The organism is Streptomyces sp. NPDC006368 (assembly GCF_040612535.1).
Classification (GTDB): Bacteria; Actinomycetota; Actinomycetes; order Streptomycetales; family Streptomycetaceae; genus Streptomyces.
Window position 1 is genome coordinate 112,534 of the sequence record NZ_JBEXQK010000007.1, and the last position, 56,414, is coordinate 168,947.

The window sequence follows — 56,414 nt, forward strand, 5'->3', positions numbered from 1 at the left end:
CCACCCACAGCGGGTCCTCGGCGCGCACCGAGCCGATGTTCTGGACCGACTGATAGCCCCAGGGCTGGTTCTGCGCGATCTGGAGCAGCGCGGTCAGCGTCACGGCGCCGAGCGTCATGGCGACCGCACGCCACCGGCGGGTGACCAGACCCGTCCGTACCGCCCCGTACAGCGACCCCCATTCGCGGCGGACGAACATCACGGCTCCCGGGTTCTCGCTGGTCGACGGCGCGTGCACGGGGTGCGCACGGCGTGTGCCAAGACCCGCGGGGGCCCGGTGAAGTTCACCGGCCCCCGCGTGATGCACGTCTCCCACCCCAGGATCGTCCGTGGAGTCAGTCCGTGCCGGCTGCCTCCGTACCCTCCTCGTCGGCGGACCCGACGGGCTCGGCGGACCCGACGGGCTCGGCTCGCTCCGGCAGCTCGGCGGCGAGCGCCGCCGCCGCTTGGACGAGCGGCAGCGCGAGCAGCGCACCCGCCCCCTCGCCCACCGTGACGCCCTGGTCGAGCAGCGGGTTGAGCGCCATCCGGTCCAGCGCCTTCGCCTGCGCCGGCTCCCCGCTCACCTGGCCCGCCAGCCACCAGTCCGGCGCCCGGAACGCCGCCCGCTGCGCGACCAGCGCGCACGCCGCCGACACCACCCCGTCCAGGATCACCGGCATCCGCCGTACCGCGCTCTGCAGCAGGAACCCGGTCATCGCCGCCAGGTCCGCCCCGCCGACCGCCGCCAGCAGCTCCAGCTGGTCGCCCAGCACCGGGCGGGCACGGCGCAGCGCGTCCCGGATCGCGGCGCACTTGCGCATCCAGGCCAGGTCGTCGATCCCGGCACCGCCCCGGCCGGTCACCACGGACGCGTCCGTACCGCACAGCGCGGCGATCAGCGTCGAAGCCGGCGTGGTGCCGCCGACACTCAGGTCGCCCAGCACCACCAGGTCCGTGCCCGAGTCGGCCTCCTCGTCGGCGACCGCCATGCCGAGGCGTACGGCCTGCTCGGCCTCCTCCGGGGTCAGGGCGTCCTCGATGTCGATACGGCCGCTGCCGCGCCGCACCCGGTGCCGTACGACGGCCTCGGGCAACAGCCCCGGGTCGCAGTCCAGACCGGCGTCGACGACCCGCACCGGGACGTCCATCCGCCGCGCCAGGACGGCGACCGGGCTCACACCGTCCAGCACGGCGCGTACGAGCGTGTGCGCGCCGCCCGCGGGCCGCCCCGACACGTCGAGCCCGGCCACGCCGTGGTCACCGGCGAACAGCAGCACGCGCGGCCGGTCGATCGGCCTGACCGGGACGGCTCCCTGGGCCGCGGACAGCCACTCGCCCAGCTCGTCGAGACGGCCGAGCGCACCGGGCGGGACGGTGAGGCGCTCCCGGCGTTCCTCGGCGTCCCGCCGCGTGGCGCTGTCGGGGCGCTCGATCAGTTCGGAGAAGTCGTCGAGATTCAGCCTGCTCATTCGCGGAACACTACCCGTCAGCCCCGCAGGACAAGGGCCTGACCGGCGACCACGTGCACGACGTGCTCGCACTCGTCCGCGAAGGCCGCGTTGAGCCGTCCGAGCTCGTCACGGAACCGCCGTCCGGAGGCAGTTGCGGGGACCACCCCCGATCCGACCTCGTTGGTCACGGCGACGACGGTACGGGGTGTGGCGCGTACCGCCGCGACCAGTTCCGCGACCCGCTCGCGCAGCTCCCGCTCGCCGCCCCCGGACCAGACGTCGTCGTCCCAGGCGCCGGCCCGGTCCATCGCGTCCGTCAGCCACAGCGAGAGGCAGTCGATCAGCAGCGGCGGCCCCTCGTGCCGGAGCAGCCCGGCCAGTTCGCACGTCTCCTCCGTACGCCAAGCGCCGGGCCGCCGGTCGCGGTGCGCGGCCACCCGCGCCGCCCACTCGGCGTCGCCGGCGCGGGAGCCGCCCGTCGCCACGTACACCACCTCCGGGAACGTCTCCAGCCGCCGCTCGGCCTCCAGCGACTTCCCCGACCGCGCCCCGCCGGTCACCAGCGTCCGCCGCGGCACCTCGGGAACCCCGGGGTACTCGCCCACACCGAGCGTCGTGCCGTCCGGCACGGCCCGCGCCCCGGCGGCGGCCAGCCGCCGCTCCAGCTCGGGCCCGGGCGGCACGTCATGGTCCAAATGGACGGCGACGACATCGGTCGCCGCCCCGACCCCCCCGGCCGCTCGCAGCCGGGCGAGCCCGTCGGGCCTGTGGACGACGTCCGCCACCACCATGTCGTACGGCCGCGGCATCTCCGCGACCCCGGCGACGGCTCCGCCCGGCGGCAGGTACAGCAGCCGCAGCCCCTCCGGCGACGTCACCTCGTACCCCGTGCCCGGCGCGTCCATCGGCACCGCCCGCACCCGGTGCCCGCTGATCAGCGTCAGCTCCCGCCCGTCGGGCACCCGCCCGGCCGTCGGCAACCCGGGCGGCAACTCCACGGCCGGTCCGTCGTGCGGATGCGTCAGCAGCACCTGCCGTACGCCGCTGAGCGACCGCCCCGCCCGGGCGGCGGCGAGCGCGGCCCCCGGTGTCAGATCGAGCAGCAGCGCGCCGTCCACGAGCAGCGCGGTGGCGGCCCGCGCGTGCACGCCCCGGGCGACGGCGCACCGGGCGCAGGGGCAGTCGGGACGGGGCAGCCCGTCGGGGGCACCGGTGCCGAGCAGAGTCAGTTCCACGGTGAGATCCTCCCGCGTCCCCGCACGGGCTGCGCGCCCGGCTACGCTGCGGGCAGGAAACCGATCACCTGGTGGACCCGGGAGGCGCACATGGCATGGACGTGGCGGTTCGAGAAGTCCGACGGCACGGAGGTCCGGCCGGCGTCCCCGCCGGAGGAGTTCCCGACCCAGGGCGACGCCGAATCCTGGATCGGCGAATCCTGGAAGGACCTCCAGGAGGAGGGCGTGGACCAGGTCTTCCTGCTGGAGGACGACACGGAGATCTACGGCCCGATGAGCCTCCACGCCGAAACCGAACCCGCGGAGTAACCCCCCTGTCGGCAGCCGCCCCCGGGCCGCGACGGGCGGCCCTCTCCACGCGGGTCGGGTGGCTGCCGCGCCGGGCGGCCCTCTCCACCCGGCTCGGGGCCCGGGCGTCAGCCCGGTACTGCGGAAGGGGCGGGGGTACGTCGGAGTGGGACCGGCCCCCGGCAGGCGCCCGGCCCGACGCGGCTCTGGCGGGGTGGGGGGCGCAGCCTCGCGTCCGGCTCGGGTCCGGGGCGCACCCCGGTTCCGGGAAGGGGCGGGTGGGGGAGCCCCCCGCCCGGCGGAGGCTCCCGCCCTCACATCTCGCCCAGCGTCACCGTCGCCACCCCCCGCCTCCCTTCCCGCTCGTACGTCACCCGCACCCGGTCCCCCGGCTTCGCCGCCGCCAGGGCCTCCAGCAGGGACGTGATCGTCGTGATCGGGGTCTCCCCGAACCGGGTGATGACGTCGCCCTCCCGCAGCCCCGCCTCCGCCGCCGCCCCGCCGGACGTCGTCTCGACGATCGCCACGCCCGCGGGTCGGTAGGCGTCGTCCAGCACGGTGCGGCCCGCGATGCCGAGGGCCGCGCGGCCCGAGTCGGTGACGCGGCCGGTGCGGACGATCTGGTCGGCGACCGTGCGCACCATCGACGCGGGGATCGCGAACCCGATCCCCGGGGCCGTGCTCCCGCTCGTTCCGGGGTCGGCCGCCGCCAGCGTCGGGATGCCGATGACCTCACCGGCGAGGTTGACCAGCGCGCCCCCGCTGTTGCCGGGGTTGATGGCCGCCGAGGTCTGGATCATGTTGCCGATCGTCGCGCCCGTACCGCCGCCCGAGCGGCCCTCGCTCACGGTGCGGCCGGTCGCCGAGACGATGCCCTGGGTGACGCTGCCGGACAGGCCGAGCGGTGAGCCCATCGCGAGGACGATCTGGCCGACCTCCACCTTCGACGAGTCACCGAACCTCGCCGGCTTGAGCCCGGCCGGGGGCGCGTCCAGCTTGATGACGGCGAGGTCCTGCTCGGGATAGCTGAAGACCAGCTTCGCGGGCAGTTCGTCCTCGCCCGTCGCGACGGTCACCCGGAACGACCGCTGCTCGCCCACGACATGGGCGTTGGTGACGATGTGCCCCTGGTCGTCCCAGACGACGCCGGAGCCGAGGCCCGGGCCGGCCTCGATCTGCGCGACCGACGGCAGGACGTCCCGGATGACGTTGCGGTAGTCCTCCTCCAGCTCACCGGCTGCCCGCGCGGCCGGGGCGGCGGCCGGCGCCGTCGACGGCGGGGGCGACGCGGGCGACGCGTGCGGTGGACCGGGTGGCGCGGGCGGGGCGCCCACACAGCCGCCCAGCAGCACAGCGGCGGCGGCGATCACGGGCAGCACGCGCACGGGAGCAGCACTCATGCCGTGAGTGTCCCCGCGCGACCCCCGCCCCGGCCCGCTCAGCGCGCCCGATCAGGGGGTCGGGGCCGGAACCGCGCTCCAGCCCGCCCGTCGGCGACCGTCAGCCCCGTACACCGCACAGGTGCAGGAGCGCGGCGACCCGGCGGTACGGCTCGGTGCGACTCGCGCGGTCCTCCGCCGCCAGCAGCCGCTCCAGCTCCTCGGCCGCGGGCAGGCCCTCCTCGTTCGCCACGTTGTCGGTGAAGACCCGCACCCCGTACCAGGTCCGGAGCGGGGCCGCGATCCCCGCGAGCGTCGCCGTCAGCTCCTCCAGCCGGTCGGCCCGTACGGGAAGCCCCAGCCGGTTGACGTAGGTGTCCGACTCGAAGGCCGCCAGCGCCCCCGACCAGTCCCCGGCCAGGCCCGGCCGCATGGCCAGCGCGTCCGCGTTCCGGACGAGCAGCGAGAGCAGGCCGCCCGGCGCCAGCATCCGGGCGAGGCCCGCCAGCATGGCGTCCCGCTCGTCCACGTACATCAGCACGCCGTGGCAGAGCACGACGTCGAAGCTGCCCGGCAGGAAGTGCGCGCCGGTCTCCCGGCCGTCCCCCTCGATCAGCCGGAACCGCTCCCGGATACCCGCCGGCTCGCTCGCGAGCGCCTCACGGGCCGCCTTCAGCATCCCGGGGTCGGACTCCAGGCCCGTGACGCTGTGTCCGGCCCTGGCCAGGCGCAGGGCCTGCGTGCCCTGGCCCATGCCGACGTCGAGTATCCGCAGCCGCTGCCCCACCGGATAGCGGGCGGCCATCTGCTCGTCCAACTGGCGGGCGACGAGCTCCTGGCGCACCGTGTTGCGCAGTCCGCCGAGCCCGTCCAGCCATACCCCCGATGCGCCTCCGAAGCCGGAGACCTGGGTGCTCAGGGCCGCTCTCCGCGCTTGACCTGCGGCTTCGGCAGCCGCAGCCGGCGCATCTGGAGCGTACGCATCAGGCCGTACGCCACGGCGCCACGCTTCGGCTCGTTGGGGAAGCGCTCCTTGAGCTGCTTCTTCAGCCGGATCGACAGGCCGACCGAATCGATGACGATCATGGCGATCACGCCGAGCCACAGCAGCAGGGCGATGTTCTGCAGCTGGGCGACCCGGACCATGGACAGGACCAGGATCACCACCGCGAGCGGCAGGAAGAACTCCGCGACGCAGAAGCGCGAGTCGACGAAGTCGCGCACGAAGCGGCGCACCGGTCCCTTGTCACGGGCCGGAAGGTAACGCTCATCACCGCTGGCCAGCGCCTCGCGCTGCTTGGCCAGGTCCGCGCGGCGGGCCTCGCGCTGACGGCGCATGGCCTCCTTGCGGTCGGTCGGCACGGTCTGCGCACGGCGGCGTTGCGTCTGGGCCTCACTCCGCTTCGGGGTCGGGCGGCCCTTGGGGGCCTGGGGGTCGCGGGGCTGCTTGGAGAGGTCCGCCGTCACCTTGTCGGTGGGGGCCTTCTCTTCCTTCGAACGGCTACGGAACACAAAGCCCAAGGGTACGGGGTGGGCGGCATGGACCCCACCCCGGCGGGGAACGATCCGGCAACGGCCTGCGTCCACGGATACGAGGGGTACGGGGCCCACCTACTCCTCGCGCCGGATCGGAGCCGTGCGCAGTCGTCCTTGGGGATGAGCGCACCGGCGCTCGAACAGTGCGGTAATGGATGCAGGGCCCGTACTGTGGGTTCTGTTGGAGTGCCGCAGCCGAAGTCCGTCAGAAGGGGGCGCGCGAAGCCCATGAGCGGTGTCATGAAGCGTATGGGGATGATCTTCCGCGCGAAGGCCAACAAGGCCCTTGACCGGGCCGAGGACCCGCGCGAGACCCTCGACTACTCGTACCAGAAGCAGCTGGAGCTGCTCCAGAAGGTGCGCCGCGGCGTCGCCGACGTGGCGACCTCGCGCAAGCGTCTGGAACTGCAGCTGAACCAGCTCCAGAGCCAGTCGTCCAAGCTGGAGGACCAGGGCCGCAAGGCGCTGGCGCTGGGCCGCGAGGACCTGGCCCGGGAGGCGCTGTCCCGCAGGGCGGCGCTCCAGCAGCAGGTCACCGACCTGGAGACGCAGCACCGGACCCTCCAGGGCGAGGAGGAGAAGCTGACGCTCGCCGCGCAGCGGCTCCAGGCCAAGGTGGACGCCTTCCGTACGAAGAAGGAGACCATCAAGGCCACGTACACCGCGGCCCAGGCGCAGACCCGGATCGCGGAGTCCTTCTCCGGGATCTCCGAGGAGATGAGCGACGTCGGCGTCGCCATCCAGCGGGCCGAGGACAAGACCGCGCAGCTCCAGGCGCGGGCCGGGGCGATCGACGAGCTGCTCGCCTCCGGCGCGCTCGACGACCACTCGGGGCTGGCGAAGGACGACCTCCAGGCCGAGCTGGACCGCCTCTCCGGCGGTACGGACGTGGAGCTGGAGCTCCAGCGCATGAAGGCGGAGCTGGCCGGCGGGACCACCGCGCAGCAGGCCATCGAGGGTGGCGCCCCGCAGGACCAGGAGCGGACTCGGACCCAGCAGCAGTCGAACCCGCGGTTCGACAAGCAGTGAGGACGGCGTCATGATCGTGAGGATCATGGGGGAGGGTCAGGTGCGGGTGGCGGACAGCCACTTCGCCGAACTGAACAAGCTCGACGACGAGCTGCTCGCCGAAATGGAGTCGGGCGACGGGGAGGGTTTCCGTCGCACGTTCCGGGCGCTCCTGGACGCCGTGCGTCAACTCGGCGATCCGCTCCCCGACGACTCCCTCGAACCCTCCGAACTGATCCTGCCGTCTCCCGACGCGACCCTCGAAGAGGTCCGCTCGATGCTCTCCGACGACGGACTCATCCCGGGCTCACCGGCCTGAGCCCACCGCCGCACCGGCCCGCACCTCCGACACCGCCCAAGTGCCCCGCCCCGAACCCGGGGCGGGGCACAGCGCGTTCCACGCCGTACCGTTGCCCGACGTGAACTCCCTCGGAACCGGGCTCGTACGCGGCCGGTGCTGGCTGCGCGACCACCCTCTCGCCCTCGACGGCGCCCTGGCGCTCGCCGTCCTCGTGTGCATGGTCGCCGGTTCGTTCGCCGATCCGCACGGCAGCCCGAACGGCCCCACGTTCGGTGACCGCACCCCCGACGCGCGCAGCGTGCTGCTCATGCTGACCGGTGCCGCCGCCCTCGTCTGGCGCCGCCGCACCCCGCTGCGCGTGCTGCTGCTCACCGGCGCCGTCTCCGTCGTCGAGCTCGCCGAGGGCGATCCGGCCGCGCCCGTCGCGATGAGCGCCGTGATCGCGCTGTACACCGTCGCCGCGCGCACCGACCGGCCCACCACCTGGCGGGTCGGCCTGCTGACGATGACGGTGCTGACGGCCGCGGCGATGCTGCTCGGCTCCGCTCCCTGGTACAGCCAGGAGAACCTCGGCGTCTTCGCGTGGAGCGGCATGGCCGCGGCGGCGGGCGACGCCGTGCGCAGCCGCCGCGCCTTCGTCGACGCCATCCGTGAGCGCGCCGAACGCGCCGAACGCACCCGCGAGGAGGAGGCCCGCCGCCGGGTCGCCGAGGAGCGGCTGCGCATTGCCCGTGACCTCCACGACGTCGTCGCGCACCACATCGCGCTGGTCAACGTGCAGGCGGGGGTGGCCGCCCACGTCATGGACAAGCGGCCCGACCAGGCCAAGGTGGCCCTCGCGCACGTCCGCGACGCCAGCCGCTCCGCGCTGAACGAACTGCGGGCCACGGTCGGCCTGCTGCGCCAGTCCGGCGACCCCGAGGCGCCCACCGAACCGGCCCCCGGCCTCGCCGTGCTGGACGACCTGCTCGCCACGTTCCGGCATGCCGGGCTGCCCGTGGAGCTGGCCCGCACCGACCACGACACGCCGCTGCCCGCGGCCGTCGACCTCGCGGCGTACCGGATCATCCAGGAGGCGCTCACCAACGTCCGCAAGCACGCGGGCCCGGACGCCACGGCCGAGGTGAGTGTCGTACGGGTGGGCCGCACGGTCGAGGTGACCGTCCTCGACAACGGCGTACCCGCCCGCGCCCGAGGGGATGGCCCGCTCACCCCCGCCCAGGGCGACAGCGGTGGCCACGGACTCGTCGGCATGCGCGAACGCGTCACCGCCCTCGGCGGCACCCTCACCGCGGCCCCCCGCTACGGCGGCGGTTTCCGCGTGCACGCGATACTTCCCCTCACCGCGCCGACAGGGGAGGCCACGTGACCATCAAGGTGCTGCTCGCTGACGACCAGGCGCTGCTGCGCAGCGCGTTCAAGGTCCTCGTGGACTCCGAGCCCGACATGGAGGTGGTCGGCGAGGCGGCCGACGGCGCCGAGGCCGTGGCCCTGGCCCACTCGCGGCGGGCGGACGTCGTCCTGATGGACATCCGCATGCCCGGCATGGACGGGCTGGCCGCCACCCGCGCGATCAGCGCGGACCCGGACCTCGCGGGCGTACGCGTCGTGATGCTGACGACCTTCGAGGTGGACGAGTACGTCGTCCAGTCGCTGCGCGCCGGGGCTTCGGGCTTCCTCGGCAAGGGCGCCGAGCCGGACGAGCTCCTCAACGCCATCCGGATCGCCGCGGCGGGCGAGGCGCTGCTGTCACCGGCGGCCACCAAGTCCCTGATCGCCACCTTCCTCAGCCAGGCCAGGGACACCGCGGACCCCTCCACCCGCTCCGACCGCCTTTCCGCGCTGACCGTACGGGAGCGGGAGGTCCTCGTCCTCGTCGCCGGCGGCCTGTCCAACGACGAGATCGCCGACCGCCTCGAAGTCAGCCCGCTGACCGTCAAGACCCACGTCAACCGGGCCATGGCGAAGCTGGGCGCCCGCGACCGCGCGCAACTGGTGGTCACGGCGTACGAATCGGGCCTGGTACGCCCCAGGGCGGAGTGACCCACTACTCCATCCGGTGTAGGCGGCCCGTGAGCAAACGGGACCTGGGACCGACGGAACCCTCCCCTCCATGGCCGATCGTGTGAAGACCCGCCGATACGCACGCCATAGAAGAGAGACCCCATGTCCTGGCTGTCCCGGTTCAGCCTCGCGCAAAGGGCCCTGATAGGGCTGATGTCCATCGTGGCGATCGTCTTCGGGGCGATCGCCATCCCGCAGCTCAAGCAGCAGCTGCTGCCCACCATCGAACTCCCGATGGTGTCCGTCCTCGCCCCCTATCAGGGCGCCTCTCCGGAGGTGGTCGAGAAGCAGGTCGTCGAGCCGCTCGAATCGACCATCAAGGCGGTCGACGGCATCGAGGGCATCACCTCCACGGCGAGCGAGGGCAACGCCGTGATCATGGCCACCTTCGACTACGGCGACGAGTCCGCCGAGCAGCTCGTCGCCGACGTCCAGCAGGCCGTGAACCGCGCCCGCGTCCAGCTCCCCGAGGGCGTCGACCCGCAGGTCGTCGCCGGCTCGACCGACGACATCCCGACCGTCGTCCTCGCCGCGACCTCCGACCACGACCAGCAGGCCCTGGCCGACCGGCTGGAGCGGACCGTCGTCCCCGCCCTGGAGGACATCGACGGCGTCGGGCAGGTCTCCATCGACGGCGTGCAGGACCTCCAGGTCTCGGTCACACCCGACCCGGCCGGGCTGGCGGCGGCCGGACTGGACACCATGTCCCTGGCCGAGGCCCTGAAGGCGGGCGGCGCGACCGTCCCCGCGGGCTCCTTCTCCGAGGGCGGCACGAACCGTACGGTCCAGGTCGGCGGCGGCTTCACATCCCTCACCCGGATCCAGGAACTCCGTATCCCCGCCAAGAACGGCAAGGCCGTCCGCCTCGCCGACGTCGCCACCGTCGCCCGGACGGAGTCCACCCGCGTCTCGCTCACCCGCACCAACGGCAAGCCCAGCCTCGCCGTGATGGCCACCATGGACAACGGCGGCAGCGCGGTCGCCATCTCCGAGGCGGTCAGGGAGAAGCTGCCCGAGCTGCGCGAGGACCTCGGCTCCGGCGCCGAGCTGACCGTCGTCAGCGACCAGGGCCCGGCGGTCTCCAAGGCGATCTCCGGCCTCACCACCGAGGGCGCGCTCGGGCTCGTCTTCGCCGTCATCGTGATCCTGGTCTTCCTGGCGTCCCTCCGCTCCACCCTGGTGACGGCGGTCTCCATCCCGCTCTCCGTCGTCCTCGCCCTCATCGTGCTGTGGACGCGGGACCTCTCCCTCAACATGCTGACGCTGGGCGCGCTGACCATCGCGATCGGCCGGGTCGTCGACGACTCGATCGTCGTGCTGGAGAACATCAAGCGGCACCTCGCCTACGGCGAGGAGCGGCAGGCGGCCATCCTCACCGCCGTACGCGAGGTCGCGGGAGCCGTCACCTCCTCCACCCTCACCACCGTCGCCGTGTTCCTCCCGATCGGGCTGGTCGGCGGCATGGTGGGCGAGCTGTTCGGCTCCTTCAGCCTGACGGTCACCGCGGCCCTGCTGGCCTCGCTGCTCGTCTCCCTGACGGTCGTGCCGGTCCTCTCGTACTGGTTCCTCCGCGCCCCCAAGGGCACCTCCGCGGACCCCGAGGAGGCCCGACGCGCGGCCGAGGACAAGGAGTCGCGCAGCCGGCTCCAGCGCCTGTACGTCCCCGTCCTGCGCTTCGCCACCCGCCGCCGTCTGACGAGTGTCGCCATCGCCGTCGTCGTCCTCGTGGGCACCTTCGGCATGACGCCGCTGCTCAAGACGAACTTCTTCGACCAGGGCGACCAGGAGACACTCTCGATCCGGCAGGAACTGCCGCCCGGCACCAGCCTGGAGTCCGCCGACGCCTCCGCGAGGAAGGTCGAGAAGGTCCTCTCCTCCCTCCCCGAGGTCGAGGACTACCAGGTCACCGTCGGCTCGTCCGGCTTCATGGCGGCCTTCGGCGGCGGTACGGGTGCGAACCAGGCCTCGTACCAGGTGACCCTCGCCGACTCGGCGTCGTACGAGAAGACCCGTGACCGCATCGACGCGAAGCTGGCCGGGCTCGACGGCATCGGCGACACGACGATCGCCGCGGGCGACGGCTTCGGGAACCAGGACCTGAGCGTCGTGGTCAAGGCGGCCGACGCGGACACCCTCAGGAAGGCGGCGGACCGGGTACGCGCCGAGGTCTCCGGGCTGGAGGACGTCACCGACGTCCAGAGCGACCTCTCCCAGTCCGTTCCGCGCGTCTCGGTCACGGCCAACGCCAAGGCGGCGGACGCCGGGTTCACCGACGCCACCCTCGGCATGGCGGTCACCCAGGCGGTACGCGGCATCCCGGCCGGCAAGGCGGTCCTGGACGACACCGAGCGCGACATCGTCATCACCCCGGCGTCCCCGGCCCGCACCCTGGCCCAGCTCAAGGCGGTGCCCCTCGGCCCCGCCAAGCTGTCCGACCTGGCCGACGTGAAGCTGGTCCCCGGCCCCGTCTCGATGACCCGGATCGACGGCTCGCGGGCGGCGACGATCACGGCGAAGCCGACCGGTGACAACACGGGCGCGGTCAGCGCCCAGCTCCAGTCGAGGATCAGGGCGCTGGACCTCCCGGACGGGGCCACGGCGACCATCGGCGGTGTCTCCGAGGACCAGCAGGAGGCCTTCCTGAAGCTGGCCCTGGCGATGCTGGCGGCGATCGCGATCGTCTTCATGCTGCTGGTCGCGACCTTCCGGTCGCTGATCCAGCCGCTGATCCTCCTGGTCTCCATCCCGTTCGCGGCGACCGGCGCCCTCGGTCTCCTGGTGGCCACGGGCACCGCCATGGGCGTCCCGGCCCTGATCGGCATGCTGATGCTGATCGGCATCGTGGTCACCAACGCGATCGTGCTGATCGACCTGATCAACCAGTACCGGGCGCAGGGGCTGGGGATCGTCGAGTCGGTCATCGAGGGCGGTCGCCACCGCCTCCGCCCGATCCTCATGACGGCACTGGCGACGATCTTCGCCCTGCTGCCCATGGCGCTGGGCATCACGGGCGAGGGCGGCTTCATCGCCCAGCCGCTCGCGGTCGTGGTGATCGGCGGCCTGGTGACGTCCACCCTGCTCACCCTGGTGCTGGTCCCGACGCTCTACGCGATGGTCGAGCTCCGCAAGGAGCGCCGCGCGAAGAAGAAGGCGGCCAAGCGCGCGGCGCAGCCGGCCCCCGCGACGGAGAAGGTGCCGACGCCGACCGGCGTGTGACCGCACCCGGCAGCGCGAAAGGGGCGCCCCGCTTCCCGGCGGGGCGCCCCTTTCACACGCGTAGGGGCGGGGTTACGGCAGCGCCAGCATCCGCTCCAGCGCCAGCTTCGCGAAGCTCTCCGTCTCGCGGTCGACCTGGATCCGGTTGACCAGCTTGCCCTCGGCGAGCGACTCCAGCGTCCACACCAGGTGCGGCAGGTCGATGCGGTTCATCGTGGAGCAGAAGCACACCGTCTTGTCGAGGAAGACGATCTCCTTGCCCTCATCGGCGAAACGGTTCGCCAGACGGCGGACCAGGTTCAGCTCGGTACCGATCGCCCACTTCGAGCCGGCCGGAGCCGCCTCCAGCGTGTTGATGATGTACTCGGTGGACCCGACGTAGTCGGCCGCGGCCACGACCTCGTGCCTGCACTCCGGGTGCACCAGCACGTTCACGCCGGGGATCCGCTCGCGCACGTCGTTCACGGAGTCCAGCGAGAAGCGCCCGTGCACGGAGCAGTGCCCGCGCCACAGGATCATCTTCGCGGCGCGCAGCTCCTCGACCGTCAGCCCGCCGTTCGGCTTGTGCGGGTTGTAGAGGACGCAGTCGTCCAGCGACATCCCCATGTCGCGCACGGCGGTGTTCCGCCCCAGGTGCTGGTCGGGCAGGAAGAGCACCTTCTCGCCCTGCTCGAAGGCCCAGTCCAGGGCGCGCTTGGCGTTCGACGAGGTGCAGATCGTGCCGCCGTGCTTGCCGGTGAAGGCCTTGATGTCGGCGGAGGAGTTCATGTACGAGACGGGGACCGTCACCTCGGCGATGCCCGCCTCCGCGAGCACGTCCCAGCACTCGGCGACCTGCTCGGCCGTCGCCATGTCGGCCATGGAGCAGCCCGCCGCCAGGTCCGGCAGGACGACCTTCTGGTCGTCGCCGGTCAGGATGTCGGCCGACTCGGCCATGAAGTGCACGCCGCAGAAGACGATGTACTCCGCCTCCGGCCGCGCCGCCGCGTCACGGGCGAGCTTGAAGGAGTCGCCGGTGACGTCGGCGAACTGGATGACCTCGTCGCGCTGGTAGTGGTGCCCCAGCACGAAGACCTTGTCGCCGAGCTTCTCCTTGGCCGCGCGGGCGCGCTCCACCAGGTCCGGGTCGGACGGCGACGGCAGGTCACCGGGGCACTCGACTCCCCGCTCGCTCCTCGGGTCGGCCTCGCGGCCGAGCAGCAGAAGGGCGAGCGGCGTCGGCTGGACATCCAGGGGCTGGGCGGTGGTCACGTCACGCACCCTTTCTTCTAAGCCTTTTCGTCTAATTGACGCTATCTATCATAACCGCTTCACGTCACTTTGACGATGGCCATAGTGTCGATGTGACACATCCCCTCTCCCCGTGGCGGTGCTTGCCCGGAGGCCGGTGTGCGAGCATGAAGGAACAAGACAAGCGCTCGGCCCCGGAATGAATCCGCGGCCCCGCCGGTTGCAACCGTCGGCAAGCAGTCTCCGTACAACCCGGGAGAGAAGCAGATGTCCGTATCGGACGAGAAGACCACTGTCAGCGACGGCATCCTCCTGTCGGACGCCGCCGCGGCCAAGGTCAAGGCCCTGCTCGACCAGGAAGGCCGCGACGACCTCGCGCTGCGCGTCGCCGTACAGCCCGGCGGTTGCTCCGGCCTGCGCTACCAGCTCTTCTTCGACGAGCGCTCGCTCGACGGTGACGTCGTCAAGGACTTCAACGGCGTCAAGGTCGTCACCGACCGCATGAGCGCGCCGTACCTCGGCGGTGCCTCCATCGACTTCGTCGACACGATCGAGAAGCAGGGCTTCACCATCGACAACCCGAACGCCACCGGCTCCTGCGCCTGCGGCGACTCCTTCAGCTGATCCCGGCGTCGCGGCTGAGCCCGGCGTACGGCCTGACGTACGCGGGCGCCTGACGTGCGAAGGCGGCGGCCCCCACCATCCGGGGCCGCCGCCTTCGTCGTACGTCCTCGGCCGTCGTGCGTCCTCGGCGCGGAAAAGCCAGGGGTTACTTCCGCGGTACGGCGGTGCCGCCGGCCGCGTCCACGACCTTCCGGTCACCCAGCGGCTTGTCCAGCGTCACCGACGCGGTCTGCTCCTGGGCGATCGCGATGCAGTACCGCTCCGGCTCCGGCGGCGACTCGACCACCGTCACCCTCACCTGCGTGGCGCTCTCCGCCGCCTTCACCGTGTACGTGCTGCACACGCCGCCCCAGAACGTGACGGTCAGCTTCCGCCCGGCGCCGTCCACGCGGTACGACTCGACCCGCCGCCCCGACGCGTCGGGCAGCTCCGGCCGCGTCGGCGCCGGCGCGGGCGCCAGGTGCGCGGGGGACACCGCCGGATAGGTGATCGTGAACGGCTCCGCGCCGCCCTTCGGCTCCACCTCGAACAGCCACGACGGTACGAGCGCGGGGCGCCCCTCCGTGAACTGCGCCGCCAGCCCGAAGACCGCCGAGCCGATCGTCACCGTCTCCTTCTTCGCGGTGCGCTCCGGCTCACAGGGGGCGGCCGGCTCGGCGTCGCCGCGCTCCACCGGCGCCGGTGTCGCGCACCCGCCGATCCCGACGCGCCCGTCCCCGGACGACCGGTTCAGCAGTTCCAGCGCCTTGTCGGCGCCGATCACCGGGTACTCGTCGCCCTTGGCGGGCTCCTTCAGCCGCCCGCTGCCCCCGACGACACGCCCGTCCGGGCCGACCTGGACGCCCGTCGACCAGCCGTACGTCGGCAGCCCGCCGACGACCGGGTCGGCGTTGACCACCCGGACCGCGCCCATCAGCTGCGTGGCGTCCAGCTTGGCGTCGTCCTGGCCCAGCGCCTTCAGCACGGGCGCGGCGGCCTTCTCCGCGGCCTCCTCGCTCACCGGCCGCCCGCCCGGGAAACCCCCGGCCGAGGCGCCCCCGCCCGAGGGGCACCGCGTGGCCTTGCGGCAGTCGTCCCCGGTCGGCGCGGCTCCGAGCGTCCACGTCCCCGGCGCCTCCCGGCCCACCTGGAGGTGCGAGCCCGAGCCGTCCTTCTCCGGGCCGACCTTCCACGCCGAGCCGTCCAGCCGCGGCGTCCCCGTCACGCCCAGCGCCTTGGCCAGCCGCGCCACCTCGCCGGCGCCGACGGTGCCCCGCGGCCGGTACAGGTGCGCCGAGTCCGGCCCGTCCGGCAGCTCGCCCCGGGCCCGGTACACCACGCCGCCCGGATCCGGCTCACCGGGCGCGATCCCCGGCGTCCCGGTGTGCCCGTCGAGCGCCAGCGGCGGAGGCGTGGCGCGTCCCGCGGCCGGCGTGGCGGAGCCGTCGTCCGACGCTGCCGTGGCGAGGTACGCCCCGCCACCCCCGGCGAGCAGCACCGCCGCCGCCACCGAGGCGACGGCGAGCGGCGAACGCCGCCGACGGGGGCTGTCCTGAGGTGTGGGCTCCGTACTGCTCACCGCAACGCTCCTTCGTCCGTCGTATCCCCCGCGCGGGAGACACCGATGGGACGGAGCGGAGGAGCGCGCGGTTCCCCCGGCCCTCAGGCGCCGTACTCGGCCGTGGCGTCGATCAGCCGCGCGGACGCGGCCGGGACGACCACCCCGTGGATCAGCGACGGCGAAACGGGCGCCGAGGGCACGTCCTCCGGAGGTGCCACCCAGTGGGGCACCATGCGGGCGCTGTCCCCGCACAGCTCGGCCAGGCCGAACTCGACACCCGTCTCGGATCCCTCGTGCCCCCGCGAAACGCTGTACTTGGTCATGAACGCACCGTACGCACGAGAAAGGGCACCGAAAAAGACCTACTATCGGGTAGTTTCCGCCCTGGGGGGCCGGAGCCGGACCCGGTAGCGTTAACCGTCAACCTCCCCTCCCCGCAGGAGCGCCCAGCCGTGCGTATCGCAGTCACCGGCTCCATCGCCACCGACCACCTCATGACCTTCCCCGGCCGATTCGCCGACCAGCTGGTCGCCGATCAGCTGCACACGGTCTCCCTCTCCTTCCTGGTCGACAACCTCGACGTACGCAGGGGAGGGGTGGCGGCCAACATCTGCTTCGGCATGGGACAGCTCGGGACGCGCCCGATCCTGGTCGGCGCGGCCGGCTCCGACTTCGACGAGTACCGCGCCTGGCTCGACCGGCACGGCGTCGACACCGCCTCCGTCCGGATCTCCGAGGTCCTGCACACCGCGCGCTTCGTCTGCACCACCGACGCCGACCACAACCAGATCGGCTCCTTCTACACCGGCGCCATGAGCGAGGCCCGTCTGATCGAGCTGAAGGCCGTCGCCGACCGCGTCGGCGGCCTCGACCTGGTCTCGATCGGCGCGGACGACCCCGAGGCGATGCTCCGCCACACGGAGGAGTGCCGGACCCGCTCCATCCCGTTCGCCGCCGACTTCTCCCAGCAGATCGCCCGCATGGACGGTGACGAGATCCGCACGCTCCTCGACGGCGCGACGTACCTGTTCTCCAACGAGTACGAGAAGGGGCTCATCGAGTCCAAGACCGGCTGGACCGACGAGGAGATCCTCACCCGCGTCGGCCACCGCGTCACCACCCTCGGCTCCCGGGGCGTCCGCATCGAGCGGGCCGGCGAGCCGGTCATCGAGGTCGGCTGCCCCGAGGAGGAGGCCAAGGTCGACCCGACCGGCGTCGGCGACGCCTTCCGCGCCGGCTTCCTGTCCGGCCTGTCCTGGGGCGTCGGCCTGGAGCGCGCCGCCCAGGTCGGCTGCATGCTCGCCACGCTCGTCATCGAGACGCTCGGCACCCAGGAGTACACGCTGCGCCGCGCCCACTTCATGGAGCGCTTCGCCAAGGCGTACGGCGACGAGGCCGCCGCCGAGGTCCAGGCCCTCCTGCCGCGCTAACCCACCCGGCGGACCACGTAGGCCACACCGTGGTCCGCCGGTCGCTCGCCCACGTACTCCTGGCCGCGCATCTCGCACCACGCCGGGATGTCGAGCCGGGCGGCCCCGTCGTCGCTGAGGACCGTGACGGTCCCGCCGACCGGCACGTCGTCGATGACCTTCGCCAGCTCGATCACCGGGATGGGGCAGCGCTTCCCGATCGTGTCCACGACCAGCGACTCACCGCCGTCCCGCGCGGCCACGTCGCCGTGGTCCGGAGCGCCGAACCGCTCCCGTATCCCCTTCACCGCCGCAGGCAGCACCTCCAGGAACCGGTCCACGTCGGCCTCGGCCGTCCCCGCAGGCAGGGACACCCGCACGTTGCCCTCCGACAGGACTCCCATGGCGCGCAGCACATGGCTGGGTGTCAGCGTCGAACTCGTGCACGACGAACCGGACGAAACGGAGAAACCCAGCCGGTCCAGCTCGTGCAGCAGGGTCTCCCCGTCGACATAGAGACACGAGAACGTCACCACATGGGGGAGCCGCCGCACCGGGTCGCCGACCACCTCCACATCCGGCACCATCTCCGGCACGCGCGTCCGGATCCGCTCCACCAGCCCGCGCAGCCGCTCGCCCTCCGCCGCCGCCTCGGTCCGCACCGCCCGCAACGAAGCCGCCGCCGCCACGATCGCCGGGATGTTCTCGAACCCGGCCGCCCGCCCCGACTCCCGCTCGTCCACCGGCCCCTTGGGCGCGAACCGGACCCCCTTGCGCACCACGAGCAGCCCCACGCCCGCAGGCCCACCCCATTTGTGGGCACTTGCCGTGAGCAGCGACCAGTCACCGCGCACCGGGCCCCACGCCAGCGACTGCGCGGCGTCCACCAGGAGCGGCACCCCCGCCTCCCGGCAGGCCTCGGCGACCCGGGCCACCGGCTGCTCGGTTCCCACCTCGTGGTTGGCCGACTGGAGACAGGCGAGCGCGGTGTCGTCCCGCAGCACCGCCGCGTACGCGTCCGGCTCCACCCGCCCGGCCCGGTCCACCGGCACCTCGGTCACCGTCCCGCCGTCCGCCTCGTGCGCGGCAGCGGCATGGAGCACGCAGGAGTGCTCCACCGCCGACACCACCAGATGCCGCCCGACACGCCGGCGCCCGGCGAGCGCCCCGGCAACCCCGGAGTGCACCGCCCGCGTACCCGATGGAGTGAACACGAGCTCGTCGGGCCGGCACCCCACGGCCTCCGCGGCGGCCTCCCGCGCCGCGTCGAGCAGCAACCGCGCCCGCCTCCCCTCCCGGTGGAGCCGCGCGGGATCGGCCCACCCCTCGTCGAGCGACGCCTGCAGGGCCTGCCGCGCGACGGGGTGGAGGGGAGCGGACGAAGCGGAATCGAAGTAGGCCACACGCCCACGCTAACCCCGCCCCCTTCCGGCCCGCCCACCCCCGTGTCCCCCGGGCGTCGCCGGCGCCCTCGGGCGGGCGAGCCTCCCCGAAAGAGGGGCCCGGCGGCGCGTTGGGCACCCTCCCCGCGCGACCCCAAATAGCGTCCAGTAGGGTTTGGTCCGCATAAACATCCAAACCCCTGCCCGCGTCAGGGCCGGCGACCGACCAGCGTGACGGCCGCAGCCGAACGCGCGGGCGAGACTCTCGGGAAGGCGCTACGTGAGTCCCAACGGCTCCGACCGCTCGTCGCGGCGCCCGATGCGGCGGAAGCTGCCGCAGGTGCTGACTGCGGGCCTGATCCTGGCTACCGCCTCCGGTTGCTCGTACAACTGGGAGGACTTCCCCCGCCTTGGTATGCCCACCCCGGTGACGGAGGAGGCTCCGCGGATCCTCTCCCTCTGGCAGGGCTCGTGGGCGGCAGCGCTCGCCACGGGCGTGCTGGTCTGGGGCCTGATCCTGTGGAGCGTCATCTTCCACCGGCGCAGCCGCACCAAGGTCGAGGTTCCTCCGCAGACCCGGTACAACATGCCGATCGAGGCCCTGTACACGGTGACCCCGCTCATCATCGTCTCGGTGTTGTTCTACTTCACCGCGCGCGATGAGTCGAAGCTCCTCGAACTCTCCAAGAAGCCGGCGCACACGATCAGCGTCGTCGGCTACCAGTGGAGCTGGGGCTTCAACTACGTCGAGAACGTCGACGGCAAGGCCGAGACCGACGCCAAGTCCAGCACGGAACTCGCGGTCATTCCGGACAGGCTCCGGAAGGACTTCCCCGCGGGTGCCGAGGGCGTCCACGACTACGGCATCCCCGGCACCCGCAACCCCCAGAACGGCAACCCGGGTCCGACCCTGTGGCTGCCGAAGGGGGAGAAGGTCCGGTTCGTCCTGACGTCCCGTGACGTCATCCACTCCTTCTGGGTCCTTCCCTTCCTGATGAAGCAGGACGTTTTCCCCGGTCACAACGTCAACGTCTTCGAGGTGACGCCGACCCAGGAGGGCACCTTCCGCGGCAAGTGCGCCGAGCTGTGCGGTGTCGACCACGCCCGGATGCTCTTCAACGTCAAGGTGGTCTCCCCGGAGCGCTACCAGCAGCACCTGAAGGAGCTGGCCGAGAAGGGGCAGACCGGTTACATCCCGGCGGGCATTGAGATGACCGACTCGGCCAGGAACTCGGAGAGCAACCAACTGTGAGCATCCTCAACGAACCTCAGGGTGCCGCCACGGCAGCCGACGGCTCGGTGACCGAGCCGTATGAGAACGAACATCCCGTACGGCGCAGGCGGCCCGGCAATGTCGTCGTGAAGTGGCTGACCACCACCGACCACAAGACGATCGGCACGCTCTACCTGGTCACCTCGTTCATCTTCTTCTGCATCGGTGGTCTGCTGGCGCTCTTCATGCGCGCCGAGCTGGCTCGTCCGGGCACGCAGATCATGTCGAACGAGCAGTTCAACCAGGCGTTCACGATGCACGGCACGATCATGCTGCTGATGTTCGCGACGCCGCTGTTCGCCGGATTCGCGAACTGGATCATGCCGCTGCAGATCGGCGCGCCCGACGTGGCGTTCCCGCGGCTGAACATGTTCGCCTACTGGCTCTACCTCTTCGGCTCGCTGATCGCGGTGGCCGGCTTCCTCACCCCGCAGGGCGCGGCCGACTTCGGCTGGTTCGCCTACACGCCGCTGTCGGACGCGATCCGCTCGCCCGGTGTCGGCGCCGACATGTGGATCATGGGTCTGGCCTTCTCCGGCTTCGGCACGATCCTCGGCTCGGTCAACTTCATCACCACGATCATCTGCATGCGCGCTCCCGGCATGACGATGTTCCGCATGCCGATCTTCACCTGGAACGTGCTGCTGACCGGTGTGCTGGTCCTGCTCGCCTTCCCGGTCCTCGCCGCCGCGCTCTTCGCGCTGGAGGTGGACCGCAAGTTCGGTGCCCACATCTTCGACCCGACCAACGGTGGAGCGCTGCTCTGGCAGCACCTCTTCTGGTTCTTCGGGCACCCGGAGGTGTACATCATCGCGCTGCCGTTCTTCGGCATCGTGTCGGAGATCATCCCGGTCTTCAGCCGTAAGCCGATGTTCGGTTACATCGGCCTGGTGGCCGCGACCATCGCGATCGCCGGTCTGTCCGTGACGGTGTGGGCGCACCACATGTACGTCACGGGCGGTGTGCTGCTGCCGTTCTTCTCCTTCATGACCTTCCTGATCGCGGTGCCGACCGGTGTGAAGTTCTTCAACTGGATCGGCACCATGTGGAAGGGCTCGCTGTCCTTCGAGACCCCGATGCTCTGGACGATCGGCTTCCTGGTCACCTTCACCTTCGGTGGTCTGACCGGCGTCATCCTGGCCTCGCCCCCGATGGACTTCCACGTCTCCGACTCGTACTTCGTCGTCGCGCACTTCCACTACGTCGTCTTCGGCACCGTGGTCTTCGCGATGTTCGCGGGCTTCCACTTCTGGTGGCCGAAGTTCACGGGCAAGATGCTGGACGAGCGCCTCGGCAAGATCACCTTCTGGACGCTCTTCATCGGCTTCCACGGCACGTTCCTGGTGCAGCACTGGCTCGGTGCCGAGGGCATGCCGCGTCGCTACGCGGACTACCTCGCCGCCGACGGCTTCACCGCGCTGAACACGATCTCCACGATCGCCTCGTTCCTGCTCGGCCTGTCGATCCTCCCGTTCTTCTACAACGTCTGGAAGACGGCCAAGTACGGCAAGCCGGTCGGCGTGGACGACCCGTGGGGCTACGGCCGGTCGCTGGAGTGGGCGACGTCCTGCCCGCCGCCGCGGCACAACTTCCTCACGCTGCCGCGCATCCGCTCCGAATCGCCGGCCTTCGATCTGCACCACCCTGAGATCGCCGCTCTCGGCCAGCTCGAGAACGACGGGCAGAAGGACACCGCGCTGTTCGGTGGCAAGGAGGTCGGCAAGTGAAGATCCAGGGCAAGATGTTCATCTGGCTGAGCTTCTTCATCCTGGCCATGGCCATCGTGTACGGCCTGTGGTCCAAGGAGCCGGCCGGTACGACGGCGCTCTTCCTGGCCTTCGGCCTGGCGATCATGATCGGCTACTACCTGGCCTTCACGGCCCGGCGCGTGGACGCCATGGCGCAGGACGACAAGGAGGCGGACGTCGCGGACGAGGCCGGTGAGGTCGGCTTCTTCTCGCCGCACAGCTGGCAGCCGCTCTCGCTGGCGATCGGTGGCGCCTTCGCGTTCCTGGCCGTGGCGCTCGGCTGGTGGCTGCTGTACTTCTCCCTGCCGCTGGTCCTGATCGGCCTGTGGGGCTGGGTGTTCGAGTACTACCGGGGCGAGAACCAGAACCAGTAGTCCGGTTCCATGCTCCTCAAGGCCCGGTGCCCTCCGTATGGAGGGCACCGGGCCACTCTTTTGGAGTCATCCCGCGTGCCGCTGCGCACCGCTCTTCCTACGGTGTGCTTTATGAGCCACACCCCACGCATAAGCACCGCCTTCAGCTGCACCCTGCTGGTCGCCGTCGTCGGGGCGAGCGCGACCGCGTGCGGTGGCCCGGAGGGCCACCCCCTGGCCGCTGAGCCGTACGACGCGGCCCGGCAGATCTCCTTCAACGCGCCCTCCGGTGACCGCAAGGCCCCTCTGGACAAGCCGCTCGAAGTCACCGCCAGGGGCGGGGACGGCCGCATCACGGACGTCACGGCGGTCGACACCGCGGGCCACTACCTGGCCGGCGAGCTCTCCGCGGACGGCAGCCGGTGGCGCTCCACGGGCCCGCTGGTGGCCGGGACGCGCTACACCGTCAAGGTCGCCACGGAGGACAGTGACGGCGCTCCGGGCGGCCGTACGCTGACATTCGAGACGGCGCCCGCCAAGAGGGTCCTGACCGTCTCATTCGGCCCGCAGGCGGGCACGTACGGCGTCGGGCAGCCCGTCACCGCCGAGCTCAGCGCCCCGGTCGCGTCGAGGGAGGGCAGGGCCGCCGTCGAGCGCTCCCTGAAGGTCCGTTCGGCCCCGGCCGTCGAAGGGTCCTGGTACTGGGTGGACGACAAGAAGCTGCACTTCCGGCCCAAGGAGTTCTGGCCCGTCGGCGCGTCCGTCACGGCGACCGGCAATCTCGCGGGCGTCCGGATAGAGCGCGACCTGTACGGCGGCCGAGTCAAGGACCTCAGCCTCACCATCGGCGACCGCGTCGAGGCCATCACGGACGCCGCGGCGCACCGGATGACGGTCAAACGCAACGGGCAAGTGATCAACACCATTCCGGTGACCACCGGAAAGCCGGGCTTCTCCACCCGTAACGGCATCAAGGTGGTGCTCGGCAAGGAGTACTTCGTACGGATGCGGAGCACCACCGTCGGCATCGCCGCGGGCAGCAGCGAGTCGTACGACCTGCCCGTCTACTACGCGACGCGGGTCACCTGGAGCGGGGAGTACGTCCACGCGGCGCCCTGGTCCGTCGGATCGCAGGGTTCCGCCAACGTCAGCCACGGCTGCACGGGCATGTCCATGAGCAACGCCGAGTGGTTCTTCAAGACCGTCCGGCCGGGCGACCTCGTCACGGTCGTCAACAGCTCCGGCAAGGAGATGGACCACTTCGGCAACGGGTTCGGCGACTGGAACCTGCCCTGGGACGCGTGGCGTACCGGCAGCGCGCTGACCGCCCCGACCCACCCGCACGCCACCCCGGAGGACCCGGCGAGGCTCCGCCCCGCCGTCGCCTGAGGCGAACCGGCCCCCCGAGGAATCACGCCTCCACGGCGAGCCGCCCGCGCAGCAGGGCGGCCAGGGCGTCGGCGAACTCGACCGGGTCCACGGGGAGGGTGACGGCCGCGTCCGCGCGGCTCCAGGTGGCCAGCCAGGCGTCCTGGGGGCGGCCGATCAGCAGGAGGACGGGCGGGCAGCGGAAGATCTCGTCCTTGATCTGGCGGCAGACGCCCATCCCGCCGGCGGGCGTCGCCTCGCCGTCCAGGACGCAGACGTCGATGCCGCCCTTGTCCAGCTGTTCGAGTACGGCCGGGAGTGTCGCGCACTCGATGTACTCGACCGGCGGAACGTCGGCCGCGGGCCTGCGTCCGGTCGCCAGCCGCACCTGCTCGCGGGTGTTGGCGTTGTCGCTGTAGACCAGGACGGTGGCGCTCGACTGCATTGTTCCTCCGAGGACGTCGGCGGCATGGGCAGGAACCGATGCGCCGGATGCTACTCCTCCGCGCCCCGTGTCCACACCGGTTCGGACATGCCTTCGACGGGTGGCCGGAGGCCCGCTTCGGTGGGCCGTTCGGGCTGGCCGGACCCCATCAACACACCGAACGGCACCCCCCGGAGTGAGGGCGGGATAAGCGACCGACATAATGTCGGTCGTGGCGACAGCAACGACAGTAGAAACCGGGCACGCGCACCCGTCGGTCAATCGGCCGAACCTCACCAGCGTCGGAACCATCATCTGGTTGAGTTCCGAGCTGATGTTCTTCGCGGCCCTCTTCGCGATGTACTTCACCCTGCGATCGGTGACGGGTGCCGAGTTCTGGGCAGAGAAAGCCAATGCGCTGAACTTCCCGTTCTCGGCGACCAACACCACGATCCTGGTGCTCTCCTCCCTCACCTGCCAGCTCGGCGTGTTCGCCGCCGAGCGGGGCGATGTGAAGAAGCTCCGGGCGTGGTTCATCATCACGTTCGTGATGGGTGCCATCTTCATCGGCGGCCAGGTCTTCGAGTACACCGAGCTGGTCAAGCACGAGGGGCTCTCCCTCTCGTCCGACCCGTACGGCTCGGTGTTCTACCTGACGACCGGCTTCCACGGCCTGCACGTGACGGGCGGTCTGATCGCCTTCCTGCTGGTCCTGGGCCGGACGTACGCGGCGAAGAGGTTCACCCATGAGCAGGCAACCGCCGCCATCGTCGTGTCCTACTACTGGCACTTCGTCGATGTCGTCTGGATCGGCCTCTTCGCCACGATCTACATGATCAAGTAATCGGGCCCGTACGCAGGTACGCCCGACACATCCAGCAAGCATCGACGCAGAAGATCCTGACACCGGGGAAATCCGTGAAAAAGCTCTCCGCACGACGACGCCATCCGCTGGCGGCGGTCGTCGTCCTACTTCTCGCGCTGGCGGCCACTGGGGGGCTGTACGCCGCGTTCGCACCCGCGGACAAGGCGCAGGCCGATGAGACCGCCCAGTCCCTCGCCATCGAGGAGGGGAAGAAGCTGTACTCCGTCGGCTGCGCCAGCTGCCACGGAACCGGCGGTCAGGGCACCTCTGACGGCCCCAGCCTGGTCGGCGTCGGCTCCGCGTCCGTGGACTTCCAGGTCGCCACGGGCCGCATGCCGGCCCAGCAGCCGGGCGCCCAGGTGCCCGAGAAGAGGAACATCTACTCGCAGGCCCAGATCGACCAGCTCGCCGCGTACGTCGCGTCCCTGGGCCCCGGCCCGGTGACCCCGACCGAGAAGCAGTACAGCCCCAAGGGCGCGGACATCGCCCGCGGCGGTGACCTGTTCCGTACGAACTGCGCCCAGTGCCACAACTTCACCGGTCAGGGTGGTGCTCTGACCAAGGGCAAGTGGGCGCCGAGCCTCGATGACGTGAGCCCGAAGCACATCTACGAGGCCATGCAGACCGGCCCGCAGAACATGCCGTCCTTCCCCGACACCACGATGCCGGAGAAGGAGAAGCAGGACATCATCGCGTACATCAAGACCGTGAACGGTCAGGACACCGCGACCCCCGGCGGCTTCGGACTGGGTGGTCTCGGCCCGGTGCCCGAGGGCCTCTTCGGTTGGATCTTCGGTCTCGGTTCGCTGATCGCTGTTGCCGTCTGGGTCGCGGCCCACACCGCTAAGGCCAAGAAGTCATGAGTAGCCAAGAGATTCCAGAAGCACAGAGCCTGCCGAGCGAGCAGGACACCGCGCACGGCACGGCGGTGGCGGAGAACCCGTTCGCCGACCCGGGGCTGCCGCCCCACAAGCCGCGCATCCAGGACATCGACGAGCGGGCCGCCAAGCGCTCCGAGCGCACGGTTGCCCTGCTGTTCACGCTGTCGATGCTGGCCACGATCGGCTTCATCGCCTCCTTCGTGATCTTCCCGGTCGACAAGCTCGTCTACGTGTGGCCGCTGGGCCGTGTCAGCGCGACGAACCTGTCGCTCGGTCTGACGCTGGGCATCGCGCTCTTCTGCATCGGCGCGGGCGCGGTCCACTGGGCCCGCACCCTGATGTCGGACGAGGAGGTCGCCGACGACCGGCACGCCATCGAGGCCGAGCCCGACGTCAAGGCCAAGGTCCTGGCGGACTTCGCCGACGGCGCGCGCGAGTCCGCGATCGGCCGCCGCCCGCTCATCCGCAACACGATGTTCGGCGCGCTGGCCATGGTGCCGCTCTCCGGCGTGGTGCTGCTGCGCGAGCTGGGTCCGATGCCCGAGAAGAAGCTGTTCCACACGTCGTGGGCCAAGGGCAAGCAGCTCATCAACATGAACACCAATGAGCCGCTGCGTCCCGAGGACGTCGCCGTCGGCTCGCTGACCTTCGCCAAGCCCGAGGGCCTGGAGGAGGACGACCACGAGTTCAACACGAAGATCGCCAAGGATGCCCTGATGATCGTCCGGATCCAGCCGGAGGACATCAAGGACAAGCGCGAGCTCGAGTGGTCGCACGACGGCATCGTGGCCTTCTCCAAGATCTGCACCCACGTGGGCTGCCCGATCTCCCTGTACGAGCAGCAGACCCACCACGTCCTCTGCCCGTGCCACCAGTCCACCTTCGACCTCGCCGACGGCGCCCGCGTCATCTTCGGCCCGGCCGGCCACCCCCTTCCGCAGCTGCGGATCGGTGTGAATGACGAGGGCTTCCTCGAGGCGCTCGGCGACTTCCCCGAGCCCGTCGGCCCTGCATTCTGGGAGCGCGGATGAGCACCACGACCGCAAAAGACGCACAGCGCAAGGCGCCGGCCGGCGAGCGCGTCGCCGACTGGGCGGACGGCCGGCTGGGGATCTACTCCCTGGCCAAGGCCAACATGCGGAAGATCTTCCCGGACCACTGGTCCTTCATGCTCGGTGAGATCTGCCTCTACAGCTTCATCATCATCATCCTCACGGGTGTGTACCTGACGCTGTTCTTCCACCCGAGCATGAACGAGATCGAGTACCACGGCTCGTACGTGCCGATGCAGGGCATCCGCATGACGGAGGCGTACGCCTCGACGCTGGACATCAGCTTCGACGTCCGCGGTGGTCTGCTGATCCGGCAGATCCACCACTGGGCCGCCGTCGTCTTCATCGCCGGCATGTTCGTGCACATGATGCGCGTCTTCTTCACCGGCGCGTTCCGCAAGCCGCGTGAGATCAACTGGCTGTTCGGCTTCCTGCTGTTCGTCCTGGGCATGTTCACCGGCTTCACCGGTTACTCGCTCCCGGACGACCTGCTCTCCGGCACCGGTGTCCGCTTCACGCAGGGCGCGATCCTGTCCATGCCGATCGTCGGCACGTACATCTCGATGTTCCTGTTCGGCGGCGAGTTCCCCGGCCACGACATCATCGCGCGGTTCTACTCGATCCACATCCTGCTGCTGCCGGGCATCATGCTCGGTCTCGTGGTGGCCCACCTGATCCTGGTCTTCTACCACAAGCACACGCAGTTCCCCGGCCCCGGCCGGACGAACAACAACGTCGTCGGCATGCCGCTGCTGCCGGTCTACATGGCCAAGGCGGGAGGATTCTTCTTCCTGGTCTTCGGTGTCATCGCGATCATCTCGGCGCTGTTCACGATCAACCCGATCTGGGCCCTCGGGCCGTACCGCCCGGACCAGGTGTCCACCGGCGCCCAGCCCGACTGGTACATGGGCTTCGCCGAGGGTCTCGTCCGTGTGATGCCGGGCTGGGAGATCAACCTCTGGGGCCACACGCTCGTCCTGGGCGTGTTCATCCCGCTGATGGTCTTCGGCCTGATGCTCGCCGCGATCGCGCTCTACCCGTTCATCGAGTCGTGGATCACCGGCGACAAGCGGGAGCACCACCTGCTGGACCGGCCGCGCAACGCGCCGACCCGGACCGCTCTCGGCGTCGCGTGGGTCACCGGCTACATGATCATGCTGCTGGGCGGTGGAAACGACATCTTCGCCCTGTACTTCCACATGTCGCTGAACGCGATCACGTGGTTCGTGCGGATCGCCTTCTTCGTCGGCCCGGTCGTCGCGTTCATCGTCACCAAGCGGATCTGCATGGGTCTGCAGCGGCGTGACAAGGACAAGGTGCTGCACGGACGCGAGTCCGGCATCATCAAGCGCCTGCCGCACGGCGAGTTCGTCGAGATCCACGAGCCCCTCAGCCAGGCCCAGCTGCACGCGCTCACCGCGCACGAGCAGTACCAGCCGGCCGAGATCGGCCCGGAGGTCGACGAGAACGGCGTCGAGCGCAAGCTCACCCGTCGCCAGAAGCTCCGCGCCAAGCTGAGCAAGGGGTACTACGGCGAGGGGAACCAGGTCCCCAAGGCCACCGTCGAGGAGTACCAGGAGATCACGAGCGGCCACGGCCACCACTGATCGCCCGGTCCTCACCGGCCCGACCGACACCAGGTCGCCACAGCATCGAGCCCCGTCCATTCGCCGGACGGGGCTCTTTGCCGTGCCGCCGGCTCGATAGGGTGGAGTGGTCATTCCCCTACGCACGGACACCAGGAGCGACCATGAGCGCTGTGCAACCCGCTGGAGGACCGAGCGCGGCGGGTCGTTCCTGGCCCGAGGTGCTGAACGGCCTGCTGGAGGGGCGCGACCAGAGCGCCGACGACACCGCGTGGGCGATGGACCTCATCATGCGCGGCGAGGCGACCGACGCCCAGATCGCCGGGTTCATGGTGGCGCTGCGGGCCAAGGGCGAGACGGTCGAGGAGATCTCCGGCCTCGTCCGCACCATGTACGAGCACGCCAATCTGATCGAGGTGCCCGGCCCGTCGGTGGACATCGTCGGCACGGGCGGCGACGGAGCCAGGACCGTCAACATCTCCACCATGTCCGCGATCGTCGTCGCCGGTACGGGCGCCAAGGTCGTCAAGCACGGCAACCGCGCCGCGTCGTCCGCGTCCGGCTCCTCGGACGTCCTGGAGAAGCTGGGCGTCAACCTGGAGCTGGCACCCCGGCGGGTGGCGGAGGTCGCCGGGGAGGCGGGCATCACCTTCTGCTTCGCGGTGAAGTTCCACCCGGCGCTGCGCCATGTGGCCGCGGCCCGCAGGGAGCTCGGCATCCGTACCACCTTCAACTTCCTCGGCCCGCTCACCAACCCGGCACGGGTCCGCGCCCAGGCCACGGGCGTCGCCGACGCGCGCATGGCGGCCATCATGGCCGGGGTGCTCGCCCGGCGCGGCTCCTCCGCCCTGGTGTTCCGCGGCGACGACGGGCTCGACGAGCTGACCACCACCGCCACCTCGAAGGTGTGGGTGGTCCGGGACGGGGCGGTGCGCGAGGAGACGTTCGACCCGCGCGACGTGGGCGTCGAGCTGGTGCCGGTCGAGGCGCTGCGCGGCGCGGACGCGTCGTACAACGCGGACGTGGCGCGCCGGCTGCTGGGCGGCGAGACGGGGCCGGTGCGGGACGCGGTGCTGCTCAACGCGGCGGCGGCGCTGGTGGCCCTGGAGCCGTCGGACGCGCCGCTGACCGAGCAGATCCATGCGGGCATGGCGAGGGCGGCCGAGTCGATCGACTCGGGCGCGGCGCGCGCGGCGCTGGAGCGGTGGGTCGCGGCCAGCAACGCGTAGCTCTCGCGGTGTTACGGAGGGGCCCGGGCGTGAACCGGGCCCCTGTCGCGTGTCCCGGTATCCGGGCACGGGTTGCGCGGAGGCGATCGCGTGCCTTAACTTCTCGGCAGGTCATGAGTGACAGCGACTACGGCCCCGGCCCGCTGTCCGGCAACCCTCCGTCCGTGGCGGGGTGCCCCGGGTGAAGACCAGGCCGCAGGCAGGACGTCTGTGGCAAGCGCGGACCCCTGGCATCGGTGAATGTCACAGCCCCTGGGGTCCTGGTCCTCAAGGGAGCAGTCTCGTGAGCAAGCGAATGCGATAGGGCTCGAAGCCCCTCCTTCGGTTCCCCCTTTTTCCCTCCGCCGCGGCCGCACCGTGCGCTCTTCCGGTGCGTCGACGCGCGGTTCTCGCCTGCCTCGTACGGGAGTTCGCCATGTCCGCCACCTCCGTTGCCGCCGACCGGTCCGTCCGCGCCCCCCTGCCCGTTCTGGGACGGGATGTCACCGTCCCCCTCGTCACCGGTGGCGAGGTCACCTACGCCGCCCTCGACTACGCCGCGAGCGCGCCCGCCCTCCAGCGGGTGTGGGACGACGTGGCCGCGTACGCGCCCTACTACGGCAGCGTGCACCGGGGCGCCGGGTACCTGTCGCAGCTGTCGACCGACCTGTTCGAGAACAGCCGCGCCACGGTCGCCGAGTTCCTGGACTGCCGGGAGGACGACCAGGTCGTCTTCACCCGGTCGACGACCGACTCGCTCAACCTGCTCGCCGCCGCCCTGCCCGCCGACTGCCGGGTCTTCGTCTTCGAGACCGAGCACCACGCCTCGTTGCTGCCCTGGAGGGACGCCCGGGTCACCTACCTCAACGCGCCCCGCACCCCCGCGCAGGCCGTCGAGACGCTGGAGCGTGCCCTCGCCGACCGCGACCCCCACGGCCCGGCGCTGGTCTGTGTGACCGGCGCGTCCAACGTGACCGGCGAGCTGTGGCCCGTGCGGGAGCTGGCCGCCGCCGCCCACGCCCACGGTGCGCGCATCGTGCTGGACGCCGCGCAGCTCGCGCCCCACCACCCGGTCTCCGTGCGCGACCTGGACGTCGACTGGGTGGCGTTCTCCGGGCACAAGCTGTACGCGCCGTTCGGCTCCGGCGTCCTCGCCGGGCGGGCCGACTGGCTGCGGGACGCCGAGCCGTACCTCGCCGGGGGCGGCGCGTCCCGCAAGGTGACCCGACGTGTCAGCGGCGAGGGCGCCGGCGGCGTGGACGTGGAGTGGCACACCACCGCCGCCCGCCACGAGGCCGGCTCGCCCAACGTCATCGGCGTCCACGCCATCGCCTCCGCCTGCAAGGCGCTCACCGAGGCCGGGTTCGAGAACCTGGTGGCGCGCGAGCGGGAGCTGATCGGGAAGGTCCGCGAGGGGCTCGCCGAGGTGCCCGAGGTGCGGGTGCTGTCGCTGTTCGGCGACGACTCCGCGCGCGTCGGGGTCATCTCGTTCGTCGTGAAGGGCTGGAACAGCTCGCACTTCGCCGCCGCGCTGTCCGCCGAGTACGGCATCGGGGTGCGCGACGGCCTGTTCTGCGCCCACCCGCTGGTGCGCACCCTGCTGGACGGCGACCCGCAGGACGCCGGCGAGTGCGGCGCGCCGGACGGGGGGACCACCGCGCTCAACGCCATCCGGGTCAGTTTCGGGGCGGGGACGCCGGACGAGCACGTCGACCGGTTCGTTCGGGCCGTGAAGGAGCTCGTGCGGGACGGGGCGCAGTGGAACTACCGTACGGAGGACGGGCGTTGTGTGCCCGACCGGGGCTGACCAGCAGCGTGCCGAGCAGGACCGTGCGCAGGGCCCGCTCGGCCGCGTCCGTGAGGAGCTCGGCGGCACGGTCCAGCGCCTCCCGCAGGGGTACGGGCCCGGCGGCGATCGACTCGTAGGCGTCCAGGCCCGACTCGTGCGCGCCCTCACCGAGGCTGCCCGCCAGCGCGAGGACCGGGACGCCCGCCTCCCGCGCCCGGCGCGCCACCTCGCCCGGGATCTTGCCGCGCACCGTCTGGGCGTCCAGGGCGCCCTCGCCGGTGATCACCAGGTCGGCGCGGGCGAGCCGGGCGCTCAGGTCCAGCCCGTCGAGCAGCACCTCGAAGCGCGGCAGCAGCCGGGCGCCGACCGCCGCGAGCCCCGCGCCCAGGCCCCCGGACGCGCCGGTGCCGGGCGCGCCGCGCAGGTCGACGACCGGGGTGAACGCCTCCGTCAGGAGGCCCGCCCAGTGCTCCAGGGCGGCCGACAACTCCTCCACCTGCGCGGGCGTCGCGCCCTTCTGGGGGCCGAAGACGCGGGCCACGCCGCGCTCGCCGCACAGCACGTTGTAGGGGTTGCACGCCACCAGGAGTTCGGCGCCCGCGAGCCGCGCGTCGAGTCCGCTCGCATCGATGGCGGCGAGGCGGACCAAAGCGCGTCCGCCGTGCGGGAGTTCGCGGCCGGCCGCGTCCAGGAGCCGGGCGCCCAGCGCCTGGAGCGCGCCGGCTCCCCCGTCCGACGTACCGGAGTCGCCGCAGCCGACCAGGATGCGGCGCGCCCCGGAGTCCAGGGCCGCGCGCAGCAGTTCGCCGACGCCGTACGTCGTCGTGGCACCCGGGTCGCGACGGTCCGGGTCCACCAGCGCGAGCCCCGCCACCGCGGCCATCTCCACGACCGCGGTGCCGCAGCCGAGCACCGCGAAGTGGCTGTCGACCGGTGAGCCGAGCGGGCCGGTCGCGGTGTACGGCACGAGCCGGCCGCCCGTCGCGGCGGCCAGCGCCTCCGCCGTGCCCTCGCCGCCGTCCACCAGCGGGATGAGGTCCAGTTCGGCGTCCGGCAGCACCCGCAGCACGCCCTCGGCGATGCACTCGGCGGCCTGCCGTGCGGACAGGGACTCCTTGAAGCCGCTGGGCGCGACGGCGATGCGGCAGGTCATCGGGGGGTCTCCAGGAGGACGGGCACGCCGAGCAGCGGCCAGACGGTCAGGGCGAAGAGCAGGACCACGCCCGCGGTGAGCGGGGCCAGGACCGCCGACAGCCGGAGCAGGTCGCGCGGCGTGTAGGTCGGTACGCCGTCCGGTATGTCGGCGAACAGGGCCACCGGCTTGGCGGACGACGGCAGGGTGTGGCAGAAGCCGGCCGCGGCGGTGGAGGCGAGCGCGGCGGTCACCGGGTTGACGCCGGCCGCCGCGGCGGCGGCCACCACCAGCGGCACGAGCACCGACGACCGGGCCGACCGGGACTGCAGGACGAGATGCGCCGCCGTACTGACCACCACGACGACGCCGAGGAACAGCCAGGGCGGCGCGTCCACCGGCAGCCCCGTCACCAGCCACCTCGCCGCACCCGAGTCGGAAAGCGCCACACCCATCGCCGCCGTCGCCGCCATGAACAGCAGCAGCGGCCACGGCACCGTGGTCAGGCCGTCCTTGAGGCGGACGGTGCCGAGCGCCGGTGACGCGGCGACGACCGCTCCGATCAGCGCGACCACCGCCGGTGACACCCGGTGGAGCGGCTCGCTGCACCACAGCACCACCACCGTCGCCAGCAGCAGCGCGCAGCGCTGCTCGGCGGTGGTCAGCGGCCCGGTGACGGGCGTGGGGGAGTGGGCCTCGATCTCGGCCGCGGTGATGCGCACCGGTCCGCGCCGGTCGGGGCGCGAGGTGGTGGTGAGCAGTACGGCCTCGGCGGCGAGATGGGACGAGACGATCGCGAGCGGCAGGCCGAGCAGCAGCCACTCCACGAACCCGAGCCGCCGTCCGGACTGTTCCCACAGGACGTCGACGGTGATGAGGTGGGCGCCCGCGCCGATCAGGGTGGCGACGGCGGACAGCAGCACCACGGTCGGGAAGAGCAGCGCCAGCATCACCACCAGCCGCCGCCGGTCCGCCAGCACCCGGGCCAGGGCAAGGAACACGGGGAGCGCGAGGGCGGCCCGCCCCGAGGTGGCGGGTACGGCGAAGGAGGTCACGACGAGGGCGGCGGTGGTGAGGTGGACCAGCTGGCGCACCGTACGGGCGCCGCTGACCAGGAAGGCCGCCGCCCGCCCGGCGAGACCCGTCCGGGTGACCGCGGCCGCCAGCACGAACGCGCAGATCAGCAGCCAGATCGTCTCGTCGCCCAGTGTGGCGAACAGCGTCGCGCTGCTGATCACCCCGGTCGCGGTGAGGGCGAGGCCCGCGCCCAGCGCGATGTACGTGTCGTCGACGGACGTGGCGATCCACGCCACGGTGGCGAGGACGAAGACGGCCAGGGTCAGGCGCGCGTCGGCCCCGAGACCGGGGAAGCGGGAGGGCATGGCCAGCAGCGCGCACACACCGAGCGCGGCGCCGAGGAACGCGGCCCGGCTGGGGGAGAGGGTCACGGTGTCCAGTCTCCGGACGCGCCGTGAGCCCTCAATGAGCGCTTTGTGAAGGAAAGTTCATCTACGGCATGCGGTACCCCATGCCGCGTACCGTCTCCAGCCGCTGCGCGCCGAGCTTCTTGCGCAGCGCCCGGACGTACACGTCCACGATGTTCGAACCGGGATCGAAGTCGTACCCCCATACGTGGGACAGGATCTGTTCCCGTGACAGCACCTGTCCGGGGTGGCGCAGGAACAGCTCCAGCAATACGAATTCACGGGCCGTCAGGTCCACGGTCCGCGCGTCGGCGCGGGCGCGGCGGGTGCGCAGGTCCAGGCTGAGGTCCCCGCTGCGCAACACCGTCACCTCGGGCGCGCGGGCGGCGGTGCGCAGCCGGAGCCGTACCCGCGCCAGTAACTCCTCGAAGCGGAACGGCTTGGTCATCCAGTCGTCGGCACCGCCCTCCAGCCCGGCGACCGTGTCCCCCACCGAGTCCCGCGCGGTCAGCACGAGCACCGGGAGCGTCACCCGGGCCTCGCGCAGCTCGCGCAGGACGGTGAAGCCGTCCCGCCCCGGCAGGCCGATGTCCAGCACCATCAGGTCGAACCCGCCGGTGACGGCGTAGTCCAGGGCGGTGTCGCCGTCGGCGGCGACGGTGCTGGTGAAGCCGTTGGCGCGCAGCCCCTTCTCGACGAAGGAGGCGATCCGCTCCTCGTCCTCGGCGATCAGAATGCGGTTCACCGGTCGTGATCCTCTTCCAGTACGAGTACGAACGTGGCCCCGCCGCCCTCGGTGGGGCGCAGTTCGACGCGCCCGCGATGGCCCTCGGCGATGGCCTTGACGATGGACAGGCCGAGCCCCGCGCCGCCGCTCGTGCGGGTGCCGCGCCGCGGGGTGCCGCGCCGGAACCGCTCGAAGATCACGGCGGCGTCCTCGGTCCGCACCCCCGGTCCGCTGTCCGCGACGTACAGCTCGATCCGGCCGTCGGCCTCCCGCGAGCCGATCCTTATCCGCTGGCCGGGCACGGTGTGCTGGACGGCGTTCTGGGCGAGCTGGACCATGGCCTGGGTGATGCGCTGCGGGTCGAGCTCGGCCTCGCGGTCGGCGACGCCGTCCAGCACCCACTCCCGCTCGCCCAGCGCCCGGGCCTTCACGAACACGTCGGCGGTCAGCTCGCCCAGCTGCACCGGCCCGGGCGTGACGAAGTCGGGGCGCTCGGCCTTCGCCAGCAGGAGCAGGTCCTCGACGATACGGCTCATCCGGTCGAGCTCGTCGGTGACCAGGCGGATCGTCTCCGCCTGCTCGGCCGGGTCGTCGCCCATGAGCTCCAGGTGGCCGCGCACGATGGTGATGGGCGTGCGCAGCTCGTGCCCGGCGTCGTCGACGAACTGGCGCTGCGCGGCGAAGGCCCGCTCCAGCCGGTCGAGCATGGCGTTGAACGTCTCGGCGAGCAGCGCGATGTCGTCGCGGCCCCGGACGGGAATGCGGCGGGTGAGGTCCTGCTCGGTGAGCTGCGCCGCGGCCCGGCGGACCACGCGTACGGGGGCGAGGATGCGGCCCGCGACGGCCCAGCCGATGCCGGTCGTCATCAGCAGGGCCACGCCGGAGATCGCCAGCTGGGTACGGAACGCCTCGGCGGCGATGGCCTGCTCGTGACCGGCGTGGAAGGCGACGACGAACGCGCCGGGCGGTGCGGCGGACGGTACGGCGGGCGGGCGCGCGGGCGCGATGGGCACCTTGGCCCAGCGCACGTCACCCTGCGGCCGGTGCAGGGTGCCGAAGGACGCGGACGACGCGAGGATCCGGGCGAGCGCGTCCCGGTCGCGGTACAGGGCGGCGCCGGCCGTGTCCCGGGGCTGGCGCAGCACGGACGGTGCGGAGCCCGGCGCCCCGGTGAGGCCGAGGAGCTCCTCGTCGGGGTCGGAGTACTGCCGCTGGAGGAACACCTCCAGCAGGCGGCGCGGCTCCGTGAACCGGGCGCCGGTGTCGGGGTCCACGCCCTGGTCGACGAAGTTGGCGAACTCGCGGGTCTCCTGCGTCAGCAGCTGGCTGATCCGGTGGTCGACGTCGCGGAGCAGGATGGAGCGGGTCGTCATCGCGACGGCGGTCAGCGCCACGGCCATCATGAGCAGCAGCCAGAGCAGGATCCGTACGCGGGCGGAGACGCGGCGGTCAGTTGTCGTCAAAGGCGTCGTCACCGAGGTCGTCTTCGTCGTCGTCCCCGCCGGTGGCCGGTGGTCCCGGCACCACGGCGTCGGTGGGCGTCGCGGCCGGCGCCGTCGCGCCGCCCGCCGGGGGCGGTGCGTCCGGTGGGCCGCTCGGCGCGGGCGTGCGGGCGGGCGGTACCGCGCCGGGCGAGCCGACGGGCGAGGGGTGCGCGGGCGAGGAGCCCGCGGGGAGCGAGCTGCCGGGCGGCGTCCTGCCGGGGGAGGGGTCGCCGGGTGACGCGCTGCCGGACGGCCCGTCCCCCGGGGACGAGGCGCCGCCGCCCGGCCGTGGTGTGGCGCCCAGCTCCACCTCGGGCGGCACCTTGGGCGCCTCGGGCGAGTCGGTCAGCGTGTAGCTGGTCGCGGCGATGCCGAGTGGGATGGCGACAACCGCGGCGAGCGTCGCCATGCGATGGGTGAAGGCCATGACCCCATCCTGGGTGGAGCGCGCCCTCCGGCGAATGAGCCCAGGATGAAGGCTCCTTCATGAAACCGGCGTCCGGCCGGCGCGCGCGTCCTCGTGGCGCCGGCGTTACGCGTCGAGGCCGATCGCGAACGCGGCCTCCAGGTCGTGCTGCGAGTACGTGCGGAACGCCACGTGCGTGTCGGTCGCCTCCACGCCCGGGATCTTGCTGATGCGGCCCGGGATGACGTCCGCCAGGTCGTCGTGCCTGGCCACGCGCACCATGGCGATCAGGTCATACGTTCCGGTGACGGAGAAGACCTCGCTGACGCTGTCGAGCGCGGCGATCGACTCGGCGATCTCGGGGATGCGGTCCACGCTGGTCTTGATGAGCACGATCGCGGTGATCACGGCTGTCCTTCTCCCTCGGTGGCCGCTGCTGGGGTCTTCACTCTAGCCCCCCACCCGAACCGCACCCAGGCGTAGAGGAACCCCAGGCCGAACCCCACCAGATGCGCCAGATACGCCACCCCGGGGCCGCTGCCCGCGCCCCGGGCCGCCAGCCACTGGAGCACGAACCAGAAGATCAGCACGATCCAGGCCGGGAAGCGCAGCGGCAGGAAGAACAGGAACGGATAGAGGCTGGTCACCCGGGCCCGCGGGAAGAGATACAGAAACGCCCCCAGCACCCCCGAGATCGCCCCCGAGCCCCCGACCAGGGTCTGCTGCGACTGCGCGTGCGCCGCCGCGTACGCGACCAGGGCGAGACAGCCGCAGACCAGGTAGAAGAGGCCGAACTCCCCGTGCCCCAGCCGCTCCTCGGCCATCGCGCCGAAGACGTACAGGAAGAGCATGTTGCCGAGCAGGTGCAGCCAACTGCCGTGCACGAACAGCGCGGTCAGCGGCGACGACAGCGCGTCCACGTCGCCGGCCAGCAGCTCGGCGGGGATCACGCCCCAGCGCCGGAAGTGCGCGCCCTGCGCCGCGAGCAGCGCGTCACCCGTCCCGTACGCGTGGTTCAGCCCCGACACCGGACTGATCAGGAAGATCAGACAGCACGCGCCGATCACGCCGTACGTCACCAGCGGTCCCCGCGGTTCCCGACGATCCAGCATGGACAGATCATGACGTAAACGGAGGGAGTGGGGCAGGGTGCCTCGCCGCGCCACAGGGGTACCCGTGAGGCCGTAGGGTTACGGGCAGTGCATCCGCAGTCCGACGGCGCACCGCGGCTTCTCGCACCCGGCACCCGCACCACGTACCAGGAAAGAGGACGGCACGATGACGACGGTTCCCCTGCCGACCGCGACGACCCGCTGGCGCTGCACACTCTGCGGCAACCTGACCCGGTTCGACGTGACGCGTTCCTCCAAGGTCGTCGAGTACGTCCACCTGGACCTCGCCGGTGAGCCGAAGGTCGAGGAGCGCGAGGTGGTCAGTGAGACCATCGAGTCGGTCCGCTGCCGCTGGTGCAACGCGGTGGACCGGATCGAGCTGGTGGACAGGCCGGACGCCGCCTCCGTGGAATCCGCGGAATCCAAGGATTCCTGACAGGCGGCCCGCAAGGGTGAGAACGACGGGTAGTGGGGTGACGGAATCGTGGAGCAGCCCGCCAGCGGTGCTGAACCGGCCGGTGCGGCCGGTGACGCCGCCGAGGCGCTCGACCGCCCGCTGCCGGAAGGGGTGCGGCGCCGGGTCGTCACGCTCGTCTCGGACGCCTTCGGCGGCCTGACCGTCGCCGAACTGCCCACCCAATTGCGGCAGTACGCCCGCTTCACCCCGACCCGCCGCGCCAAGTTCGCCGGCAACGCCATGGCCGCCGCCCTGGAGAGCGACCCGCTCTTCCGGCAGCGGATCGGCGAGCGCGTCAAGGCCGCCCAGCCCGAGCTGGCCGGCGCGCTGGAATCCGGTGCGGTCCCGGCGGCGGCCGACCCGGTCGACGTCGCCGCCGCCGCGTACGTGCTGCGCCCGGCCGGGTGGTCCAAGCTGGTCGCCGCCGCCGGTGAGGAGGCCCAGCGGGCGGACGCCGAGCGGGCCGAGGAGGAGGTGCGGCGCGAGCTGGAGCGGCTGCGCGCCGAGCTCGCCGAGGCCCGCGCCCAGACGCGCGCGGAGACCGAGCGGCTGCGTACCGAGCTGGACGCGGCCCGCAAGGAAGCCGAATCGCTTCAGCGCAAGCTGCGCAGCGCCCAGAGCGACGTCAAGCGCGGCGAGGCCGCCCTGCGCCGTATCCAGGCGGACATCGACTCCATCCGGGCCGAGGCGAACGCCCGGGTCTCCGCGGCCGAGAGCGAGACGCGCCGCCTCAAGGCGCGGCTCGGTGAGGCGGAGGCCGCCCTGGAGGCCAGCCGCCGGGCCGCCCGTGAGGGGCGCTCGGTGGAGGACATGCGCCTGCGTCTGCTCCTGGACACCGTGCTGGAGTCGGCGCAGGGCCTGCGCCGCGAGCTGGCCCTGCCTCCCGTCTCCGTACACCCGGCGGACACGGTCGACGCGGTGGAGCCGGGCCGCATGTCGCCCAAGGACATCGCGGCCCGCGCCCTGTCGGAGACCGATCCGGCGCTGCTCGACCAGCTGCTCGCCCTGCCGCAGGCGCACCTGGTCGTGGACGGCTACAACGTCACCAAGACCGGCTATCCGACGATGCCCCTGGAGAAGCAGCGGCTGCGGCTGCTCGGCGGGCTGTCCGCGCTGGCCGCCCGTACGGGCGCCGAGGTCACCTGCGTCTTCGACGGCGCGGAGCTCGCGGCTCCGGTGCTCCTCGCGCCGCCGCGGGGGGTGCGCGTGCTGTTCTCCAAGCCGGGTGTGACGGCCGACGAGCTGATCCGGCAGCTGGTACGGGCGGAGCCGCCGGGGCGGCCCGTCGTGGTGGTCTCCACCGACCGCGAAGTCGCCGACGGCGTCGCGAAGTCCGGTGCGCGGCCGGTGGCGTCCCTGATGTTGCTGAAGCGCCTTTCGCGGCTGTCGTGAACTCCTGGGTCTAATGCCCGTATTCGCGGCCTCTTTGTGGAACGTACCGTCAAGTGCTCATGACGCAGTGTGGAATGCGCGTAAATAAAGTGGCGCCTGAGCGAGATTTTTCGCATGAGGATTTGAACCGATCACAGGATGGTCACTAAGGTCTGCTCGAACCCTCGCGCAGTTGATCGCTCATCCGGAGCGACAGCGAAGGAACCGCCTCATCCGTCTCCGCCGTGTTCAGACGGCGGATTCCGGACGGCCGGGGCGGCTCTCGAAGGAGAAGGAGCTCGCCTCCGTGGCGTCCCACCGTCGTCCCAAGCAGCCGAGCCGCGCTCGTGTGACCGTCCTCACCGCGACTGCCGCCGCTGCCGTCGCCCTGTCCTCCCAGACCGCTCAGGCAGACCCCAAGCCGAGCAAGAGCGAGGTCAAGGCCAAGGTCGACAAGCTCCACCACGAGGCCGAGGAGGCCACGGAGCAGTACAACCTCGCCGAGGAGCGGCGCGAGAACCTCCAGAAGGAGATCGGCGCGCTCCAGGACAAGGTCGCGCGCGGCCAGGAGGAGCTCAACACGCTCCGCGACAGCATCGGCGCGGTGGCCAGCGCCCAGTACCGCGCCGGCGGCATGGACCCGTCCCTCCAGCTGTTCCTCTCCTCCGACCCGGACACCTACCTCGACAAGGCGTCCGCCGTCGACCAGTTGAGCGCCAAGCAGGCCGAGGTCCTGGAGACCATCCAGGCCAAGCAGCGCACCCTCGCCCAGCAGCGCGCCGAGGCCACCGCGAAACTCGCCGACCTCGAGGACGTCCGCAAGACGCTGGGCGAGAAGAAGAAGTCCTTCCAGGGCAAGCTGGCCGAAGCGCAGAAGCTGCTCAACACCCTCACCGCCGCCGAGCGCACGAAGATGCAGCAGGAGGAGCAGCGCGCCAGCCGCGAGGCCGGCGAGCGCGTCGACCTCGGCAACGAGGTCCCCGCCTCGCAGCGCGGCGCCGCCGCCCTCGCCGCCGCCGACACCCAGGTCGGCAAGCCGTACGTCTCCGGCGCCGAGGGCCCCAACTCGTACGACTGCTCCGGCCTGACGCAGTGGGCCTACCGCCAGGCCGGCGTCAGCCTCACGCGCACCACCTACACGCAGCAGAACGACGGCGTGAAGATCGGCCGCAGCCAGCTCAAGCCCGGCGACCTGGTCTTCTTCAACGGCCTGTCGCACGTCGGCCTGTACGCCGGCAACAACACGGTCCTGCACGCGCCGAAGCCCGGCGCGTACGTCCGGTACGAGTCGATGGACTGGCTGGGAACGTTCCAGTTCGGCGTACGCATCTGACGCGCCCGTGAACGCCCCCGATCGGGGGAATCGCCGTACCCCACGCTGACGCTCCGCCCCGCCGGTGACCTCGCGGTCTACCGGTGGGGCGGCGCTGTTCGAACCCTCCGGTACCCGGCGCGGCCTTTGGTCTGTGTGTAGCCGTCCGACTACTGTCTGGCGCGCAACGCACCAGCGTGGCCGCGTACAGCGGCCGCGTACAACCGAAGGGAGCGCGGTTCGTGGCGTCCCATCGCCGGTCCCCGTCATCCTCGACCCCGGGCTTCTCCCGGAGCGCGACGGTCACCGTCCTGTCCGCCGCGGCGGCCACCGCCGCAGCCGCCCTCGGCGCCGCCCCGGCGGACGCCACCCCCGCCGACCCGGCCGAGCTCACCCGCGCCAAGGTCGACCGGCTCTACGAAGAGGCCGAACGCGCCACCGAGGGCTTCAACAAGGCGGACGAGCGCACCGACGCGCTGCGCGAGCAGGTGGACCGGGCGCAGGACAGCGTGGCCCGCGGCCAGGAGCGCATCAACCGCATGCGCGGCGCGCTCGGCACCGTGGCGGGCGCGCAGTACCGCTCGGGGGGCATGGACCCGGCGCTCGCGCTGCTGCTGTCCGAGGACCCCGACTCGTACCTCGACAAGGCCGCCGCCCTCGACCGCATCAGCGCCCGCCAGGCCGACGCCCTGTCCCAACTGAGGCGCGCGCAGCGGCTGCTGGGGCAGGAGCGCGCCGAGGCCACCCGGGACCTCGCCGAACTGGAGCGCAGCCGGGCCGTCGTGGCCCGCCACAAGCGGCTGGTCGAACGCAAGCTGGCCGAGGCGCGCGCGCTGCTCAACTCCCTGCCGTCCGGTGAGCGCGACGCCTTCGACCGCGCCTCGCGCTCCGGGCGCGACGGCCTGCCCCCGCTCTCCGGCGAGGCCGCCTCCGCCCGTGCCGCCGCGGCGGTCCGCGCGGCCCGCTCCGCGGTCGGACGCCCCTACGTGTGGGGCGCCGCCGGGCCGCACGGCTTCGACTGTTCGGGCCTCGTGCAGTGGTCGTACGCCCAGGCGGGCGTCGGCCTCCCGCGCACCTCGCAGGCCCAGCGCGACGCCGGACGGCACGTCCCGCTCTCCGAGGCGCGCCCCGGCGACCTCGTCACGTACCGGTCGGACGCGAGTCATGTCGCGATGTACATGGGCAACGGCCAGGTCGTCCACGCCCCCTACCCCGGCGCGCCCGTGCGCTACGACCCGGTGGGCATGATGCCCGTCTCGGCGGTCACACGGGTCTGACCGTACGATCGGGGGATGGCGGGGCGGAGGCGGGCGACGGCGGCACTGTGCCTGGTCGTGCTGCTGGGCGGCTGCGGCGGTGCCCCGGCCCCTTCCGGTCCGGCATCCGCCGCGGCGTCGGACACGGCGGCCGGTACGGCGTCGGATGCGCGGGCGTTCCGGGCCGCCGTGGACCGGCGCGCCGCCGCGCTCCGGGACCGGGAACTGGCCGAGGTGCCGCTGAGCTCCTTCTCGTACCGCGTCACGCGGGTGCGGCGGGACGGTGACCGGGCGACCGCGGTGGCCGAGCTGAGCTACCGCGTCGCCGGATACGACAGCGGCGCCGTCACCGGCGAGCGGACGCTGGAGCTCGCGCGGCGGGACGGCCGGTGGCACGTGACGGCCGACCGGCCGGCGAAGGGCGCCGCCGAGCAGTTCTGGGAGCGGGGCCAGGTCGGCGTCGTACGCGGGAAGCGGAGCCTGGTCATCGGCACCGGCGCCGGCGGGACCCCGGACGGTGCCCGGCTCAGGGCCGTCGCGGCCGCGGCCGACCGGGCCGTGCCCACGGTGTCCGCCGCCTGGCCCGAGCGGTGGGCCGGGCGCGTCGTGGTCCTGGTCCCCGACTCCCTGGACGCCATGGGCGCGCTGCTGGGGGCGCCGGCTGCCGGGTACCGGGGGATCGCGGCGGTGACGACCGGCGAGGCGGGCGGCGGGCCGGACGCGCCGGCGGACCGGGTGATCGTCAACCCCGAGGCGTACGAGGCGCTCGGGGCGTTCGGCCAGGACATGGTGCTCGCCCACGAGACCGCCCACGTCGCGACCCGGGTGCACACCTCCGCGGCCACGCCCCTGTGGCTCTCCGAGGGCTTCGCCGACTGGGTGGCCTACCGGGACGCGGGGCGCTCGGCGGCGGAGGCCGCGCCGGAGCTGCGCGCCGCCGTCCGCGCGGGCGCCACCCCGGCGTCGCTCCCGTCGGACCGGGACTTCTCCTTCGGCGGCGACGCGGGGGCCCTGGCCCGCGCCTACGAAGGCGGCCGGCTGGCCTGCGCGATGATCGCCGACCGCTGGGGCGAACCGCGGCTGAGGGCCTTCTACCGGGCGGTGGGCGCGCACGGGCGGCGCGAGGGCGCCGTGGAGAAGGCGCTGCACGAGGTGCTGTCGACGACCCCGGAGGCGTTCACGAGCCAGTGGCGGAATCATGTGCGGGAGCAGCTGGGCTGACGTCCCCCGACCACCGTCGGCCACCCCTTCTCCGGCTCCGGCTCAGGAGGTGAGGACGGCCTGGTCCCGGGTGGTGGCCTGAGCCGGGATCCTGCCCCGCTCGCGCAGGCGGGGCTCGGTGACGGTCTGGAGCCACAGCACCCGGCAGGCGGTGAGCGTGGCGGCGACGAGGAGCCCGTTGCGTACGACCAGCAGCGCGAGGCCCAGCGGGTCGCTGTCCGCCACGTGCGAGAACCAGATCGGGAACTCCAGCAGCGTCACACCGGTCGCCGCCAGCACCAGCCGGGCCGCCCGGCGCATCCGGCTCCCGCGGAAGACCAGGCAGACCGCCGCCAGGCCGACCAGCCACAGCATGTACTGGGGGCTGATCACCCGGCTCGTCGTGGTGAAGAGCAGCACCGCCACGAACGCCGCGTCGCACAGCGTCGTCGTGGAGAACTCACGCGCCCGCACCCGCCATACCAGTAGCCAGCCGAAGGCCGCCACGGACAGCGCGAGCGCCGCGCCGGAGACGACCGGGACGTACGGCCCGAGGAACTCCACCGACCCGTAGTTGAGCGTGGCCCGCCCCTCCCAGCCGAAGTGCCGCGCGACGTGGAACACCAGTCCGCCCAGCGACTCCACCTCGGTGCCCCGGTCCCGCTGGAACGTCAGGAACGCCAGCGCTCCGGGCATCGCCGTCGTGCACAGCAGGAGCAGGCCCGCCGCCGTGCCCGCGGCGGTGGTCCACGACCGCAGCGTGACCCGGCCGCGGCGCGTGCCCGCGAGCAGCAGCACCGGCCAGACCTTCAGCATCGCGCCGAAACCGGCCAGCGCGCCGAGCGCCCGCGGGTGCCGGACACCGGCGAGCAGCGCGGCGACGGCGACGGCGGTGACCATCACGTCGTAACGGGCGTACGCGGTGGGCCCGAGCAGCGCGACACCCGCCACCCACACCCAGGCGCCGGACAGGCACTTGCCGGGGCGCCGTCCCGCGTACAGCAGCAGCCCGAACACGGCGGCGTCACAGAGGAAGGCGAGGACGAAGAAGGCGGACGTGTACCCCAGGAAGGGCAGCAGACCGGGGGAGAGGACGGCGAGGGCGGCGGCCGGCGGGTACTGCCACGTCACGTCGTCCAGCGGATAGGTGCCGGTCCGCAGCACCTCGTACCACCCCTGGTAGATCTGCGAGATGTCCGTGGTGATGTCCGGGCCGGGGAGGACGAGCACCCTGAACACGAAGAGCAGAAGAAGGACCCTGGTCAGGAGCCATATGGAGATGGGGCCCTTCATGCCTACCTCTACCTCGTCCGGGGGTGGGGGTGATCGGGGGTCGAGCGGTGGAGCGGGGCCGTTCGGTACTGTCGGCAGCGATGCACAAGACCTTGATCGTAACCAACGACTTTCCGCCCAGACCCGGTGGGATTCAGGCGTTCCTGCACAACATGGCGCTCAGACTCGATCCCGAGCAGATTGTCGTATACGCCTCCACGTGGAAGCGGGGGCGTGAGGGCGCCGAGGCGACCGCCTTGTTCGACGCGGAACAGCCGTTCCGGGTTGTCCGCGACCGTACGACGATGCTGCTGCCCACCCCGCGCGTCACCGCCCGCGCGGTCGCGCTGCTGCGCGAGCACGGCTGCGAGTCGGTGTGGTTCGGGGCGGCGGCCCCCCTCGGCCTGATGGCCCCGGCGCTGCGCCGGGCGGGCGCCAGGCGCCTGGTCGCCACCACGCACGGCCACGAGGCCGGGTGGGCCCAGCTCCCCGGCTCCCGGCAGCTGCTGCGACGGATCGGCGAGGGTACGGACACCATCACCTACCTCGGCGAATACACGCGTTCCCGCATCGCGGCGGCGCTGACGCCCGAGGCGGCCGGGCGGATGGCGCAGCTGCCGCCCGGCGTCGATGAGAAAACGTTCCACCCCGGCTCCGGCGGTGACGCCGTCCGTGAACGGCTCGGCCTGGCCGACCGGCCCGTCGTCGTCTGCGTCTCCCGCCTGGTCCCGCGCAAGGGTCAGGACACGCTGATCAGGGCCATGCCCGCGATCCTGGCGCGCGTGCCGGACGCGGTCCTGCTGATCGTCGGCGGCGGCCCCTACGAGAAGGACCTCCGCCGCCTCGCCGCCGAGACCGGCGTGGCCGGATCGGTGCGCTTCACCGGAGCGGTGCCGTGGGAGGAGCTCCCGGCCCACTACGGCGCCGGCGACGTCTTCGCCATGCCCTGCCGCACCCGCCGCGGCGGTCTGGACGTCGAGGGCCTCGGCATCGTCTACCTGGAAGCCTCGGCGACCGGCCTCCCGGTCGTCGCCGGCGACTCGGGCGGCGCGCCGGACGCCGTCCTGGACGGCGAGACGGGCTGGGTGGTCCGCGGCTCCTCCCCCTCGGACTCCGCGGACCGCGTCGTGACGCTTCTGGAGGACCCGGAACTCCGCCGCAGGATGGGCGAACGGGGCCGCGCCTGGGTCGAGGAGAAGTGGCGCTGGGACCTCCTGGCGGAGGAGCTCAAGACCCTGCTCTGACGGGGCGCCTGCGGGGGCGGGGCGCTTCGTGCGGGGTGCCGCCGAGAGCGGTTCGTTGCCCCTTCCTCGGGGTGCGGGCCGGCGCCTGCCGGTGGGTGGGGGGCGGGGCCCTCGGGGCTCGACTCTTCCCCCAGTGGGGGCACGCCCACGGGGCCGGCGGCCTTCGGGCCCTGCGTACCGAGTGCCCTGCCTGCGCCGCCGACCCGCTGCGGGGACGACCCCGCACGGCCCCACCCCGGTGCCGCACGCCGGGTGCGGATCGGGGACCCGGAGCTCGTTCGCGCGTCCCGATCCGTCGAGGTGCGAGTTTGCCGTTGCCCGGCGTGACGTCCTTGTCGCCCCTGGTGGCTCCGGTCTTCGGGGGTTTCGCGGCGGGAAGGCGTGGGGGCAACCCTCTGTCACCCCGGGGGGCTCGGGGCCGCCGGGGGGCTTGGCGGGAAGCCGTCCGGGTGGGGGCCCGGTTCGCGCGGCCGCTCTGCCGCAGCGTGAGGCCGCCGTTGCCCGGCGTGACGTCCTTGTCGCCCCTGGTGGCTCCGGTCTTCGGGGGTGTCGCGGCGGAAGCTGTTCGCCCCTGTGGCCGCTCGCCGAGCGTGCGGGCCCCCGGAGCTCCGGTCAGCGAGGCGTCGCGGCGCGAAGCTGCCGCCCTGGGGGGTGGGGGCGGGCAGCCCTCACCTCAGGGTTCCGGGGGCGCAGCCCCCGGTTCGGGAAGGGGCGGGGGGGGGAAAAGTCACCGCCCACCCGCCCTACGCCCCGTAAATCGCCTCGATCTCGTCCGCGAAGTCCTTCGCCACCACGTTCCGCTTCAGCTTCAGCGACGGCGTGATGTGACCCGCCTCCTCCGTGAACTGCGCGTTCAGGATCCGGAACTTCCGCACCGACTCCGCCTTGGACACCGCCGCGTTGCCGTCGTCCACGGCCCGCTGCACCTCCGCCAGCAGCTCCGGGTCGTCGCGCAGCGCCGCCGCCGTCGACCCGGCCGGCTTGCCGTGCTCCGCGGCCCAGCGGCCCAGGAACTCCTCATCGAGGGTGATCAGCGCGCCCACGAACGGCCGGCCGTCGCCGACGACCATGCACTCGGCGACGAGCGCGTGCCCTCGGATGCGGTCCTCGATCACCGCCGGGGCGACGTTCTTGCCGCCCGCGGTGACCAGGATCTCCTTCTTCCGGCCCGTGATGGCCAGGTAGCCGTCCTCGTCCAGCGTGCCGATGTCACCGGTGTGGAACCAGCCGTCGGCGAGCGCGTCGGCGGTCGCCGCCTCGTTGTTCCAGTACCCCGTGAAGACGTGCTCGCCGTGCAGCAGCACCTCGCCGTCATCGGCGATCCGCACCACCGACCCGGGCAGCGGCTGCCCGACGGTGCCGATCTTCTGCCGGTCCCACGGGTTGAACGCGGTCGCCGCGCACGACTCCGTCAGGCCGTACCCCTCCAGCACCGTGAAGCCGATGCCGCGGAAGAAGTGCCCGAGCCGCTCACCCAGCGGCGCCCCACCGGAGATGGCGAACTCACCGCGTCCGCCCAGCACCGCGCGCAGCTTGCTGTAGACCAGCTTGTCGAAGACGAAGTGCTTCAGCCTCAGGCCGAGCGACGCGCCCTGCGGCGTGGACAGCGCCCGGCTGTAGGCGATGGCCGTGTTCGCGGCCTTGTCGAAGATCTTCCCCTTGCCGTCCGCCTGCGCCTTCGCGCGGGCCGAGTTGTAGACCTTCTCGAAGACGCGCGGCACACCGAGGATCAGGGTCGGCCGGAAGGAGGCCAGTTCGTCGGTGAGGTTTTTGATGTCGGGGACGCAGCCGAGGCGGATGGGCGCGAGGACCGAGGCAACCTCGACCAGCCTGCCGAAGACGTGCGCGGCGGGCAGGAAGAGCAGGACGGAGCACTCGCCCGTACGGAAGAGGGGCTTGAGGCGCTCGACGACGTTGCCGCACTCGGCGAAGAAGTTGCGGTGGGTCAGCACACAGCCCTTGGGGCGGCCGGTGGTGCCCGAGGTGTAGACGATGGTGGCGATGTCGTCGGCCTTGGCGCTGGCGCTGCGCTCGTCGACGGTCTCCTCCGTGACGTCCGCGCCGACCCGGACGAGCTCCTCGATGCCGCCCTTGTCGATCTGCCAGACGTGCCGCAGCTCCGGCAGCCGGTCGCGTACGGACTCGACGGCTGCGGCGTGGGCGTCGCCCTCCACGACCACCGCGACCGCGCCCGAGTCGCCCAGGATCCACTGCACCTGCTCCGGGGAGCTGGTCTCGTACACCGGTACGGTCACCGCGCCCGCGCTCCAGATGGCGAAGTCCATCTGCACCCACTCGTAACGGGTGCGGGAGATCAGTCCGACCCGGTCGCCGGGCCGGACGCCCTGGGCGATGAGCCCCTTGGCGGCGGCGCGCACCTCCGCGAGGAACCGGGTGGCGGTCACGTCCGTCCAGACGCCGGCCACCTTGCGGGCCATGACGGCCACATCCGGGTGCTGCGCGGCATTGCGGCGGATGAGATCCGTCAGGTTGCCGTCCGTGGGGACCTCGTACAGGGCCGGAAGGCTGAACTCGCGCAAGACTGCTGCTCCTCATCGGGCGCCGGCGCCACGGCTCTGTGTGATGCACCGGTTGCGGTCCAAGGTCGGGCAGGTGCTCAGTGGGGGTGAGCACGACTGGACTGCCCGGACGTTACCCACCAGTACTCGATTCCCGATAGGGGCCCTGGCGAGATGTTCGCTGCGTCACACGTGTTTGGGGGTGCTTCGCGCACAGTAGTCCACAGTCGTGACGACTCGAAAGTAACCGCAGGTCCGGCCGTATGGGGACGGTCCGGGGGCTCGCATAAGGTGGGTGCCCATGCGAGTGCATGTGGTCAGTGACGTACACGGGAACGCCGAGGACCTGGCCAGGGCGGGCGACGGGGCCGATGCCCTGATATGCCTCGGCGACCTGGTGCTCTTCCTCGACTACCACGACCATTCACGCGGCATCTTCCCCGAGCTCTTCGGCGTCGGGAACGCCGACCTGATCGTCGAGCTGCGCACCGCCCGCCGCTTCGACGAGGCCCGCGAGCTGGGCCGGCGGCTGTGGGCCGGGCTGGACACCGACCGCGCGACCGCCATCGAGGCGGCGGTGCGCAAGCAGTACGCCGCGCTGTTCGCCGCCTTCCCGACCCCGACGTACGCCACGTACGGCAACGTCGACATGCCGGAACTCTGGCCCGAGTACGCGGGCCCCGGCACCACCGTGCTGGACGGTCAGCGCGTCGAGCTCGGCGGCCGGGTGTTCGGCTTCGTCGGCGGCGGGCTGCGCACCCCGATGCGCACGCCCTACGAGATCTCCGACGAGGAGTACGCGGCGAAGGTCGAGGCGCTCGGCGAGGTCGACGTGCTCTGCTCGCACATCCCGCCGGAGGTCCCGGAGCTGACGTACGACACGGTGGCCCGCCGCTTCGAACGCGGCAGCCGCGCGCTGCTCGCCGCGATCCACCGCACGCGCCCCCGCTACGCCCTGTTCGGGCATGTTCACCAGCCGCTGGTACGGCGGATGCGAGTCGGGGCCACGGAGTGCGTGAACGTCGGCCATTTCGCGTCGACCGGAAGGCCATGGGCCCTGGAATGGTGAGGGTCGCCCACGCGATAACCTTCCCCCCTCAGGAGACTCACCCGTCGGCACCGCAACCGGAGGAGCCCAGGCCATGGCCGAACACACCAGCTCGAGCATCACGATCGAGGCGGCGCCGGCCGACGTCATGGGCGTGATCGCCGACTTCGCCCGCTACCCCGAGTGGACGGGCGAGGTGAAGGAGGCCGAGGTCCTGTCGAGGGACGCCGCCGGCCGTGCCGAGCAGGTCCGCCTGCTGCTCGACGCGGGCGCGATCAAGGACGACCACACCCTCGCGTACACGTGGACCGGGGACAACGAGGTCAGCTGGACCCTGGTCAAGTCCCAGATGCTCCGCGCGCTCGACGGCTCCTACCGCCTGGCCCCGCTGGACGGCGGGGCCCGCACCGAGGTGACGTACCGGCTGACGGTCGACGTCAAGATCCCGATGCTAGGCATGATCAAGCGCAAGGCGGAGAAGGTCATCATCGACCGCGCCCTGGCCGGCCTCAAGAAGCGCGTCGAATCCACCCACTGACCGCCCGGAGCCGGGCCGGAAGGCCCGACCGGTAGCGTGGGTCACCATGCGAACCATCCTCGTCACCGGCCCCGGCGGCGCCGGCCGTACCACGGTCGCCGCCGCGACCGCCCTCGGCGGTGCCCGGCAGGGGCAGCGGGTCCTGTTCCTCACCGGTGACCGGGTGCCCGACGGCTGGTTCGAGGGCGACGAAGGCCCCGTCGTCCGTCATGTCGACTCCGGCGCCCACTTCCGCGCCGAGATTCTCGCCTTCCAGGAGCGCGCCGCCCCCGCCCTCGGGCTCCTCGGCGCCACGCCCTTCGCGGACGAGGAGCTCACCGAACTTCCCGGCAGCGACCGGTTCGCGCTGCTGAGCGCCCTGCGGGACGCCGCCGCCGGCGACTGGGACCTCCTCGTCGTCGACATGCCTCCCGTCCACGACGCCATCGCCGTCCTCGCCCTGCCCGCACAGCTGCGCCGCTATCTGCGCCGCGTCCTGCCGCCCGAGCGGCAGGCCGCCCGCGCGCTGCGGCCGATGCTCGCCCAGCTCGCCGGCGTACCGATGCCCGCGGAGTGGCTGTACGAGACCGCCGCCCGCCGGGACGCCGAACTGGCCGCCGTCCAGGACCTGATCGAGGCGCCGACGACCACCGTCCGGCTGGTCGCCGAGCCCGGCCCGGACACCGCCGACGCGCTGCGCACCGCCCGCGCGGGGCTCGCCCTGCACCGCGTCGCCGTCGACCCGGTCGTCGCCAACCGGCTGCTGCCCACCGCCTCCCCGGACCCCTGGCTGTCCGCCCTCTCCGCCCAGCAGCAGGCCCACCTGAAGGCGCTGGGCGAGGCGCACGAGCTGCCACACCTGGGGCGGGCCCCGCGGTCCGCCGGCGACCTGGCCCGGCTGGAGCCGCCCGCGGCCACTGCGGGCGCCGCGCCGGAGTGGACCGTCGAGGACCGCCGTGACCCCGAGGGCGTCCTGGTCTGGTGCATCCCGCTGCCCGGCGCCACCAAGCCGCACCTCGGCCTGGTCCGCCGCGGCGACGAACTCGTCCTCACCGTCGGGCCGTTCCGGCGCATCGTTCCTCTGCCCTCCGTACTGCGCCGCTGCACCGTCTCGGGAGCGGGCCTCGCGGACGGCGTGCTGAGCGTGCGGTTCGCACCCGACCCGGATTTGTGGCCCCGCACGCGGTAACGTCGGGAGTACCGAGCCGCGTCAGCGGCAGCCGCCGTATCCGTTGAAGCCGTATCCGGCCGTACAAGCCGTAGCCGTACAAGCCGTAGTCGCAGGAGTACGCCATGAGCGATGCCACCCAGCATCCCGACGCCGACGCCTGGGCGAAGGCCTGCGCCGAGGACCTGGAGGCCGAGCGGGCCCGCCGCCGCGGCCGGAGCGGCCCGCCGCCCGGCGCCGCCGCCGACGAGCTGCGCAAGCTGGTCGACGCCGTCGCCGACAAGGTCGCCTCGCTGCGCGGCCCGCTGCTCGGCGCGGGCGCCCAGGACACCGTGCGCAACCTCGTCGACCAGGCCAGGAACGCCGTCGAGCCGGTCATCGAGCGCAACCCCGAGGTCTTCGACCACCTCGCCGCCGCGGGCAGCGAGCTCCTCGCCGCGTACCGCTCCGCCGTCGAGGGCCAGGAGCGCCGCTGGACCCGGGGTGAGGGGAAGAGCGACAAGAAGAAGGCCACCGGCGGCGCCGGCGACGACAACGACGGCGGCCCTGACGCGAGCGAGCACATCGACCTGGACTGACGGCTCCGTGCCCGCCCTCGGGTACGGTTGGCCGTAGCGGGGCTCGACCGAAATCTGAGGGACACATGGGACTCACCATCGGCGTCGACATCGGCGGCACGAAGATCGCGGCCGGAGTGGTCGACGAAGAGGGCACGATCCTCGACATCCACAAGGTGCCCACCCCGCCGACCGCCGACGGCATCGTCGACGCGATCTGCGCCGCTGTCGCCGAGGCCGGCAAGGGCCATGAGATCGAGGCGGTCGGCATCGGAGCCGCCGGCTACGTCGACGACAAGCGCGCCACCGTCCTGTTCGCGCCGAACATCGACTGGCGGCACGAGCCGCTGAAGGACAAGGTCGAACAGCGCGTCGGCCTCCCGGTGGTCGTGGAGAACGACGCGAACGCCGCGGCCTGGGGCGAGTACCGCTTCGGCGCCGGCCAGGGCCACGACGACGTCATCTGCATCACCCTGGGCACGGGGCTCGGCGGCGGCATCATCATCGGCAACAAGCTGCGCCGCGGCCGGTTCGGCGTGGCCGCCGAGTTCGGCCACATCCGGGTGGTGCCCGACGGCCTGCTGTGCGGCTGCGGCAGCCAGGGCTGCTGGGAGCAGTACGCCTCCGGGCGCGCCCTCGTGCGGTACGCCAAGCAGCGCGCCAACGCGACGCCGGAGAACGCCACCATCCTGCTGGGCCTCGGCGACGGCACCCCCGAGGGCATCGAGGGCAAGCACATCAGCGACGCCGCCCGCCAGGGCTGCCCGGTGGCCGTCGACTCCTTCCGCGAGCTGGCCCGCTGGGCCGGTGCGGGCCTGGCCGACCTGGCCTCGCTGTTCGACCCCTCGGCGTTCATCGTGGGCGGCGGCGTCTCGGACGAGGGCGAGCTGGTCCTCGGCCCGATCCGCAAGTCGTTCCGCCGCTGGCTGGTGGGCGGGCAGTACCGCCCCCACGCCCAGGTGCTCGCGGCCCAGCTGGGCGGCAAGGCCGGGCTGGTCGGCGCGGCGGACCTGGCCCGCCAGGGCTGACCACGCGTACGTGTGACGGTGCCCGCCGCGTCCTTCACGAGGACGGGGCGGGCACCGTCGTATGTTGCTGCCATGTCGATCACCGAACTGCCCAACTCCCGCACCGAACCGGACGGTTCGGCCGTGATCCGGGTGCTCAGCTACAACATCCGGTCGATGCGTGACGACGAGGACGCGCTGGCCCGCGTGATCCGCGCCTGCGCGCCCGACCTCGTCCTCGTCCAGGAGGCGCCCCGGTTCTTCCGCTGGCGCAAGCACGCCGCGCGCCTCGCGGCGAAGAGCGACCTGGTGGTGGTGAGCGGCGGGGCGACCGCGTCGGGGCCGCTGCTGCTGAGTTCGCTGCGGGCGACGGTCGAGCGCACCGAGGACGTCCTGCTGCCGCTGACGCCGGGCCTGCACCGGCGGGGCTTCGCGACGGCGGTGGTACGGATCGGGCGCGCCCGCCTGGGGGTGCTCAGCTGCCATCTGAGCCTGCGGGAGGAGGAGCGGTACGCCCAGGCCGGGATGGTCCTGGACCGGCTGGCCGCCCTGGACGCGCCGCACGCGGTCGCGGCGGGCGACATCAACGAACGGCCCGGTGGGCGCTCGTTCCGCCGTCTGGCGGCGGAACTGCAGGACTGCTGGGCGGTGCGGCCCCGGGGCGGCGAGTACACCTCGACCCCCGGCGATCCGCACCAGCGGATCGACGCGGTCTTCGCGACGAAGGAGATCGAGGTGCTGGGCTGCGGCGTCCCTCACGGGCTGCCGGGCGTCACCGACGCCGACCTCCGCGCGGCCACGGACCACCTCCCGGTCCTGGCCGCGCTGCGGGTGCCGGCGACCTGAGGGGCACCGGTGCCCGAACGGGATCCGGCGACCTGACGGGTTCCGGCCGACCGAGCCCGCTAGACGACCGCCCCGCGGCCCGGGTCGTCGTCCTCCTCGTCGTCGCCGTGGCGCATGCGCGCCACCAGCGTGAGGAAACCGCCCACGAAACCGCCCACGCACAGCGTGGTGAGCCACCAGGTCATGTCCCACTGGAGCAGCACGGCGACCAGCATCAGCACCGGCCCGCCGACGACCCCCAGCCAGGCGAACTTGGCGGTCGTGTCCGCCTCCGGCAGCGGCGGCGGCTCCGGCGGGACGAAGTGGCCCTCGTCCGCGGCGTCGAGGTCGTCGTCCTTCGCCTCGGCCACCTCGTAGTCGCGCGGCCCCCCGCCGACGCCGGGAGCGAAGACGACCGAGCTGCCCAGCGGCCGGTCCGCGTCCCCGGGGCCGGCGCGTCTGCCGTCCTCCGGGTCGTCGTTGAGGTCGTCCTCCAGCAGCGCCAGGTCCTCGATCGGCTTGAACGGCTTGGCTCCCGGAGGGTCCGCCGGCTCCTCGCCGTACCCGGCGACGATCGCCGCCCAGGCCGCCTCCTCGTCGAACGGCTGCTCGTCCCGCTTGTCCGAGTCGTGCTGCTCAGCCACCGGTGGTGCTCCCCTTCTCGACGACGCTCGGAGCGAGCCGGCCGATGAACGCGTAACTCTCCTCGAAGATCCGCCCCGCGTCGTGGTCCAACGTCGCCACGTGGTAGCTCTGTTCCAGCAGGATCTCCGTGACGTCCACCGAGGAGATCCGGCTCAGGACGCGGGCCGAGTCGGCGGGCGGCACCACGTGGTCCCGCGGGCTGCGCATCAGCAGGACCGGCTGCGTGACCTGCGGCAGCTCGCCGTCCACGATCCGGAAGAACTGCCGCACCGAGTGGGCGGCGTGCAGCGGCACCCGGTCGTACCCGATCTCCGTCACGCCCTCCTTGGCGATGTCGCTCGCGATTCCCGGCTGCGAGGGGACCAGGTGGCGGATGACCGGCAGCGCGTGCGCGGCGAGCCCGTGGACCTTGTTCGCCGGGTTCACCAGCGCGATGCCCGCCACCGCGTCGCCGTGCTTGGCGGCCAGCCGCAGGGTGAGCGCCCCGCCCATGGAGAGCCCGAAGACGAAGACCCGGCCGCACCGCGCCAGCAGGGCCCGCAGCTCCCGGTCCACCTCCGCGTACCAGTCCTGCCAGCCGGTCACCTGCATGTCCTGCCACCGGGTGCCGTGCCCGGGCAGCAGCGGCAGCGATACCGTCAGGCCGCGCTCGGCGAGATACTCGGCCCAGGGCCGCAGCGACTGCGGCGAACCGGTGAAGCCGTGACAGAGCAGCACGCCGACCTCGCCGCCCTCGTGGCGGTACGGCTCGGCTCCGGGGAGGACCGGCACGGGGGTCTCCTGTTCGGGAATCGATTCGGGGAATCGGAGGGTCTCGGGAAGGTGTACTTCACCGTACGCGACCGGGCTGACACCGACCAGAGCCGTCGCCCACCGGGCGGCCCGCGGGAGAGGGGCCGTGCCCCGCGCGGGTTATGGTCTGATCGACGGAACACAGGAGAGGCACTCGGACGTGATCTACGGCGCAATGAAGTTCTCCATCGGAGGGGCACTGAAGCTCGCCTTCAGACCCTGGGTGGAGGGCCTCGAGAACATTCCCGCCGAGGGGCCGGCGATCCTCGCGAGCAACCACCTCTCCTTCTCGGACTCCTTCTTCCTGCCGGCGGTGCTGGACCGCAAGGTGACCTTCATCGCCAAGGCCGAGTACTTCACCTCGCCCGGGGTGAAGGGCAGGCTCACCGCGGCGTTCTTCAAGGGCGTCGGTCAGCTGCCGGTGGACCGTTCGGGTGCCCGGGGGGCGGGCGAGGCGGCCATCAAGAGCGGTATCGACGTCATCGAGCGCGGGGAGCTGTTCGGTATCTACCCGGAGGGCACCCGCTCGCCGGACGGCCGGCTCTACCGGGGCAAGCCGGGTGGCCTCGCGCGCGTGGCGCTGGCCACGGGGGCGCCGGTGATCCCGGTCGCCATGATCGACACCGAGAAGATCCAGCCGCCCGGCAAGGTCGTCCCGAAGCTGATGCGCCCCGGAATCCGGATCGGCAAGCCGCTGGACTTCAGCCGTTACCAGGGCATGGACGGCGACCGCTTCATCCTGCGCTCCGTCACCGACGAGGTGATGTACGAGATCATGAAGCTGTCCGGCCAGGAGTACGTCGACGTCTACGCCACAGCCGCGAAGCGCCGGATCGCCGACGCCGAGAAGGCCGCCAAGGAAGCCGCCAAGGAGGCGGCCCGGGAAGCCGCCAAGCGGGGTCAGTCCGGCACCGCCTGACCGCGTCGTCCGTCCGGGGGTGGGGAAGTTGGCCAAGCGCGAGCGTGTCGTCCGCATGTCCGTCGAGCAGCCGCTGTGGCGGGCGCTGACCGCCTACCGCGTCCTGACCATGGTGTACGCGGTGCTCCTCTTCGTCTTCACCCGGGACAAGTTCGAGCGCCCCTGGGTGGCCGTCGCGTTCCTGGCCGTGATGTCCCTCTGGACGCTGACCACCCTCCCCAAGGTGGCGGGCGCCGCCCACTGCACCAGGCGCTTCCTGGTCGCCGACCTCACCCTCGCCCTCACCGGCATCCTGCTGACGCCGCTGGCCGACGCGGACGCCCAGACGCACGACGGGTCGACGCTGCCGACGATCTGGACGGCCGGCTCGGTCCTCGCGTACGCCATCAAGGGCGGCTGGCGCTGGGCCGCGTTCGCCTCGTCCCTGGTGGCGATCGCCAACATCGTCGAGCGCGGCGACCCCAGCCGGGACACCCTGCACAACGTGCTGCTGGTGTGGGTGGCCTCCATCGCCATCGGTTACGTGGTGGAGGTCGCCCGCGCCTCAGAGCGCACCCTCGCCCGGGCGCTGGAGATCGAGGCGGCCACGCGCGAGCGGGAGCGGCTGGCCCGCGACATCCACGACTCGGTTCTCCAGGTGCTGGCGATGGTGCAGCGCCGGGGCACGGCCCTGGGCGGCGAGGCGGCCGAGCTCGGCAGGATGGCGGGGGAGCAGGAAGTCGCGCTGCGCACCCTGGTCGCCGGCGGTCTGACCCGTACCTCGCACGTCTCGGAGGACGAGTCGCAGGGCGCCGTCGTCCGGGTGGTGGAGGAGCCGGACGAGCCGGA

Annotated in this window: 52 protein-coding genes, 2 pseudogenes and 1 riboswitch (2 of these 55 only partly in view); of the genes and pseudogenes, 32 read left to right on the forward strand and 22 right to left on the reverse strand. The window is 72.2% G+C overall.

The window, feature by feature from the left end; genetic code table 11:
* The 3 genes from ABZZ38_RS08590 to ABZZ38_RS08600 form a co-directional block, all read right to left on the reverse strand.
* Positions 1–199 carry the 5' end (the start) of a hypothetical protein gene (locus tag ABZZ38_RS08590; RefSeq protein WP_356737289.1) on the reverse strand. 524 nt of this gene lie to the left of the window's left edge, so 199 of the gene's 723 nt are visible here — the first part of the coding sequence; the start codon lies at positions 197–199; its stop codon lies off the left edge, out of view.
* Between the two features lie 136 nt (positions 200–335).
* Entirely contained in the window at positions 336–1,451 is a 1,116-nt protein-coding gene (gene cobT, locus ABZZ38_RS08595; protein ID WP_356737130.1) for a nicotinate-nucleotide--dimethylbenzimidazole phosphoribosyltransferase, read from the reverse strand.
* A 17-nt stretch (positions 1,452–1,468) separates the two neighbouring features.
* On the reverse strand, positions 1,469–2,668 hold the full coding sequence (locus ABZZ38_RS08600) for a bifunctional adenosylcobinamide kinase/adenosylcobinamide-phosphate guanylyltransferase (protein WP_356737132.1): 1,200 nt from the start codon (positions 2,666–2,668) through the stop codon (positions 1,469–1,471).
* 90 nt (positions 2,669–2,758) lie between these two features.
* Between ABZZ38_RS08600 and ABZZ38_RS08605 the strand changes: the two genes are divergently transcribed.
* The gene (locus tag ABZZ38_RS08605; protein WP_356737134.1) at positions 2,759–2,977 is read left to right on the forward strand and encodes a hypothetical protein; all 219 of its coding nucleotides are present in this window, start codon (positions 2,759–2,761) and stop codon (positions 2,975–2,977) included.
* 293 nt (positions 2,978–3,270) lie between these two features.
* Here ABZZ38_RS08605 and ABZZ38_RS08610 read toward each other — a convergent pair whose 3' ends face one another.
* The 3 genes from ABZZ38_RS08610 to ABZZ38_RS08620 form a co-directional block, all read right to left on the reverse strand.
* Positions 3,271–4,356, reverse strand: coding sequence for a trypsin-like peptidase domain-containing protein (locus tag ABZZ38_RS08610; protein ID WP_356737136.1), 1,086 nt, complete (start codon positions 4,354–4,356; stop codon positions 3,271–3,273).
* Between the two features lie 100 nt (positions 4,357–4,456).
* Positions 4,457–5,179, reverse strand: a complete 723-nt coding sequence (locus ABZZ38_RS08615) for a methyltransferase domain-containing protein (RefSeq protein WP_356737138.1) — start codon at positions 5,177–5,179, stop codon at positions 4,457–4,459.
* Positions 5,180–5,250: 71 nt separating this feature from the next.
* A complete protein-coding gene (locus ABZZ38_RS08620) occupies positions 5,251–5,847 on the reverse strand; it encodes a DUF3043 domain-containing protein (protein ID WP_356737140.1) in 597 nt (198 codons plus the stop codon).
* A 252-nt stretch (positions 5,848–6,099) separates the two neighbouring features.
* Between ABZZ38_RS08620 and ABZZ38_RS08625 the strand changes: the two genes are divergently transcribed.
* The 5 genes from ABZZ38_RS08625 to ABZZ38_RS08645 all read left to right on the forward strand — a co-directional run bounded on the left by ABZZ38_RS08625 (position 6,100) and on the right by ABZZ38_RS08645 (position 12,460).
* Positions 6,100–6,900, forward strand: a complete 801-nt coding sequence (locus tag ABZZ38_RS08625; protein WP_356737142.1) for a PspA/IM30 family protein — start codon at positions 6,100–6,102, stop codon at positions 6,898–6,900.
* A 10-nt stretch (positions 6,901–6,910) separates the two neighbouring features.
* Positions 6,911–7,198 carry a hypothetical protein gene (locus ABZZ38_RS08630; RefSeq protein ID WP_356737144.1) on the forward strand — a complete coding sequence of 96 codons (288 nt, stop codon included), beginning with the start codon at positions 6,911–6,913 and terminating at the stop codon, positions 7,196–7,198.
* A 100-nt stretch (positions 7,199–7,298) separates the two neighbouring features.
* Positions 7,299–8,549 (forward strand): sensor histidine kinase, encoded by a 1,251-nt coding sequence (locus tag ABZZ38_RS08635; protein WP_356737146.1) that lies wholly within the window; start codon positions 7,299–7,301, stop codon positions 8,547–8,549.
* On the forward strand, positions 8,546–9,223 hold the full coding sequence (locus ABZZ38_RS08640) for a response regulator transcription factor (RefSeq protein ID WP_356737148.1): 678 nt from the start codon (positions 8,546–8,548) through the stop codon (positions 9,221–9,223). Before ABZZ38_RS08635 ends, ABZZ38_RS08640 begins: the two co-directional genes overlap by 4 nt.
* A gap of 123 nt (positions 9,224–9,346) precedes the next feature.
* Entirely contained in the window at positions 9,347–12,460 is a 3,114-nt protein-coding gene (locus ABZZ38_RS08645) for an efflux RND transporter permease subunit (protein ID WP_356737150.1), read from the forward strand.
* Between the two features lie 72 nt (positions 12,461–12,532).
* Here the strand turns inward: ABZZ38_RS08645 and nadA are convergent, their stop codons facing one another.
* Entirely contained in the window at positions 12,533–13,711 is a 1,179-nt protein-coding gene (nadA, locus tag ABZZ38_RS08650) for a quinolinate synthase NadA (RefSeq protein ID WP_356737152.1), read from the reverse strand.
* Between the two features lie 246 nt (positions 13,712–13,957).
* On the opposite strand from nadA, the gene erpA reads away from it, so the two are divergent.
* Positions 13,958–14,314, forward strand: a complete 357-nt coding sequence (gene erpA / locus ABZZ38_RS08655; RefSeq protein ID WP_064071056.1) for an iron-sulfur cluster insertion protein ErpA — start codon at positions 13,958–13,960, stop codon at positions 14,312–14,314.
* 145 nt (positions 14,315–14,459) lie between these two features.
* Here the strand turns inward: erpA and ABZZ38_RS08660 are convergent, their stop codons facing one another.
* Together ABZZ38_RS08660 and ABZZ38_RS08665 are read right to left on the reverse strand one after the other, a co-directional pair.
* Positions 14,460–15,872, reverse strand: coding sequence for a hypothetical protein (locus ABZZ38_RS08660; protein ID WP_356737154.1), 1,413 nt, complete (start codon positions 15,870–15,872; stop codon positions 14,460–14,462).
* A gap of 83 nt (positions 15,873–15,955) precedes the next feature.
* Complete coding sequence (locus ABZZ38_RS08665) at positions 15,956–16,177, reverse strand: hypothetical protein (RefSeq protein ID WP_356737156.1); 222 nt, start codon at positions 16,175–16,177, stop codon at positions 15,956–15,958.
* Positions 16,178–16,306: 129 nt separating this feature from the next.
* Here ABZZ38_RS08665 and ABZZ38_RS08670 point away from each other — a divergent pair, with 129 nt between their 5' ends.
* The gene (locus tag ABZZ38_RS08670; RefSeq protein WP_356737158.1) at positions 16,307–17,284 is read left to right on the forward strand and encodes a carbohydrate kinase family protein; all 978 of its coding nucleotides are present in this window, start codon (positions 16,307–16,309) and stop codon (positions 17,282–17,284) included.
* Here the strand turns inward: ABZZ38_RS08670 and ABZZ38_RS08675 are convergent.
* Positions 17,281–18,666 carry an aminotransferase class V-fold PLP-dependent enzyme gene (locus ABZZ38_RS08675; protein ID WP_356737160.1) on the reverse strand — a complete coding sequence of 462 codons (1,386 nt, stop codon included), beginning with the start codon at positions 18,664–18,666 and terminating at the stop codon, positions 17,281–17,283. The genes ABZZ38_RS08670 and ABZZ38_RS08675 overlap by 4 nt on opposite strands.
* 259 nt (positions 18,667–18,925) lie before the next feature.
* Here ABZZ38_RS08675 and ABZZ38_RS08680 point away from each other — a divergent pair, with 259 nt between their 5' ends.
* The 4 genes from ABZZ38_RS08680 to ABZZ38_RS08695 all read left to right on the forward strand — a co-directional run bounded on the left by ABZZ38_RS08680 (position 18,926) and on the right by ABZZ38_RS08695 (position 23,408).
* A complete protein-coding gene (locus tag ABZZ38_RS08680) occupies positions 18,926–19,897 on the forward strand; it encodes a cytochrome c oxidase subunit II (protein ID WP_356737162.1) in 972 nt (323 codons plus the stop codon).
* On the forward strand, positions 19,894–21,645 hold the full coding sequence (gene ctaD, locus ABZZ38_RS08685) for a cytochrome c oxidase subunit I (RefSeq protein WP_356737164.1): 1,752 nt from the start codon (positions 19,894–19,896) through the stop codon (positions 21,643–21,645). The genes ABZZ38_RS08680 and ctaD overlap by 4 nt, the downstream gene beginning before the upstream one ends.
* Positions 21,642–22,040, forward strand: coding sequence for a cytochrome c oxidase subunit 4 (locus ABZZ38_RS08690; RefSeq protein WP_356737166.1), 399 nt, complete (start codon positions 21,642–21,644; stop codon positions 22,038–22,040). Before ctaD ends, ABZZ38_RS08690 begins: the two co-directional genes overlap by 4 nt.
* 111 nt (positions 22,041–22,151) lie before the next feature.
* Positions 22,152–23,408, forward strand: a complete 1,257-nt coding sequence (locus ABZZ38_RS08695) for an Ig-like domain-containing protein (protein WP_356737168.1) — start codon at positions 22,152–22,154, stop codon at positions 23,406–23,408.
* A 22-nt stretch (positions 23,409–23,430) separates the two neighbouring features.
* Here the strand turns inward: ABZZ38_RS08695 and ABZZ38_RS08700 are convergent, their stop codons facing one another.
* Positions 23,431–23,832, reverse strand: coding sequence for a hypothetical protein (locus ABZZ38_RS08700; RefSeq protein ID WP_356737170.1), 402 nt, complete (start codon positions 23,830–23,832; stop codon positions 23,431–23,433).
* 202 nt (positions 23,833–24,034) lie between these two features.
* Here ABZZ38_RS08700 and ABZZ38_RS08705 point away from each other — a divergent pair, with 202 nt between their 5' ends.
* The 6 genes from ABZZ38_RS08705 (at position 24,035) to ABZZ38_RS08730 (ending at position 31,210) form a co-directional block, all read left to right on the forward strand.
* The gene (locus tag ABZZ38_RS08705; RefSeq protein WP_356737172.1) at positions 24,035–24,655 is read left to right on the forward strand and encodes a heme-copper oxidase subunit III; all 621 of its coding nucleotides are present in this window, start codon (positions 24,035–24,037) and stop codon (positions 24,653–24,655) included.
* Positions 24,656–24,729: 74 nt separating this feature from the next.
* Positions 24,730–25,539: a c-type cytochrome gene (locus ABZZ38_RS08710; RefSeq protein ID WP_356737174.1), complete on the forward strand. Its 810-nt coding sequence runs from the start codon at positions 24,730–24,732 to the stop codon at positions 25,537–25,539.
* Complete coding sequence (locus ABZZ38_RS08715; RefSeq protein WP_356737176.1) at positions 25,536–26,588, forward strand: Rieske 2Fe-2S domain-containing protein; 1,053 nt, start codon at positions 25,536–25,538, stop codon at positions 26,586–26,588. Before ABZZ38_RS08710 ends, ABZZ38_RS08715 begins: the two co-directional genes overlap by 4 nt.
* Positions 26,585–28,216: a ubiquinol-cytochrome c reductase cytochrome b subunit gene (locus ABZZ38_RS08720; protein WP_356737178.1), complete on the forward strand. Its 1,632-nt coding sequence runs from the start codon at positions 26,585–26,587 to the stop codon at positions 28,214–28,216. The genes ABZZ38_RS08715 and ABZZ38_RS08720 overlap by 4 nt, the downstream gene beginning before the upstream one ends.
* Before the next feature lie 143 nt (positions 28,217–28,359).
* A complete protein-coding gene (gene trpD, locus ABZZ38_RS08725) occupies positions 28,360–29,424 on the forward strand; it encodes an anthranilate phosphoribosyltransferase (RefSeq protein ID WP_356737180.1) in 1,065 nt (354 codons plus the stop codon).
* Positions 29,425–29,533: 109 nt separating this feature from the next.
* A riboswitch (SAM riboswitch) is annotated at positions 29,534–29,650 on the forward strand.
* 189 nt (positions 29,651–29,839) lie between these two features.
* The gene (locus tag ABZZ38_RS08730) at positions 29,840–31,210 is read left to right on the forward strand and encodes an aminotransferase class V-fold PLP-dependent enzyme (protein ID WP_356737291.1); all 1,371 of its coding nucleotides are present in this window, start codon (positions 29,840–29,842) and stop codon (positions 31,208–31,210) included.
* Here the strand turns inward: ABZZ38_RS08730 and ABZZ38_RS08735 are convergent.
* From ABZZ38_RS08735 to ABZZ38_RS08765, 7 genes and pseudogenes are all read right to left on the reverse strand, one after another.
* A pseudogene (locus tag ABZZ38_RS08735) lies at positions 31,203–32,345 on the reverse strand (glycerate kinase); the annotation flags it as partial. The gene ABZZ38_RS08730 and the pseudogene ABZZ38_RS08735 sit on opposite strands and share 8 nt — an antisense overlap.
* Positions 32,342–33,772, reverse strand: coding sequence for an SLC13 family permease (locus tag ABZZ38_RS08740; RefSeq protein ID WP_356737182.1), 1,431 nt, complete (start codon positions 33,770–33,772; stop codon positions 32,342–32,344). The pseudogene ABZZ38_RS08735 and the gene ABZZ38_RS08740, both read right to left, overlap by 4 nt.
* A gap of 61 nt (positions 33,773–33,833) precedes the next feature.
* Positions 33,834–34,493: a response regulator transcription factor gene (locus ABZZ38_RS08745; RefSeq protein ID WP_356737184.1), complete on the reverse strand. Its 660-nt coding sequence runs from the start codon at positions 34,491–34,493 to the stop codon at positions 33,834–33,836.
* Positions 34,490–35,878, reverse strand: a complete 1,389-nt coding sequence (locus ABZZ38_RS08750) for a HAMP domain-containing sensor histidine kinase (protein WP_356737293.1) — start codon at positions 35,876–35,878, stop codon at positions 34,490–34,492. Before ABZZ38_RS08750 ends, ABZZ38_RS08745 begins: the two co-directional genes overlap by 4 nt.
* A gap of 250 nt (positions 35,879–36,128) precedes the next feature.
* Positions 36,129–36,386: pseudogene (locus ABZZ38_RS08755) on the reverse strand (small hydrophilic protein); the annotation flags it as partial.
* A gap of 105 nt (positions 36,387–36,491) precedes the next feature.
* Entirely contained in the window at positions 36,492–36,773 is a 282-nt protein-coding gene (locus tag ABZZ38_RS08760) for an Lrp/AsnC ligand binding domain-containing protein (RefSeq protein WP_356737186.1), read from the reverse strand.
* Positions 36,770–37,477 (reverse strand): rhomboid family intramembrane serine protease, encoded by a 708-nt coding sequence (locus ABZZ38_RS08765; protein ID WP_356737188.1) that lies wholly within the window; start codon positions 37,475–37,477, stop codon positions 36,770–36,772. The genes ABZZ38_RS08760 and ABZZ38_RS08765 overlap by 4 nt, the downstream gene beginning before the upstream one ends.
* Before the next feature lie 166 nt (positions 37,478–37,643).
* Between ABZZ38_RS08765 and ABZZ38_RS08770 the strand changes: the two genes are divergently transcribed.
* From ABZZ38_RS08770 to ABZZ38_RS08790, 5 genes are all read left to right on the forward strand, one after another.
* Complete coding sequence (locus tag ABZZ38_RS08770) at positions 37,644–37,913, forward strand: hypothetical protein (protein WP_356737190.1); 270 nt, start codon at positions 37,644–37,646, stop codon at positions 37,911–37,913.
* Positions 37,914–37,961: 48 nt separating this feature from the next.
* Complete coding sequence (locus ABZZ38_RS08775) at positions 37,962–39,326, forward strand: NYN domain-containing protein (protein WP_356737192.1); 1,365 nt, start codon at positions 37,962–37,964, stop codon at positions 39,324–39,326.
* Positions 39,327–39,612: 286 nt separating this feature from the next.
* Positions 39,613–40,638 (forward strand): NlpC/P60 family protein, encoded by a 1,026-nt coding sequence (locus ABZZ38_RS08780; protein ID WP_356737194.1) that lies wholly within the window; start codon positions 39,613–39,615, stop codon positions 40,636–40,638.
* A gap of 221 nt (positions 40,639–40,859) precedes the next feature.
* Positions 40,860–41,894, forward strand: coding sequence for an NlpC/P60 family protein (locus ABZZ38_RS08785; RefSeq protein WP_356737196.1), 1,035 nt, complete (start codon positions 40,860–40,862; stop codon positions 41,892–41,894).
* Positions 41,895–41,909: 15 nt separating this feature from the next.
* On the forward strand, positions 41,910–43,094 hold the full coding sequence (locus ABZZ38_RS08790; RefSeq protein ID WP_356737199.1) for a hypothetical protein: 1,185 nt from the start codon (positions 41,910–41,912) through the stop codon (positions 43,092–43,094).
* A gap of 42 nt (positions 43,095–43,136) precedes the next feature.
* On the opposite strand, the gene ABZZ38_RS08795 is transcribed toward ABZZ38_RS08790, so the two are convergent.
* Positions 43,137–44,366: a glycosyltransferase family 87 protein gene (locus ABZZ38_RS08795; RefSeq protein WP_356737201.1), complete on the reverse strand. Its 1,230-nt coding sequence runs from the start codon at positions 44,364–44,366 to the stop codon at positions 43,137–43,139.
* 80 nt (positions 44,367–44,446) lie between these two features.
* Between ABZZ38_RS08795 and ABZZ38_RS08800 the strand changes: the two genes are divergently transcribed.
* Positions 44,447–45,589 (forward strand): glycosyltransferase family 4 protein, encoded by a 1,143-nt coding sequence (locus tag ABZZ38_RS08800; RefSeq protein WP_356737203.1) that lies wholly within the window; start codon positions 44,447–44,449, stop codon positions 45,587–45,589.
* Between the two features lie 743 nt (positions 45,590–46,332).
* Here ABZZ38_RS08800 and ABZZ38_RS08805 read toward each other — a convergent pair.
* A complete protein-coding gene (locus ABZZ38_RS08805; RefSeq protein ID WP_356737205.1) occupies positions 46,333–48,129 on the reverse strand; it encodes an AMP-binding protein in 1,797 nt (598 codons plus the stop codon).
* Between the two features lie 292 nt (positions 48,130–48,421).
* Here ABZZ38_RS08805 and ABZZ38_RS08810 point away from each other — a divergent pair, with 292 nt between their 5' ends.
* The 6 genes from ABZZ38_RS08810 to ABZZ38_RS08835 all read left to right on the forward strand — a co-directional run bounded on the left by ABZZ38_RS08810 (position 48,422) and on the right by ABZZ38_RS08835 (position 53,251).
* Positions 48,422–49,177 (forward strand): metallophosphoesterase, encoded by a 756-nt coding sequence (locus tag ABZZ38_RS08810; protein ID WP_356737295.1) that lies wholly within the window; start codon positions 48,422–48,424, stop codon positions 49,175–49,177.
* A gap of 73 nt (positions 49,178–49,250) precedes the next feature.
* Positions 49,251–49,694 (forward strand): SRPBCC family protein, encoded by a 444-nt coding sequence (locus ABZZ38_RS08815; protein WP_356737207.1) that lies wholly within the window; start codon positions 49,251–49,253, stop codon positions 49,692–49,694.
* Between the two features lie 46 nt (positions 49,695–49,740).
* Entirely contained in the window at positions 49,741–50,862 is a 1,122-nt protein-coding gene (locus ABZZ38_RS08820) for an ArsA-related P-loop ATPase (protein WP_356737209.1), read from the forward strand.
* 104 nt (positions 50,863–50,966) lie between these two features.
* Positions 50,967–51,419: a DUF5304 domain-containing protein gene (locus ABZZ38_RS08825; protein WP_356737211.1), complete on the forward strand. Its 453-nt coding sequence runs from the start codon at positions 50,967–50,969 to the stop codon at positions 51,417–51,419.
* Positions 51,420–51,484: 65 nt separating this feature from the next.
* Positions 51,485–52,426 carry an ROK family glucokinase gene (locus ABZZ38_RS08830; RefSeq protein WP_356737213.1) on the forward strand — a complete coding sequence of 314 codons (942 nt, stop codon included), beginning with the start codon at positions 51,485–51,487 and terminating at the stop codon, positions 52,424–52,426.
* A 72-nt stretch (positions 52,427–52,498) separates the two neighbouring features.
* On the forward strand, positions 52,499–53,251 hold the full coding sequence (locus tag ABZZ38_RS08835; protein ID WP_356737215.1) for an endonuclease/exonuclease/phosphatase family protein: 753 nt from the start codon (positions 52,499–52,501) through the stop codon (positions 53,249–53,251).
* 59 nt (positions 53,252–53,310) lie between these two features.
* Here the strand turns inward: ABZZ38_RS08835 and ABZZ38_RS08840 are convergent, their stop codons facing one another.
* A complete protein-coding gene (locus tag ABZZ38_RS08840) occupies positions 53,311–53,874 on the reverse strand; it encodes a hypothetical protein (protein ID WP_356737217.1) in 564 nt (187 codons plus the stop codon).
* Entirely contained in the window at positions 53,867–54,646 is a 780-nt protein-coding gene (locus ABZZ38_RS08845; RefSeq protein ID WP_356737219.1) for an alpha/beta fold hydrolase, read from the reverse strand. The genes ABZZ38_RS08840 and ABZZ38_RS08845 overlap by 8 nt, the downstream gene beginning before the upstream one ends.
* A 196-nt stretch (positions 54,647–54,842) precedes the next feature.
* On the opposite strand from ABZZ38_RS08845, the gene ABZZ38_RS08850 reads away from it, so the two are divergent.
* Entirely contained in the window at positions 54,843–55,586 is a 744-nt protein-coding gene (locus ABZZ38_RS08850) for a lysophospholipid acyltransferase family protein (protein ID WP_356737297.1), read from the forward strand.
* A gap of 28 nt (positions 55,587–55,614) precedes the next feature.
* Positions 55,615–56,414 carry the 5' portion of a DUF5931 domain-containing protein gene (locus tag ABZZ38_RS08855; protein WP_356737221.1) on the forward strand. 424 nt of this gene lie beyond the right edge of the window, so 800 of the gene's 1,224 nt are visible here — the first part of the coding sequence; the start codon lies at positions 55,615–55,617; the stop codon falls past the right edge of the window.

What these genes read in the sequence shown, in the direction of transcription:
- ABZZ38_RS08825 (WP_356737211.1), top strand. Translation starts at nt 50,967, where the DNA reads ATGAGCGATGCCACCCAGCATCCCGACGCCGACGCCTGGGCGAAGGCC.
- ABZZ38_RS08835 (WP_356737215.1), top strand. Translation starts at nt 52,499, where the DNA reads ATGTCGATCACCGAACTGCCCAACTCCCGCACCGAACCGGACGGTTCG.
- ABZZ38_RS08795 (WP_356737201.1), bottom strand. Translation starts at nt 44,366, where the DNA reads ATGAAGGGCCCCATCTCCATATGGCTCCTGACCAGGGTCCTTCTTCTG.
- ABZZ38_RS08765 (WP_356737188.1), bottom strand. Translation starts at nt 37,477, where the DNA reads ATGCTGGATCGTCGGGAACCGCGGGGACCGCTGGTGACGTACGGCGTG.
- ABZZ38_RS08610 (WP_356737136.1), bottom strand. Translation starts at nt 4,356, where the DNA reads ATGAGTGCTGCTCCCGTGCGCGTGCTGCCCGTGATCGCCGCCGCCGCT.
- ABZZ38_RS08715 (WP_356737176.1), top strand. Translation starts at nt 25,536, where the DNA reads ATGAGTAGCCAAGAGATTCCAGAAGCACAGAGCCTGCCGAGCGAGCAG.
- ABZZ38_RS08605 (WP_356737134.1), top strand. Translation starts at nt 2,759, where the DNA reads ATGGCATGGACGTGGCGGTTCGAGAAGTCCGACGGCACGGAGGTCCGG.
- ABZZ38_RS08625 (WP_356737142.1), top strand. Translation starts at nt 6,100, where the DNA reads ATGAGCGGTGTCATGAAGCGTATGGGGATGATCTTCCGCGCGAAGGCC.
- erpA (WP_064071056.1), top strand. Translation starts at nt 13,958, where the DNA reads ATGTCCGTATCGGACGAGAAGACCACTGTCAGCGACGGCATCCTCCTG.
- ABZZ38_RS08850 (WP_356737297.1), top strand. Translation starts at nt 54,843, where the DNA reads ATGAAGTTCTCCATCGGAGGGGCACTGAAGCTCGCCTTCAGACCCTGG.
- ABZZ38_RS08700 (WP_356737170.1), bottom strand. Translation starts at nt 23,832, where the DNA reads ATGCAGTCGAGCGCCACCGTCCTGGTCTACAGCGACAACGCCAACACC.
- ABZZ38_RS08820 (WP_356737209.1), top strand. Translation starts at nt 49,741, where the DNA reads ATGCGAACCATCCTCGTCACCGGCCCCGGCGGCGCCGGCCGTACCACG.
- trpD (WP_356737180.1), top strand. Translation starts at nt 28,360, where the DNA reads ATGAGCGCTGTGCAACCCGCTGGAGGACCGAGCGCGGCGGGTCGTTCC.
- ABZZ38_RS08720 (WP_356737178.1), top strand. Translation starts at nt 26,585, where the DNA reads ATGAGCACCACGACCGCAAAAGACGCACAGCGCAAGGCGCCGGCCGGC.
- ABZZ38_RS08730 (WP_356737291.1), top strand. Translation starts at nt 29,840, where the DNA reads ATGTCCGCCACCTCCGTTGCCGCCGACCGGTCCGTCCGCGCCCCCCTG.
- ABZZ38_RS08705 (WP_356737172.1), top strand. Translation starts at nt 24,035, where the DNA reads ATGTCGGTCGTGGCGACAGCAACGACAGTAGAAACCGGGCACGCGCAC.
- ABZZ38_RS08695 (WP_356737168.1), top strand. Translation starts at nt 22,152, where the DNA reads ATGAGCCACACCCCACGCATAAGCACCGCCTTCAGCTGCACCCTGCTG.
- ABZZ38_RS08800 (WP_356737203.1), top strand. Translation starts at nt 44,447, where the DNA reads ATGCACAAGACCTTGATCGTAACCAACGACTTTCCGCCCAGACCCGGT.
- ABZZ38_RS08630 (WP_356737144.1), top strand. Translation starts at nt 6,911, where the DNA reads ATGATCGTGAGGATCATGGGGGAGGGTCAGGTGCGGGTGGCGGACAGC.
- ABZZ38_RS08830 (WP_356737213.1), top strand. Translation starts at nt 51,485, where the DNA reads ATGGGACTCACCATCGGCGTCGACATCGGCGGCACGAAGATCGCGGCC.
- ABZZ38_RS08750 (WP_356737293.1), bottom strand. Translation starts at nt 35,878, where the DNA reads ATGATGGCCGTGGCGCTGACCGCCGTCGCGATGACGACCCGCTCCATC.
- ABZZ38_RS08790 (WP_356737199.1), top strand. Translation starts at nt 41,910, where the DNA reads ATGGCGGGGCGGAGGCGGGCGACGGCGGCACTGTGCCTGGTCGTGCTG.
- ABZZ38_RS08815 (WP_356737207.1), top strand. Translation starts at nt 49,251, where the DNA reads ATGGCCGAACACACCAGCTCGAGCATCACGATCGAGGCGGCGCCGGCC.
- ABZZ38_RS08665 (WP_356737156.1), bottom strand. Translation starts at nt 16,177, where the DNA reads ATGACCAAGTACAGCGTTTCGCGGGGGCACGAGGGATCCGAGACGGGT.
- cobT (WP_356737130.1), bottom strand. Translation starts at nt 1,451, where the DNA reads ATGAGCAGGCTGAATCTCGACGACTTCTCCGAACTGATCGAGCGCCCC.
- ABZZ38_RS08645 (WP_356737150.1), top strand. Translation starts at nt 9,347, where the DNA reads ATGTCCTGGCTGTCCCGGTTCAGCCTCGCGCAAAGGGCCCTGATAGGG.
- ABZZ38_RS08770 (WP_356737190.1), top strand. Translation starts at nt 37,644, where the DNA reads ATGACGACGGTTCCCCTGCCGACCGCGACGACCCGCTGGCGCTGCACA.